The 44,559-nt window shown below is 40.7% G+C and carries 38 protein-coding genes; 29 read left to right on the plus strand and 9 right to left on the minus strand.

What is annotated here, in order from left to right:
* The 11 genes from QCD85_RS22345 to QCD85_RS22395 form a co-directional block, all read left to right on the plus strand.
* A partial coding sequence (locus tag QCD85_RS22345) for a helix-turn-helix domain-containing protein (RefSeq protein ID WP_301263910.1) occupies nucleotides 1-2,267 on the plus strand: 2,267 nt, incomplete at its 5' end.
* A 169-nt stretch (nucleotides 2,268-2,436) separates the two neighbouring features.
* A complete protein-coding gene (locus QCD85_RS22350; protein WP_273614021.1) occupies nucleotides 2,437-3,519 on the plus strand; it encodes a Gfo/Idh/MocA family protein in 1,083 nt (360 codons plus the stop codon).
* A 216-nt stretch (nucleotides 3,520-3,735) separates the two neighbouring features.
* Nucleotides 3,736-4,707: a Gfo/Idh/MocA family protein gene (locus QCD85_RS22355; RefSeq protein WP_301263911.1), complete on the plus strand. Its 972-nt coding sequence runs from the start codon at nucleotides 3,736-3,738 to the stop codon at nucleotides 4,705-4,707.
* 59 nt (nucleotides 4,708-4,766) lie between these two features.
* Nucleotides 4,767-5,762 carry an AraC family transcriptional regulator gene (locus QCD85_RS22360; protein WP_301263912.1) on the plus strand — a complete coding sequence of 332 codons (996 nt, stop codon included), beginning with the start codon at nucleotides 4,767-4,769 and terminating at the stop codon, nucleotides 5,760-5,762.
* A gap of 81 nt (nucleotides 5,763-5,843) precedes the next feature.
* On the plus strand, nucleotides 5,844-6,923 hold the full coding sequence (locus tag QCD85_RS22365) for a Gfo/Idh/MocA family protein (protein WP_274171543.1): 1,080 nt from the start codon (nucleotides 5,844-5,846) through the stop codon (nucleotides 6,921-6,923).
* A 493-nt stretch (nucleotides 6,924-7,416) separates the two neighbouring features.
* Nucleotides 7,417-9,030, plus strand: coding sequence for an extracellular solute-binding protein (locus tag QCD85_RS22370; RefSeq protein ID WP_301263913.1), 1,614 nt, complete (start codon nucleotides 7,417-7,419; stop codon nucleotides 9,028-9,030).
* A gap of 473 nt (nucleotides 9,031-9,503) precedes the next feature.
* Nucleotides 9,504-10,400, plus strand: coding sequence for an ABC transporter permease (locus QCD85_RS22375; protein WP_441005642.1), 897 nt, complete (start codon nucleotides 9,504-9,506; stop codon nucleotides 10,398-10,400).
* Entirely contained in the window at nucleotides 10,400-11,320 is a 921-nt protein-coding gene (locus tag QCD85_RS22380; RefSeq protein ID WP_273614016.1) for a carbohydrate ABC transporter permease, read from the plus strand. The genes QCD85_RS22375 and QCD85_RS22380 overlap by 1 nt, the downstream gene beginning before the upstream one ends.
* Nucleotides 11,321-11,359: 39 nt before the next feature.
* The gene (locus QCD85_RS22385) at nucleotides 11,360-12,316 is read left to right on the plus strand and encodes a sugar phosphate isomerase/epimerase family protein (RefSeq protein WP_301263915.1); all 957 of its coding nucleotides are present in this window, start codon (nucleotides 11,360-11,362) and stop codon (nucleotides 12,314-12,316) included.
* Nucleotides 12,317-12,366: 50 nt separating this feature from the next.
* The gene (locus QCD85_RS22390) at nucleotides 12,367-14,127 is read left to right on the plus strand and encodes a hypothetical protein (protein WP_301263916.1); all 1,761 of its coding nucleotides are present in this window, start codon (nucleotides 12,367-12,369) and stop codon (nucleotides 14,125-14,127) included.
* A 39-nt stretch (nucleotides 14,128-14,166) separates the two neighbouring features.
* Nucleotides 14,167-17,475, plus strand: coding sequence for a glycoside hydrolase family 2 TIM barrel-domain containing protein (locus QCD85_RS22395; protein WP_367317675.1), 3,309 nt, complete (start codon nucleotides 14,167-14,169; stop codon nucleotides 17,473-17,475).
* Between the two features lie 78 nt (nucleotides 17,476-17,553).
* Here the strand turns inward: QCD85_RS22395 and QCD85_RS22400 are convergent, their stop codons facing one another.
* A complete protein-coding gene (locus QCD85_RS22400) occupies nucleotides 17,554-18,216 on the minus strand; it encodes an MOSC domain-containing protein (RefSeq protein ID WP_301263918.1) in 663 nt (220 codons plus the stop codon).
* 148 nt (nucleotides 18,217-18,364) lie between these two features.
* Between QCD85_RS22400 and QCD85_RS22405 the strand changes: the two genes are divergently transcribed.
* On the plus strand, nucleotides 18,365-20,767 hold the full coding sequence (locus tag QCD85_RS22405; RefSeq protein WP_301263919.1) for a hypothetical protein: 2,403 nt from the start codon (nucleotides 18,365-18,367) through the stop codon (nucleotides 20,765-20,767).
* A 123-nt stretch (nucleotides 20,768-20,890) separates the two neighbouring features.
* Complete coding sequence (locus tag QCD85_RS22410; protein WP_273614008.1) at nucleotides 20,891-21,454, plus strand: acyl-CoA thioesterase; 564 nt, start codon at nucleotides 20,891-20,893, stop codon at nucleotides 21,452-21,454.
* 79 nt (nucleotides 21,455-21,533) lie between these two features.
* Here QCD85_RS22410 and QCD85_RS22415 read toward each other — a convergent pair whose 3' ends face one another.
* From QCD85_RS22415 to QCD85_RS22425, 3 genes are all read right to left on the minus strand, one after another.
* Nucleotides 21,534-22,004: a hypothetical protein gene (locus QCD85_RS22415; protein WP_301263920.1), complete on the minus strand. Its 471-nt coding sequence runs from the start codon at nucleotides 22,002-22,004 to the stop codon at nucleotides 21,534-21,536.
* A gap of 74 nt (nucleotides 22,005-22,078) precedes the next feature.
* On the minus strand, nucleotides 22,079-22,303 hold the full coding sequence (locus QCD85_RS22420) for a hypothetical protein (protein WP_204826042.1): 225 nt from the start codon (nucleotides 22,301-22,303) through the stop codon (nucleotides 22,079-22,081).
* Nucleotides 22,304-22,524: 221 nt separating this feature from the next.
* Nucleotides 22,525-23,022 carry a hypothetical protein gene (locus QCD85_RS22425; RefSeq protein ID WP_301263921.1) on the minus strand — a complete coding sequence of 166 codons (498 nt, stop codon included), beginning with the start codon at nucleotides 23,020-23,022 and terminating at the stop codon, nucleotides 22,525-22,527.
* A 213-nt stretch (nucleotides 23,023-23,235) separates the two neighbouring features.
* Here QCD85_RS22425 and QCD85_RS22430 point away from each other — a divergent pair, with 213 nt between their 5' ends.
* The 5 genes from QCD85_RS22430 (at nucleotide 23,236) to QCD85_RS22450 (ending at nucleotide 29,988) form a co-directional block, all read left to right on the plus strand.
* Nucleotides 23,236-24,519 (plus strand): ABC transporter substrate-binding protein, encoded by a 1,284-nt coding sequence (locus tag QCD85_RS22430; RefSeq protein ID WP_274171551.1) that lies wholly within the window; start codon nucleotides 23,236-23,238, stop codon nucleotides 24,517-24,519.
* A 63-nt stretch (nucleotides 24,520-24,582) separates the two neighbouring features.
* Nucleotides 24,583-25,470 (plus strand): carbohydrate ABC transporter permease, encoded by an 888-nt coding sequence (locus tag QCD85_RS22435; protein WP_273614005.1) that lies wholly within the window; start codon nucleotides 24,583-24,585, stop codon nucleotides 25,468-25,470.
* Nucleotides 25,470-26,351, plus strand: a complete 882-nt coding sequence (locus QCD85_RS22440; protein ID WP_301263922.1) for a carbohydrate ABC transporter permease — start codon at nucleotides 25,470-25,472, stop codon at nucleotides 26,349-26,351. The genes QCD85_RS22435 and QCD85_RS22440 overlap by 1 nt, the downstream gene beginning before the upstream one ends.
* A gap of 476 nt (nucleotides 26,352-26,827) precedes the next feature.
* Nucleotides 26,828-28,375, plus strand: a complete 1,548-nt coding sequence (locus QCD85_RS22445; protein WP_301263923.1) for a DUF4127 family protein — start codon at nucleotides 26,828-26,830, stop codon at nucleotides 28,373-28,375.
* A complete protein-coding gene (locus QCD85_RS22450; protein WP_301263924.1) occupies nucleotides 28,372-29,988 on the plus strand; it encodes an FAD-dependent oxidoreductase in 1,617 nt (538 codons plus the stop codon). Before QCD85_RS22445 ends, QCD85_RS22450 begins: the two co-directional genes overlap by 4 nt.
* 150 nt (nucleotides 29,989-30,138) lie before the next feature.
* On the opposite strand, the gene QCD85_RS22455 is transcribed toward QCD85_RS22450, so the two are convergent.
* Nucleotides 30,139-30,318 (minus strand): hypothetical protein, encoded by a 180-nt coding sequence (locus QCD85_RS22455; protein ID WP_301263925.1) that lies wholly within the window; start codon nucleotides 30,316-30,318, stop codon nucleotides 30,139-30,141.
* Nucleotides 30,315-30,668, minus strand: a complete 354-nt coding sequence (locus QCD85_RS22460) for a hypothetical protein (RefSeq protein WP_301263926.1) — start codon at nucleotides 30,666-30,668, stop codon at nucleotides 30,315-30,317. The genes QCD85_RS22455 and QCD85_RS22460 overlap by 4 nt, the downstream gene beginning before the upstream one ends.
* A 275-nt stretch (nucleotides 30,669-30,943) precedes the next feature.
* Here QCD85_RS22460 and QCD85_RS22465 point away from each other — a divergent pair, with 275 nt between their 5' ends.
* Both QCD85_RS22465 and QCD85_RS22470 read left to right on the plus strand, forming a co-directional pair.
* Nucleotides 30,944-31,459: a DUF2179 domain-containing protein gene (locus QCD85_RS22465; protein ID WP_204826049.1), complete on the plus strand. Its 516-nt coding sequence runs from the start codon at nucleotides 30,944-30,946 to the stop codon at nucleotides 31,457-31,459.
* Nucleotides 31,460-31,595: 136 nt separating this feature from the next.
* The gene (locus tag QCD85_RS22470; RefSeq protein ID WP_301263927.1) at nucleotides 31,596-32,444 is read left to right on the plus strand and encodes an aldo/keto reductase; all 849 of its coding nucleotides are present in this window, start codon (nucleotides 31,596-31,598) and stop codon (nucleotides 32,442-32,444) included.
* Between the two features lie 120 nt (nucleotides 32,445-32,564).
* Here QCD85_RS22470 and QCD85_RS22475 read toward each other — a convergent pair whose 3' ends face one another.
* A complete protein-coding gene (locus QCD85_RS22475) occupies nucleotides 32,565-33,125 on the minus strand; it encodes a PadR family transcriptional regulator (protein ID WP_301263928.1) in 561 nt (186 codons plus the stop codon).
* Nucleotides 33,126-33,280: 155 nt separating this feature from the next.
* Between QCD85_RS22475 and QCD85_RS22480 the strand changes: the two genes are divergently transcribed.
* Complete coding sequence (locus QCD85_RS22480; RefSeq protein ID WP_204826052.1) at nucleotides 33,281-33,769, plus strand: phenolic acid decarboxylase; 489 nt, start codon at nucleotides 33,281-33,283, stop codon at nucleotides 33,767-33,769.
* 116 nt (nucleotides 33,770-33,885) lie between these two features.
* Here the strand turns inward: QCD85_RS22480 and QCD85_RS22485 are convergent, their stop codons facing one another.
* On the minus strand, nucleotides 33,886-34,902 hold the full coding sequence (locus QCD85_RS22485; RefSeq protein WP_301263929.1) for a substrate-binding domain-containing protein: 1,017 nt from the start codon (nucleotides 34,900-34,902) through the stop codon (nucleotides 33,886-33,888).
* A gap of 335 nt (nucleotides 34,903-35,237) precedes the next feature.
* On the opposite strand from QCD85_RS22485, the gene QCD85_RS22490 reads away from it, so the two are divergent.
* Nucleotides 35,238-36,281 carry a phosphotransferase gene (locus QCD85_RS22490; protein ID WP_301263930.1) on the plus strand — a complete coding sequence of 348 codons (1,044 nt, stop codon included), beginning with the start codon at nucleotides 35,238-35,240 and terminating at the stop codon, nucleotides 36,279-36,281.
* 120 nt (nucleotides 36,282-36,401) lie between these two features.
* Here the strand turns inward: QCD85_RS22490 and QCD85_RS22495 are convergent, their stop codons facing one another.
* Nucleotides 36,402-36,611 (minus strand): TM2 domain-containing protein, encoded by a 210-nt coding sequence (locus QCD85_RS22495; RefSeq protein WP_301263931.1) that lies wholly within the window; start codon nucleotides 36,609-36,611, stop codon nucleotides 36,402-36,404.
* Nucleotides 36,612-36,771: 160 nt separating this feature from the next.
* Here QCD85_RS22495 and QCD85_RS22500 point away from each other — a divergent pair, with 160 nt between their 5' ends.
* The 7 genes from QCD85_RS22500 to QCD85_RS22530 all read left to right on the plus strand — a co-directional run bounded on the left by QCD85_RS22500 (nucleotide 36,772) and on the right by QCD85_RS22530 (nucleotide 44,480).
* Entirely contained in the window at nucleotides 36,772-37,770 is a 999-nt protein-coding gene (locus QCD85_RS22500) for a glycosyltransferase (RefSeq protein ID WP_273613994.1), read from the plus strand.
* A 215-nt stretch (nucleotides 37,771-37,985) separates the two neighbouring features.
* The gene (locus QCD85_RS22505) at nucleotides 37,986-39,428 is read left to right on the plus strand and encodes a 6-phospho-beta-glucosidase (RefSeq protein WP_301263932.1); all 1,443 of its coding nucleotides are present in this window, start codon (nucleotides 37,986-37,988) and stop codon (nucleotides 39,426-39,428) included.
* 173 nt (nucleotides 39,429-39,601) lie between these two features.
* A complete protein-coding gene (gene licT / locus QCD85_RS22510) occupies nucleotides 39,602-40,432 on the plus strand; it encodes a BglG family transcription antiterminator LicT (protein WP_273613992.1) in 831 nt (276 codons plus the stop codon).
* A 257-nt stretch (nucleotides 40,433-40,689) separates the two neighbouring features.
* Nucleotides 40,690-42,630: a beta-glucoside-specific PTS transporter subunit IIABC gene (locus QCD85_RS22515; RefSeq protein ID WP_301263933.1), complete on the plus strand. Its 1,941-nt coding sequence runs from the start codon at nucleotides 40,690-40,692 to the stop codon at nucleotides 42,628-42,630.
* A gap of 91 nt (nucleotides 42,631-42,721) precedes the next feature.
* The gene (locus QCD85_RS22520) at nucleotides 42,722-43,690 is read left to right on the plus strand and encodes a nucleoside hydrolase (RefSeq protein ID WP_301263934.1); all 969 of its coding nucleotides are present in this window, start codon (nucleotides 42,722-42,724) and stop codon (nucleotides 43,688-43,690) included.
* Nucleotides 43,691-43,842: 152 nt separating this feature from the next.
* Nucleotides 43,843-44,166, plus strand: a complete 324-nt coding sequence (locus QCD85_RS22525) for a type II toxin-antitoxin system Phd/YefM family antitoxin (protein ID WP_273613989.1) — start codon at nucleotides 43,843-43,845, stop codon at nucleotides 44,164-44,166.
* On the plus strand, nucleotides 44,166-44,480 hold the full coding sequence (locus tag QCD85_RS22530) for a hypothetical protein (RefSeq protein ID WP_273613988.1): 315 nt from the start codon (nucleotides 44,166-44,168) through the stop codon (nucleotides 44,478-44,480). The genes QCD85_RS22525 and QCD85_RS22530 overlap by 1 nt, the downstream gene beginning before the upstream one ends.
* Nucleotides 44,481-44,559 lie beyond the last annotated feature (79 nt).

Raw genomic sequence — 44,559 nt, forward strand, 5'->3', positions numbered from 1 at the left:
TTAAAAACTGGTATCGCCGTCTGTTGCTATCGTATTTTCCGATTTTTTTATTAACTGTCTCGATATTGATCTTTTTATCATTTCTAGTCATTAATGAAATTTCACGTCAAGAAACAGCCAAAGCGGATCGAATCTCTACCGGATATATGAAAGATACGTTAGAACGGTCAGTGAGTGAAGTGGAACTGGATATATTAAGCGATCTGGAGACTTCCAATGTATATCGTTTATTTCTGAATAACGATCAGGCTGATCGGACAGCAGTCACGTATCAGACGATTGATCGCTTGCGGATGCTCGAAAATAATAATGAACTGATTGCATCTATCTATATGTACCGGGATGCCGATCAGCAGATTTTAACGTTACATGGGATTAAAGAATTAAACGCTTTTGCTGATCGTGATTTTGTGCAGAAAGCGTTACAAGCACCGGAACAACGGGGTTGGTCGAGTGTACGCTTATTTGCCGAAATGAGTAATGATCCCAAGCAACAAGTGATTACGATGTATAAACGTGTGCCGTTACCTTTTGGCGATCAAGGGTTAGTGGTGATCAATATTAGTGTATATGCGATGCAACAGACAATCGCATCGATGTTCAATCCACAAGTGTCTTTTCTTGAAGTGCATGATGCTTCAGGGTTACCGATTTATCCTGCTACCGCTCTCAGCGAGGCAGAACATGGCAAGACGCTCACAACTCTGCATTCAGATCGATTAGGATGGACATTTGAAAGTGGGATTCGTGCCGGACAATTATTTGCATGGGTATCGGTTATCTCGTATATCTGGATATTGATTGGGATATTTGTCGTAGGGGTGTCGATTGTCTATATTATCTATATTACACGCAAAAATTATAAGCCGATTCAAGTGATGATGGAACGAATCGAATCGCTTCAATTGGGCGGTGAATCGACACGTAAAGATGAGTTATCGTTGATCGATCATGCTCTGGAAAGTCTGATTGAACAGACGATTGATTACGAACAACAACATCATGAGAATCTTCTTATTCGTCGTCGGCGCTTATTTATGAATTGGATCGAAGGCGAATATCCTGAAAGTATGCAACAGGAACTGCATAATGTACATATTTTCAACGAGTATGTTCCTGCTTCGATTCATACCGATTCGTATACAGAAGTGCCTTACTATGCAGTGATCGTAGCAGAGATCAAAGACTATGACGCTTTTCGTGAAAAAGGAAATGTGCAAGAACATAATACGCTCAAATTGGCACTGACCAATGTTTTTCAAGAACTGGTACAGCAAGAAGGATTGCAAGGATGGTCGGAGTGGATCAGTGTACGTCGTGCCGGTATTATTATTTATGGCATAGATGAAGAAGAACGGCAATGGAATCGGCGTTTATTTGCTTTAGCTGCGAATAGCCGGGAATGGGTTGAACATAATTTACATTTAACGATTACACTGGGTACAGGCGTGACTGTCCACGATATCTCGGAAGTGCATCAATCCTATGAATCAGCTCTGCAATCGTTAGGCTATAGTCTGACACTAGGACGAGATGGCATAGTGATGTACAGCGATCTTCCTCAAGGTCGTGAGCAGGAAAGTTATCGTTATTTGCAAAATATCGCTGATCTGGTCAAAGCATTTCGTCTGACTCAAGAGGTATGGCGAGATCATCTGAAGCAGATGTTGGATCGTGCAGAAAATGAGCCATTGCGTGATGAAAGTATTCGTTCACTTGTGTTATCACTTTTACAAATGTTAAGTCGTGAATTGGAAGGAATGTCTGAGCCACTGGATCTTTTGTTAACTGGAGATACCGCCAATTGGACGATTGAATCGATTGCAGAAGCGGAAACGATTGAAGAAGTATACCAAGCATTGCACCAGTATTTGGATCAGGTCTATGCTCATTATGTAGAAGCAGGAGAATCGACCAATTATCATGCGTTGATCGGTGAAATGAAATCGTATATCGAAGATCATTTTGCTAATCCAGATTTATCGCTAAATCATTTGAGTGAACGATTTAATGTTACGCCCAAGCATGTGAGCCATTTATTCAAAGCGGAATTGGATATCAAATTTATAGATTTTCTAGTACAACTTCGCCTTCGTCGTGCAGAAGAATTACTATCTTCAACAGAGGATACGATTCAGAATATAGCGATTCAAGTCGGATATGCCAACTCGATTACATTTGGACGTGTGTTCAAACGTATTATTGGTGTGACGCCCGGTGACTACCGTAAGCTCAAAATGAAGCCTGCTTCGTATGAGTCGAAGTAATGTCACTTTTAACTAGCTAGCATCATATATACTGCAATAAATAGCATCTGCAAGTATGTCGCTTTTTTGAAGTAATGCTGTCGCAATCTTGTTGTATGATTTGAATACTGACATGTTAAAATGACTTCAAGTTACAGTAAATGACTAGCGTATACGGAGGGTAAAGCACATGGAACAGATCATCAATGTAGGTATTATCGGATGTGGTGGAATCGCACAAGGAAAACATTTACCATCACTAGCGAATCTCGATTATGTGAATGTGGTAGCATTTTGCGATATTATTCCTGAAAAAGCACAAGCACTTGCTGAACAATATGGTACAGCAGATGCGCAAGTCTATGAAGATTATCGTGAAGTGTTGAAGCGTGACGATATTCAAGTTATTCATGTCTGTACACCGAATGATGCTCATGCTGAAATTGCGATCGCTGCGATGGAAGCAGGCAAACATGTAATGAGCGAAAAGCCGATGGCGAAAAAAGCCGCAGATGCTCGCAAAATGTTAGAAGTCTCCAAAGCAACCGGTAAAAAGTTAACAGTAGGTTATAATAATCGCTACCGTCCAGATAGCTTAATGCTCAAGCAATTATGTGAGCGTGGCGATCTAGGAGAAGTGTATCATGCCAAAGCTCATGCGGTTCGCCGCCGTGCTGTACCGACATGGGGCGTATTCTTGGATGGAGACAAACAAGGCGGAGGGCCATTGATCGATATCGGAACTCATGCGCTGGATCTTACCCTCTGGATGCTTAACAATTATGAAGTCCATTCGGTGACTGGATCGGTCTATCATAAGCTTTCTCAGACACCGAACGCTGCGAATGCATGGGGCCCGTGGGACCCTGAGAAATTCAAAGTGGAAGATTCAGCATTCGGATTTATTACGATGAAAAACGGCGCAACGATATCGATTGATGCTAGTTGGGCGCTGAATGTACGTCATCCGGATGAAGCTAAATGTACACTGTGCGGAACCAAAGCAGGAGCAGATATGAATGATGGATTGCATATCAATGGTGAAGATTTGGGCAATTTATATGTGAAAGAACTGCAACTAGGCGGTAGTGGTGTAGCCTTTTATAGTTCAGATCATGATGAAAAGCCTGAATTTATGGAGATGCGTCTGTGGATGGAAGCGATTATTAATGATACAGAGCCAGTGGTAACGCCAGAACAAGCTTTGGTGGTATCCGAGATTTTAGAAGCGATTTATACATCTGCGGAGACAGGGCAAACGGTCTATTTCTAATCTTCAGCTATCAGAATTGAATCTAATGGTACAAAAAAGTGATTCCACCTCAGGAGTCACTTTTTATTTTGCAATCTTTTCCAATTTATAATGTGTCGCTTTTTTATAGTTGGGATGTCATTTTAATTCATTTCAAATGTTGTCTAAAATATGATATTTTGTCGGTAGAGTGTCACTATTTTAAAGTACAATCATTATACAGTGGGAGTGAAAATCATGATCAAAGTAGCAATATTAAGTTATTGGCATGTACACGCACAGGACTACACTAACGATACGTTAAATCATCCAGATACCGAAGTAGTTGCAGTATGGGATGAGATTCCAGAGCGAGGTCAGAAAAAAGCAGAAGAACTCGGTGTTCCGTTTTACGAAGACTTGCATGAACTGTTTGCCAATCCTGATATTGATGGTGTAGTGATCACCACTCCTACTGTTATGCATCGTGATGTAATGATTCATGCAGCAGAAGCAGGCAAACATATTTTCACCGAAAAAGTTATCGCTCCAACCAATGATGAAGTGGAGCAAATTATTGAAGCAGTGAACAAACATAATGTAACATTAACCGTATCTTTACCACGCTTAAATGCAGGCTATACGCTGGCGATTCAGCAATTGTTAGCAGATAAAGTATTAGGCGAATTAACACTGGTGCGTACCCGTCTATCTCATGATGGAGCTACACAAGGCTGGTTACCGGATCACTTTTTTGGCAAACAAGAATGTGGTGGTGGCGCACTGATCGATCTAGGTTGTCATCCTGTCTATCTAGCGCGTCTATTTATGGGTATGCCTGAAAGTGTATCTGCTAATTATGGTTATGTGACAGGCAAAGAAGTAGAAGATAATGCAGTGACTACATTCCGTTACAGCAAGGGTGGAGTCGGTATTGTAGAAGCTGGATTTGTGAATAAATTTTCTCCATTTGTGATTGAAGTACATGGTACACTCGGCAGTGTATTGTACAGTACGCATGATGAAAAACTATGGTTGCGTGCAGGAGACGATACAGCATGGCAAGAAGTGACGATACCAGCAGATCGTGAGACTGCTTTTGAACAATGGGTAGCACATATTCAAAATGGCACCAAAGCAACAGAAAATATCGGACTCGCAGTAGATCTTACTCGTCTGGTACAAGCGTCTAATCAATCGGCAGCGGAAGATCGCCCGGTAAGCTTGTAAAGCAGATATTACCGTATACCAATGTACCTTTATCTCTGATCGAAGAAAGGACGAAGATCATGATCAAAAATGAACGATTCGTCCCGTTACAACCGATGCGTGAAAAGCCATTTTTGCTAGAAAAGCTAGATTTGAAGTTCCGCTGGGGCAATTATGGTTTTCGCGTATTACGTTTTCATCTAAATTCATTTGCACCTGGAGCGAAAATCGGGTTTCACAAACATTCTGAATTTGAATTTCATTTTGTTGCTTCTGGCAAAGGCAGTGTCGTGCTGGAAGATCAGACGTATTTTTTGCAAGAAGGCATGTTTTATTTAACAGGGCCTGATGTACTTCATGCACAAGAAATGGATATGTATGATCCGCTTGAAGAATTATGTCTACATCTGGAGATCGTTCCGTTAACAACTGATTCGTCATTGGAACAGATGGACAATGATAAGAGTAAGGCTTCTGCCACACCTGCTGATTGGGGTAAAGAACAAGAAGTCTCGGAAGCCGAGCAATGTGTACGTCAATTGTATAATTTGCCTGCACGTCCGATGATGGATCGCAGACAAACGATGTCACATTTTTATCGTGCCTATGATGCGATTGTTCATCATGAATCTGGTGTGTATGAGACGATCCGGCAATGTATTATTCAGATTATGTTACTAACGGCGCATGCTTCTGATCAGGAGAAGCGACCGTGGTTAACATTACCTCACCGGGAAGCGTCAGAAGTTCATTTTCAGATGGCATGTCAGTTTATTCGGGATAATTATATGTTTCCGATTGCACTGGAAGAAGTCGCTACTACAGTAGGCATTAGCAAACGTCAGTTACAACGTGTGTTTCAAAAGTACACTTCAGCTACATTTACCGCTTATCTCGAAGAAGTTCGTTTAACCCATATTTGCACTGAACTACGGCTGGGGAACAAAACGGTTGAACATATTGCACTGGATAACGGATTTGAAAATGTAAATTATCTGTATCTAGTGTTCAAAAAAAGGTATGGAATGACTCCGCGTTCTTTCAAAGAACAAGCTCAACAGATGATCAACGAATAAAACCGTATGATCTACCACAACGTCAACATGTCTATCACCAACAAGCCACAGCAAAATACTTGATCAGGAGCTGAATAGCAAATGACCTCAACCATTCGTATAGGTATTATCGGCAGTGGCGGTATTGCGCGTATGCATGTCAATGCGTATCGTCAGATGGAAAATGTAGAAATTGTAGGTGTAGCAGATATTGTACCGGATCGAGCGAGCCAGTTTATTGCTACGCATCATCTTAATCATGCACACGCTTACGAAGATCATCTGGTCTTACTGGAACAGGAATTAGATGGAGTCAGTATTTGTACACCGAATGTCTCGCATTATCAGACGACGATGGATGCACTTGCAGCAGGTAAAAATGTATTGCTGGAAAAGCCGATGTCTGTCACATTGCAAGAATCGGTTGAAATGGTAGAGATGTCGAAAAAATCTGGAAAAATGCTATCGATCGGTTTCCAGCCGCGGTATGATCCCAATATGCAATTTATTCGCAATTATATTCAAGACGGCAATCTAGGTAAAATTTATTATGTTGAAGTTGGCGGTGGTCGACGTAGAGGGATGCCACAAGGGACATTTATCCGCAAAGAATTAGCAGGAGCTGGAGCACTTGCTGATATCGGTTGTTATTCTCTCGATCTTGCTCTTCATACACTAGGTCATCCGAAGCCGTTGACAGTATCTGCTACAGTATCCAATCATTTTGGAACCAATCCCAAGTATCATCCTGAAGCTGAAAGTTTCAATGTAGAAGATTTTGGAGCAGCACTGATTCGGTTAGAAGGTGGCATCACGCTTCAATTTAAAACCGCATGGGCAATGCATATGGATACATTAGGAGCGACCCGTTTTCTCGGAACCGATGCTGGTATGAAAATTACGCCTTATGGCGAAGGCCCGTGGTCAGGAGTATGGGATGGCGGTGTAGGAACGATTACCAAATATCATGATCTCGGTGGTCGCTTAACCCATACGCCGATTCCTTGTGTACGTTCTGATCTGAACTTATTTGATGAAAAAGTCAAAGATTTCGTCAATGCTGTAGCTAACGGATTACCTGCTCCGATCTCTGGCGAACAGATCATTTTGAATCAAGCAATTATTGATGGTATTTTCCGTTCTTCAGAATTGGGTAAAGAAGTCGATATTGTATTGCCTTAAGCGCTTGGCAATATAAGCGCGACTCAAGTTTAATAAGAAGTGATTTTTGCAAAGCAAAATATCTTACATCAAGCGCTTGGCAAAATAAGCGCGACCCAGTCCAATAAGAAGTGATTTTTGCGAAGCCAAATATCTTACATTAAATCCATGTAAGCGAAGCAATAAATACAAAGAATCTTTCAATTATTCGATCACAATCGAGTAGGAAAGGTTCTTTTTTTATGTTTTTCCCCAACTATATAAGGAGATTAACGTTAATTTAACTAACACAAACCTCAATACGGAAAATAGTTGATCATCGGAATACAGTTGATATTTAAAATGATACCGCTTTCTTTAATAAAGTTTATACTCGGAAAATAGTTGATTGTCTGAATATCGCTATAAATGCCATACTGGGGACATCCCAAAAGGTACACATGATAATTATGCTGACTTTTTTGTACAAAGAGAAACGTTCTGAGGGAGCAAAGCTGACAAAGGGGTTGAGAAGATGAAAAAAGATCCAAATCGAAAAATGGGCAAACGTGTAACAAGTTCTATGTTAGCCATGGTGTTAGCAGGCATTACCATTTTGGCGGGATGTTCTTCCAATGAAAGTAGCAGCGGTGCCACAAGTGAAGACGGAAGTTCTATTTTAAAAGTAGAAGTTTTTGATCGTGGTAATTCTCCATCAGGTTATACCATCAGCAATAACTATATGACCAAGTTAGTCGATGAACGTTTTGGCACACCTAATAAAATTGATGTGCAATATGTACCGGTTCCTCGTTCTGATGAATTGCAAAAGTTAAATGTATTAATGGCAAGTGGTGGTGATGTACCGGATATCGTATTTACTTATGATCAAGGCACATTCAATCGCTATGCTGAACAAGGCGGTCTAACTGATCTGACCGATTTGCTCAATCAATATGGGCCCAATCTCAAAAAGTTCTTAGGGGAAGATACACTTGCTTACGGACAAATTGAAGGCAAACAATTTGCGATTCCAGGTAAACGATCAGTGCTTGGCAAATATGCTTCTTATATCCGTCAAGATTGGTTAGATCAACTGAAATTACCGATGCCACAGACTACGGATGAGCTGTATACCACACTCAAAGCTTTTCAAGAAAAAGATCCAGGTAAAGTAGGAAGCGGTCTTATTCCTTTCGGTATGACGATTGCTCCTGCGCAATATGATCCATTATTATGGTCTTTTGTCCAACAACCATTAAGTGATGAACAAAAATATACATTAACACAAAAGTTAGGTTCCAGTGATTATCCTACATTGTTGCCCGGCTTCAAAGACGGTCTGCAATTTATGAACAAATTGTATAACGAAAAACTAATCAGTACCGATTTTGGTCTGGACGAAGATAAAAAGCAATTATGGCAAGATGTGCAAAACGGTAAAGTAGGCTTTTATACCGAAGATGCAGGTGAATTGTATTTCACTTATAACGGCACATACAAAAATCTACAAACCAATGTAAAAGGCGCTACATTAACGCCTACCGATGTATTTACCAACAATGAAGGCAAACATGCTAAGCCTGAATATGCATCCAATGGTCTGTATATTATGATCCCCAAATCTAGCACCAAAGCGGTAGAAGCGATCAAATATTTAGACTGGATGGCTTCGGACAAAAACTTGTTTGATATGCAAAATGGCGTAGAAGGCGAGAACTACACTATGAAAGATGGAGTGCCAGTTACTAAAGAAGATGCAACCGAAGAAGCTACCAATCGCCTGTACAACTACGGAGATATGGCTATTATCGCTAACGGTAAAATCGTAGGAACCGAAGAGCAAAACAATAATGCTTATATTATGCAGACACCGGAAGAATACCAAGCCGCTATGCGTAAATCGGTTGAAATCTCCAATACCGATACGATTCCACCAGTAAACTTCAGCGTACCGATCAAAGCCGAAGCCAAATACGGTAGTGGACTGCAAGACAAATACAATCAACTGATCGTCAAAGCAACAATGGCTCCAACCGCTCAATTCGACACCGTCTACGAATCCTTACTCAAAGACTATATGAGCAGCGGCGGACAAGCCATCCTAGACGAACGCACCAAAGTATTCCAAGAACAAGGCGCTAAATAATAAACACAGCTCGCCTACCTTGTTCAAAAATTCTGTACATTCATATCAGGAAAATAAGGATGCTGTTCTACAAATTTCTCAAATGGATTCGACTCAATTATTCATCAATAAATTTTGAAATAAATAGCGCAAGGAATCTCCAAAATCAAATCATTCTTTTAACCATTGCAATTCACTTCCTAATCCAAAGCCAAACTGGCTACACCCACTCAATGTGCAAAAACCGCAACGCCATCTTTAAAAGAAAGGTGCTCTCACCACCAAGCGTAGTGAACAGATTCTTTCTGAAAGTCGCCTTTAAGACTCGGATATCGACCGCCCAGCGGTCAAATCAAGATATCCGATCTTACCAGCGACGCCAAGAAAGAATCCGTTCACGAAGCGCTTTCCCATCAAACGAGCACATCACCACCCAAACCAAAGTGAAGGTTTTTCCACAACCATCTTAATGAAAGGGGAGTACCAACGTGAGAATGTCTACTTACCTCCGCAGATACTGGCAGTTGTATTTCCTGCTCATTTTACCGATTACTTATTTTCTAACATTCAAATACGGACCGATGTACGGTATTCAGATTGCTTTTAAAGACTTTAACTTTTTTCAAGGAATTAACGATAGTGAATGGATCGGTTGGGATGCTTTCCGCGAAGTTTTTCAAAATCAGGACTTTTACAAAACATTGCGTAATACATTAATGCTGAACTTTCTGGATCTGTTGGTTTCTTTTCCAGCGCCGTTATTATTAGCAATTATGTTGTATGAAGTCAAAGCGGTCTGGTTCAAAAAGTTATCACAGACTATTCTGTATATTCCGCATTTTATCTCATGGGTGATTATCGGAGGAATTGTGTATCAAGTGTTCGGTACGCAATCAGGATTCGTAAACAATATGTGGATGGCACTTGGCTTTCAGCCGATCCCTTTTTTAACCGATCCGAATTACTGGTTAGTGACCTATTTGCTAACAGGAGTATGGCAAAGTGCCGGCTGGGGCACGATTTTGTACTTAGCTGCTTTGACAGGTATCAACAAAGAACTGTATGAAGCCGCAGATATGGATGGAGCAGGACGACTCAAGCGCATATGGCATATTACATTACCCGGTCTCAAAACAACGATTATTACATTGTTGATTATTAATCTAGGCAACATGGTTACGATCGGATTTGAACGTCCGTTTGTAATTGGAAATGTAGCCGTACAAGATTACTCGGATGTACTCAGTACATTTGTATATCGGATCGGTCTAGAATCCGGTCAATATACACTAGCTACCGTTGTTGGACTTTTCCAAGCTGTTGTTGGATTGATATTTGTACTCGGTGCGAATTACGCATCTAAGAAATCGACAGGAGAGGGGATACTCTAATGGAGAAAATAGCCGATATCAGCAAAACGACTGCGGTCAAAGCCAAAACGACAACCAGTAAAGGTGATCGGATTTTTGATATTGTGAATATCACTTTGCTTAGTATTGTCGTGCTCGTCTGTCTGATTCCATTTATTCATATTCTAGCGATCTCTCTGAGTTCAGCTCGTCCGATTATGTCAGGCGAAGTATCGCTATTTCCAGTAGAGTGGACGACAGAAGCGTATGTCAAAGTATTTAGCGATATGTCGATGATTCGTTCACTTGGGTTTACGGTGATGCTGACCGTTATTTTCACGATTCTTTGTATGGCGATGACGATTGCGGCGGGGTATCCATTGTCCAAGTCTAATCTCAAAGGACGCGGATTTTTTATGGTCTTGATTATTATTACGATGTTTTTCAGCGGCGGTATTATTCCTGAGTATATTCTGGTGCGTAATCTACATTTGCTGGATACGATGTGGGCATTAATTTTACCGGGATTGATCAGCCCTTTTTATCTGATAATTATGATTTCCTTTTTCCGTAATATTCCGGAGAGTCTGGAAGAAGCGGCTGAAATGGATGGAAGTAGTCACTTTTATACTTTATGGCGCATTATTTTACCATTATCGTTACCGGTGATTGCTACATTAAGTCTTTTCTATGCGGTCGGGCGCTGGAATGGATTTATGGATACATTAATGTACATTAATAGCCCTGATCTATATCCGTTACAGCTCAAATTATATCAATTGATCCAAAATAATATGGCTAGCGAATTGATGCGCAATGAAGTAGTCGGTTCAGCGCAAATGATGCCAGAAAGTCTAAAAGCCGCCAGTGTTATTTTTGCAACGATTCCGATTCTGATTGTCTATCCTTGGTTGCAACGTTATTTTGTCAGTGGAGTGATGTTAGGAGCAGTCAAAGGATAAATATCTGATATTTCAAATGGGTTGAAGAAAGGAGTCTATATGCTTACATCCAAAGGAGAATATTCATTTTCAACATGCTGGAATATTAAGCGTCATAACAGTGGAGCAGAGATGATCGCTGAGATTCAAGAGCTTGGATTTCAACAGGTAGAGCTGAATTACAATGTGACTACCGAGATGTTGCAGACGATTGAGCCGATGATTGAACGTGGCTTGATCGGTATCTCCAGTGTGCATAATACATTTCCACATACGCCTGATCCTGATTATGGAACCGATTCGGTATTGCTCGGGTTCGATGATGAAGAAAAACGGCACAAAGCGATCGATTTACTGGTAAAATCGGCTGAATATGCTCATCGTTATGGAGCTAAAGCTGTTGTAGTGCACCCCGGCGAGGTTCCGTTTGCAACCAATATTGATGAGACGTTAAAGGGAATCTATCACGAACAAGGCAAAGATTCGCCTGCTTATCAACAGCTATGGTCGGAAATGATTGAGCGTCGTGAACGTCTATCTGAGCATTATCTAGAGCGGATTCAGCATAGTCTAGAAGAAGTGTGCGATCGTGTATTATCCAAAGGATATAATGTAGCATTTGGAATCGAGACCCGTTCTCGTTGTTATCAAATGCCTACGTTATCTGAAGCGAAAAAGATACGTGATCGTATGCAAGGTGCGCCTGTCTATCTATGGTACGATATCGGTCATGGCATGATGATGGATCGGATGGGATTGTATCACAATGCAGAAGAAGCGAACGCTATGAAAGAGGATATTATCGGCGTGCATATTCATGAGACGTTAGGATTATCCGATCACTGGTGTCCGTATATTCATAGTAAAGACATGACTTTTTTTGATCGGTTTCTCGATATTATCGACGCGGCTCCTGTGAAAGTATATGAATTGAAAGCTGCTTGTCAGCCAGAAGAGATTGAAGCCAGTCATCAGTTATTGATCAGCAAAATTCAGGAACGTCACCTTATAAAATAGAGCATACTATATTGCATACAGAGCAGATCAAAAGCAAGGAGGGAATAGGTATGGCGGTGAGCGAGCAACTGGTGAATATCAATGATCTATGGGTAGAGCAAGGTATGGCTGGACAGATTTTGGATCGTGATCATCGATCTTTTGGCGGAGTCGTTGATCCTGAAAATGGAATTGCCTGGCCGAATCATCATGCAGGTACACCGGTATGGATGGCGATCTGGGGAGCGGCATTAGTTAATCCTTCCTCAGCTTACTATCATAGCGAACAAGTGTTAGAGCGACTTGAATATGCGGCTCAGTATATGCTTGCTTTTCAACATGACGATGGGTCCATCTCTCCGGGGTGGACTAATTTTCATTCGCCTCCAGATACAGCCTTTGTCGTGGTGGGCTATTCGCAATTGTATCTGCTATTAGAACAGGACGATTGGAGTAAAAATGCTCCGGTAGCTAGTCGTATATTGTTATTTCTCAAGCAAACGATTCCGGTAATGATAACAGGTGGTTGTCATACGCCTAATCATCGCTGGGTATTATCAGCGGCACTTAGTTATTTGTATCGACTATTTGGTGAGCCCAGATTGCTAGAACGAGCAGAACAATGGTTAGCAGAAGGAATAGATATCACTCCAGACGGAGAATGGACAGAGCGTAGTAACGGTATTTACAATGCGGTAAGTGATGTGATGTTTATTCATACGGCTCGCTTGTTAGACAAGCCTGAATTGCTAGAGCCCGTGCGAGCGAATCTAGAGATGATGATCTATCTGATCCATCCTTCAGGAGAGATTGTGACTGATTATTCGGGTCGTCAAGATTTTGGGCAGAATTTTACACTGGATAGTTATATGCTGTCTTATTATTTAATGACGATCATCGATCAGAATCCTCAATTTGCGGCGATGACAGCATTAGCTGAACAAGCGTTACAGACCGCTGCTCGTCCACCGAGCAGTGCTAACAATCCTTTGGTAGGCATGTTGTTATATCCAGATGAAGGTAAACCTGTGCTGGCGACAGCTTTGCCGACGCATTATCGCAAAATGATTAACGGTTCATTTGATCGTTATCAATATATCAAACAGATTGCAGAAGTAGGCTATAGACAGATTCAATACAGTCGTCCTCATTTGGATTTTGGTGCACCTGTCATGCGGATTCGTGAAGGGGATACCAGTATCACGATGATGACAGAAACGTCTTCTTTGCTGGCGATCAGATACGGGCAAGTACGATTGCTTGGTGTACAGATCGCTTCGTATTTTGGCCCGGGCTTTGTGCCGATGCAATCTTTAACACCAACAGCAGATGGGTTCACAATGACAGCGACGTATGAAAAGGGTTACAATAGTTGTGTACCCGAGCATGAATTACCTGCTTCTGCACAAGCAACAGTGAGTCCGTGGTATTTGCTTCCTCATCAACACCGTATTTCTACTCATACGCAGACCTATCTATTGGAAGTGCGTATTACCGAATTGGAACATGGATTGGATCTAGAAATTATTTCTAATGAGCCTCCAGATGTGATGACACAGCTATCGTTGGTGTTCGACCAGCAAGCAATCATTACAGCGGTCGATGGGCAATTAGAGCAGATCACTCCTGAATCCCAGTTATGGTCAGCAGGAACGGTTGTTGTTCAGCAAGGAAATGACATGATGGAATTAACAGGTGGATGTCTGCAACATACCGCTAGCAGTGTACGAGAAGCTTCGTATCCGCGCGATTGTCAGACGTTACTTGTCAATGTAATGACTCCTTTTGTGCACAGAATAGGGATTCGTCTCTTACCCGGTACAGATGTATGATCGCATCTATATACATCTACAACTATGTCGACTAAAGAGGTGATTGATTTGCGTAACCAAAAGTATACGTATACCGCTCCACCGAACGGGTTTCCTGAATGGAACCGCAATCCCGGCATTTTCCGTCTCAATCGTCTAGATGCGCATGCATCTGTGATTCCGTATGATTCGGTAGAACAGACTTTAAATGGAGACATCGCAGATTCACCCTATTACCAATCCCTGAATGGAACATGGCAATTCGCCTGGGCTGAAAATCCAGATCAGCGTATTGTTGATTTTTATAAAAAAGAGTATGACACCAGTACATGGAAAACGATTCCTGTACCTGCACACTGGCAAATGCATGGTTATGATGCTCCTCATTATACCAATGTACGTTATCCGTGGGATGGACATGAAGATATTCAACCACCGGAAGCACCCACCCAATTCAATCCTGTCGGTTCATATGTACGGACGTTCTCTGTGCCTCAAGATTGGCAGGAAAAAGGTTCGGTCTATATCCATTTTGCAGGTGTAGAATCTGCTTTTTATATCTGGGTAAATGGCGATCTGGTCGGTTATAGTGAAGATTCGTTCACTCCGGCTGAATTTGATCTGACTCCTTATTTGCAAGCAGGTGAAAATAAATTAGCGGTAGAAGTCTATCGTTGGTGTGATAGTAGCTGGTTAGAAGATCAAGACTTTTGGCGCTTGAGCGGTATTTTTAGAGATGTTTATCTATATGCGTTGCCTGATACGCATATTCAAGACTTCTTTGTACATACTGATCTGGATCAACAGTTTCAGGACGCACAATTAACCGTCGATCTTACTTTGCATCATTCTGGTTCGGCAATGGCTCGTCCTGATCCAACAGACAGTCTGCGTTTTACCGATGTAGCCAAAGAATCGTACAGTATTCATGCGCAATTGTATGATGCTGATCGTAATCCACTTTGGGATCTTCCATTAAGTAGCCCGGTTTCGTTTCCGTTTAATGCAACCGAAGGATTAGAAGGTGGAGATATTCATCGCACACAGATTCAGTTGTCTGCGAATGTGATAAATCCATTGAAATGGAGTGCAGAAGCGCCACATCTCTACTATCTAGTGCTTACACTTAAAGATACCAACGGTCATATTATTCATTACACAGGTTCTCAGGTAGGCTTCCGTACATTTGCAATCGAAGGCAATGTCATGAAGATCAACGGGAAAACGGTAGTCTTTAAAGGGGTTAACCGTCATGAATTCAATGCGGTGACCGGACGTGCGATTACACGTGAAGATATGATTGCAGATATTCAGTTAATGAAATCGTACAATATCAATGCTGTACGGACTTCTCATTATCCGAATCATCCGCTCTGGTATGAGCTGTGTAATCAATATGGATTGTATGTAATCGATGAAGTGAATCTGGAAAGTCATGGTGCTTGGACGTACGGGCAAAAAGAACTGCTCAATACTGTGCCAGGTAGCAATCCAGATTGGACATATAATGTGTTAGATCGTACCAATTCGATGTTCCAACGGGATAAAAATCACCCATCCATCGTAATCTGGTCGCTCGGTAATGAATCATTTGGTGGCGATAATTTCTTGCATATGGCGGACTTTTTACGCAAAGCTGATCCATCACGAGTAGTACATTATGAAGGTGTGTTCCATTATCGTCCTTCTGAAGATGCTTCTGATATTGAAAGTCAGATGTATACGCATATTCGTGAGATCGAGAAATATGCTCAACACAATCCAACCAAGCCGTTTATTCTGTGTGAATACAGTCATGCGATGGGGAACTCTTGTGGCGGTTTAGCGGAATACTGGAAATTGTTCGATCGTTACGAAGTATTACAAGGCGGATTTATCTGGGATTGGATCGATCAAGCGATTCAGACACAGACCGAAGACGGAACTACGTATTTAGCATATGGTGGTGACTTTGGCGAGAGTCCTCATGATGGCAATTTCTGTGGCGATGGTCTGATTTTTGCAGATCGTACCGTATCTGCGAAGCTTGCTGAAGTGAAGAAATGTTATGAACAGGTGAAATTTAACTGGCGATTGGGTGAAGATCATCCTGTAGATGATGGATTAGAATCGAATGCGGTCATTACAACCAAGCATTTGTCCGCAGGCGAAGCGGTGATTGAAGTTGAATTAACGAATCAGTATTTGTTTACTTCGTTAGAAGAATTTGATTTCAAATGGATCTTAACGGCAAATGGTCAACCTGCTGATCATGGTGTGCTAAGCCATGTAGTCTGTGCACCAAGGCAGGATGTTAAAGTCACTTTACCCGAATTGAAGCAGATTCCACGTGCCCCAGGGGTAGAATATATTTTGACATTATCGGTCGTACTCCGCGCAGACCAATTATGGGCGCAAGCCGGTCATGAAGTGGCATTTTCTCAATTTACATTGCCTGTTGTGCTGTCATTTGGTTCTCATCATGATGCTGAATTGCACGATCCTGAGCCGATTAGTGAATCTAGCCTTGTCGCTGTACAACATGCAGGCATGATTATGATCAATGGGGAAGGATTCTCGATCATTTTCGATTCAACCAATGGTGAGATGTTGTCTTATCAGATCAACAAAGTCCAATTGCTAGCTCAAGCCCCTGCTCCTCATTTCTGGCGTGCGATGACAGACAATGATCGCGGGAATCATCTGGATGAGCGTAGTGGCGTATGGCGCAGTGCGTCAGATGAACGGGAATTGGTTCATTTTGAAGTCGATCTGGCACGAGCGCAAGATATTATTATTATCAAAGTAGAATATTTACTGCCGACCGCAGGGTATTCACAATGCTTTGTCGATTATCATATTTTTGCCGATGGACGTGTAGAAGTGACTCAACGCTTGAATCCGGGCAAAGACTTACCTGAGATTCCAGAGATCGGCATGTTGCTAATGATGGATGCTTCTTTTGATCAATTATCATGGTATGGATTAGGTCCACATGAGACGTATTGGGATCGCCAAGCCAGTGGTAAAGTAGGCATCTATACCGGAACAGTAGCTGAGCAGATGGCTCCGTATCTCAAACCACAGGAATGTGGAAATAAAGTAGATGTACGTTCAGCGACAATTACCAATCGTGATGGAGTGGGCTTACAGATTACCGGTCTGCCTTTGGTTGAACTGAATGTTCTTCCATATACACCAGCAGAACTGGAAGCCGCACCACATCATTACCAGTTACCTGTCAGTGGACATACGGTAGTGCGTATCAATGATAAGCAAACAGGAGTCGGTGGCGACGATAGCTGGGGTTCTGAACCGCATGAACAATATCGTCTGTATGCGAATCGTTCGTATACGTATAGTTATGTAATGCAAGGTATTGTGAAATAGGATAATACAAAGAACCGTAAGCGAGACAGTACTCGTTTGCGGTTCTTTGCTATGTTGTAGTATAAAGTTGTCATCTAATCAATCTGCCAACCGTTTACTCAAATGCTTACGAAGTGATTCTGCTAGAGCAGGTTCCGCTAATAGTTGACGCAGAGTCGGTGTATCGCCACGTTCATCATACAGTATCCGATTACATGCGGCGATTGTACTTCCATTCCCTTCACGGCGAATCATTTCAAATTCATCTCCAGCTTGCACAACTCCATTTTCCAATACACGAAAATAAAATCCAGAATATCCGGTCTCCCGTACGCGCATGATCATTTCTTTACGTTCCAGATGAGCAGATAACTTGAAGCAAGGCTGACGGGGTTGGCTGACCTGTACAACTGCTGTTCCAATCCGGTATACATCTCCAATACATACCACATCTTCAGTCAATCCAGTGACTGTAAAATTCTCCCCAAAAGCCCCCGCTTCGAAAGGACGATCCATTTCTTTGGCCCACCAGGCATAATGATCTTGGGAATAGACACAAGCGGCTTTGTCAGGGCCACCATGATTTTTGAGATCGCCTTGACCATCACCTTCAATTCCTTGCGAGCTAATGGGTAATGATTGAGTAGAAGGGCGTTTGATAAATCCGGTATAGACGGATTTGTTATTCCACTCTACATTTACAGGTAATGCTGTGTTTAACGAACATAATTTTGGTAACATAGATATAGTAGGGTTCACCATAAGATCATTTCCTCCAGATTGGGATTGCATTACAGATATTGTTATGTGTTCTATCATAATATAAGCCACTTTATTAGAACATCTCTTTCAGCAAAATATCCTTTTTGTTAAGGGCTCCCCTTTGAGCAGGGAAGAAAGGAAATGATAGATGAAGATAGACAAACGCACATTCAAATTCAACATATGGCTTCCGTTATTGCTAGTATGCTGGTTGATCTTGCAAAGTATGACAGGGATTGCTTATAGTGCACAGCAACAAGGATTTGTACGGGATGATGTAGGACTATTCAGCAGTAGTGAGATTGACAAGCTTAATACAGAACTGAGCGGACAAGAATACCAGATGTATGTGAATACAGCTACAGGTATGGATGAAGCCCAAGGGCTGGCTTATGCCAATCAGATTTACGACCGCTCCAATTTGGACAAAAACGATATTGTACTTGTTATTACAACCAATCCGAATTACGTCCATCTGGTATTTCAAAATGCAGTACTCGCTAACAAAATTGCAAATAGCAATGAGCGCACGGTACAAGGGGTAACCGATAACGAATTTGTTCCCTCTGCCCAAGATGGCGATATTGTAGGCGGTGTGCTGGCAGTTAATAAATACATCAATCATGTTCCATTCACGACAGTCATTTCACAAAAGTTAGCACAAGTCGGATTAAACTGGGGTTCAGCGATTGCATTATTGATCGGTGGGATTGCGCTGATCTGGTTTTTGATCTGGTTGATTATTCGCTTGAATCAGATGGGCAAGCTTCGAACTCGCCGTCAGCAGATACAAGTACAGCACGATCAGATCGCAACCTCACTCAATAGCTTGATTGTATCTGATCTGTTCAAAGAGTTAGAAATGGGATTTGTAACCGGACAGACCAAAGAAATGATCGAACAGTTGCAAGCGCAATTGATGAAAGAACATGCGCATATCGCTATTTTACAGCAACAGATAGATGCAGTTCGCATCTCAATCGGTTCTGTCAAAAAGTCGACTACCGATCTCGAACATATCGAACAACAACAGACCGAGTGGGCAACCGATATGGCAAATGTCCAAAAACATCATCAAGAAATAGACGAGTTATCGCGTACTGTACGGGGAATGGTTGAAGCATCCAAAGTCAATCTGGAACAAGTGAAACAGACAGTAGCAAATCTGGAAAAGCAGTACCAGTATCCACTGACCGCAATGAAAGATCGAATCGCCACGATTGAGCATATTTTACAAGAAGCTGATCAGTTGGATGAATTCGATTTTATCAAAGCCAAAGAACCGGCTGAACGTGCAGATCAATGGTTAGATGTTCTGTTAGAAGATATCCGTCTGTATGGAGAATGGGTGCAACGCAGTCAAAGGTATACTGCTGAGATCGACAATACCGAACACGAATTACGTCCGATTGTCGAACGGGAAAAGCTTAAATTAACGGTAGACGATCCTTTCCGTTTGCTAGAACATGCACGAGCTGAAGAAATCAGGCTAACTCAATTGCTAGCAGGCGGTAATGTAGAATTGATCCGTCAAAGTATGACCGTTATCGAGCAAGATATTGCAGAAGCCCGTCAGTTGGTAAGTGATCTGATTCGTTTTCGGGATGAGTCCAACAAGACATTGACGATGGCGCAACAGCAAATAACAAATTTTCGCACAATGCCTGAAGTATATAATCAGGAAGTAAGTCGTCTGCAAGGAGAGTATGCCAATGTTCATATCCAAGAACAAGGAGCTCGTTATCAAGAAATTCAGAAAAGACAAGGTGAAGTCAATATACTGACTCCACAAATTGTAAATGCACTACATGATCAAATCCAACAGTATCGTCAAGCCAATATATGGAGCGAACAAGTGAGAGAATCGCTATCTCGGATGGAGGAATTGCGTACCGAGATTACAAGCTACAAAGACCTGTTAGACAATCAGAAGCAAAGTGAGAAACAGCGCTTGGCAAATCTACAGGCAGATTATCAACGTGCTAATGAACAGCAAGCAGCGATTAGAGTTCATCCTGACGATACCCAGCAAGTGCAAGCGAATAGCTATGATGCTCTAGAACAAGCACAGCAGATCCTAAGTGGAAGCTTGCTTAATATGTCGAAAGTCAAAGAAGCTGTAGATCACGCGGCAAACAATACCAAGATTTTTGTAGATCGTGTAGAAGAGCTGACCAGACAACGTCAAGAAGCTGTGGAAGCGATCGAAAGGCTACTGCAAGAACACCGGAATTTGTCTGCCCGTTATTTTACAACAGCGATTACCACCCATGTTCCGATGCTTCATGTACTGATCGAACAATTACAGCAACTGGTCAGTCAGGGTTATTTTGTACAAGCACAGCAAAAGGCGCAAGAAGGCGAAAGCATACTGCAATTTATTGCTCTCGAATACAAAGCGATCTATGATCAGGAGCAAGAGCGCAAGCGCCGTCAGCGTTCATCCGGCGGAGGTTCAGGCGGTTCATCATCTGGTGGAGGAAGTCGCTCATCTAGCAGTTCCAGTTGGAGCGGAGGCAGTAGCCGTTCATCAGGTTCATCGAAATGGTAAATGTTTTGCTGATTCCTTGTATATTTTCTGAAAGCTATATTTGCAAACACGTCATGGAGAAGACTATGATAAGGATAGCTAGCAAGTCTAAAGACGATGGTATCAGTATAGGGAGGTAGAACAATGGATCAGTCATCTCAAGCGGGACAAGGTCAACCGACCAAACCGCAACAAGTTGAAAGTAAATATGTAAGAGAAACACGTTGTTTTAAAACATCCCGTGTATTCCCGACCGATGTGAACAATCATAATACATTATTTGGCGGTAAATTGATGTCATATATCGATGATATTGCTTCGATTACGGCTTCCAAATTATGTCGTGTAGATACAGTCACCGCTTCTACAGACTCTGTCGATTTTCTGTATCCGATTAATCCGACCGATTCGGTTACGCTAGAATCATTTGTTACATGGACAGGTCGCAGTTCGATGGAGATTTTTGTGAAAGTGATACGCGAAGACCTCAAAACAGGGGAGAAACGCATCGCAGCGACCGCCTTTCTTACCTTTGTAGCGATTGGTGAAGACAATCATAAAGTGCAAGTGCCGACAGTGATCCCAGAAACAGAAGAAGAACGCAAATTACACGAAACCGCACCTTCGCGAGCAGCGATGCGTCGCCAACGTAGAGAAGAAAGCAAAGAATTTGCCGATTACCTCACTACCGAATATCCCTGGGAATAACAACAAAAGCCTGTACACTCTATCTCAACTAGAGCGTACAGGCTTTTTATTTTATAAGTATTAAAAGTAATAGATTACATCAGTTAAATTTTTGTTTAAGAGTTGCAGTTTTAATAAGCCAATATCCTAATCCGAATACTAATCCTGTAGCTACATAAAATAGATAGAATAATCCTGCTTCGGGAGAGAATGGAGAAGTACCTCCCCAAAAGAGAAAAATAGCAAAAGTAGGGATAAAGAAAATGAGCATACATCCAATCGGATATAAAATACTCTTGAATGTATCAAACCACTTATCTATTACAGCAATAACTACATAATACAACGGGCAACATATTAAGATATACGCTAGCAAACTAAAAACAATCACAAAACTTAAATCTGAGCCTATCGATTGTCCATAGATGTTTTCTAAACTAAATAAGTAAGTGCTTATACCAACTACATACGAAAACACGATAAGAAAAATAATATAAATATTAATCGTCTCCTTTTCGTCAAAAGAAGTGTTTGAAATGGTTAATCGTTGTAAGATCAAAAAAACTGACATTGATAAAATATCTTTGTCAGTTTTTATTAATATACAATTTTTTATTTTAAATAGAGTAGAGATTAACCGCCGAACTATTCTTTCTGCTCGGTTTTACGCGCTTTCCAACGCCACATCATTTCTCCGAACAAATAGCCGCATAACAAAAATAAAGGAACCGTATCTGTGATTTCTTCGAGGATACTATGAAAAGTCAGTACAAAACGATGATCTATATAATGCATGGCGATCATGCCGAGAGATGTTGTCCCACCGTAGCCTAATACACCTTCGCTCCATATAAATTGATACTTACTCATCATGACCTCCACATTAGTAACGGTATTAAAATCAATGTTATGACAATACCCACATCTATCCGAACATGACAACTATTTCTAAATAATAGCGTATTCATAAAAGAGTCGCAAGACTATTTCTGCGTAATTGGAAAATAAATACAATCGCAAGAAATAGCAAAGCTATTTTCACAGCAATCAGCGGTTATACATTCATAGAATTTCAGCCTTACATCTTACGTTTATAAAGGGAGCAAATCTTGGCGTTTGGCAATATGTTCACAGTCTTTGCAGACGCCTACCAATCCACCATTGTCATTAGCATAAAAAGTGAGGTGTTTGACATCTTTTTTGCAATACGAGCATTTTTGAAGTCGTCCACTGGAAAAAGATTGGACTTGCTTGGGTTGATGTAGATTGCGAACAGTTGCTAATTTGGGAGGAATAGATACCGGTGGTACAGTTGTATCTTTAAGTTGGATATCAGCAGATTTAGCAGAATGTTTTTGTTCTGATGTCAGATGTTTGCGTTCACGAAAAGCAGATAAATCTACAATATTGGGATGATGCGCTGGATGCTCTTGTGTTGTGTGATCTGGTTGTGGTTCTTGAGCTGGCAATATAGGATCTGCCGGATGTATCGTTACCTTTTTGAGAGGGAAAACAATCCAGAGAACAACAGCAACAGCAACCACGGCTACTACAATAATACCGGTCAATATAATCGATCCTGGTTGCATAGACATTCACCTTCTTTTACACATATTTAGTAAGAAAAAAACAATTAATTACAAAAGGATTACCTTTTAATTCCTATCTATCCCTTTTTTGTTACATTTAGTTTTGCTATAATTCGTGTCATAGGTAGAACGGTGCCTGTTTCTGGCATCAACACCGCGATATCTTACATATTACATGATGGTCGTAGAAAGTATAACTGCCACACGAGAGGAATGAAGATTGTGAAAAAGAAATTTAGAAGTTGGATGTCAGTATGTCTACTCGCTGCATTATGTGTATCTCTACTCAGTGCATGTGGTTCAGACGCCAAAGATAATGAGGCACAAGATGGCAAAGTTACATTGAAGTTCTGGACGATTGCTCTTCAACCTACGTTCAATGACTATTTTAATGGCTTAATATCAGAATACCAAAAAAGTCACCCTGGGGTAACTGTAGAATGGAGCGATTATCCATATGATGCTATTTCTAATAAGTTATTAACCGGAATCGCGAGTGGTAACGTACCTGATGTTGTAAATTTAAATACAGAATTTGCTAATCAAATGGCTTCTAAAGGTGCGCTTGCTGATCTAGGACAATGGATGAGCGATGATGAGAAAAAATCATATTTTGACGGTATTTTTAATTCGACAGTATTTGATAACAAAGCGTATGCATTGCCGTGGTATACCGGAACAGAAGTGTTATTTATGAACACTCGTCTGGTGAAGCAAGCAGGGCTTGATCCCAAAAATCCGCCAAAAACGCGTGATGAGCTCAATGAATGGTCCCGTCAGATCAAAGCCAAAACAGGAGCCACTGGATATGCAACTACATTTGCAGCTAGAATGTTCCCGGTTGAAGGCATTTCAATCTTAAACGACGACAAAACAGCAGCAGCATTTAATACGCCTGCTACCCTAGCTTTAATTCAGAAAATGCAAGGATTGATCCAAGAAGGCGTACTGGTCAAAGAAGATGCTAACTTTGATAAGCAGATTCAATACTATTCCAGTGAACAGACCGCTTTTGAAATTGCAGGCCCTACTTTTATTAATTTTATCAAAACATCAGCACCAGATGTATATAAAAATACGATTGCTGTTCCGCTTCCTACAGGCAAAGCTGATGTGCGTTTGTCGAATACGATGAATGTGGTTGTTCCTTTAAAATCAGCGAATGCAGAACAAGCGGCTGAATTTGCGAAATTTTTGACCAATGCGACTAACCAAACCGCATTTGCCAAAGCAGCAAATACATTGCCAAGTACCAAAGAATCGATCAAAGATTCCTTCTTTACTGAAAATGATGGCACTTTAGAATCGGAAGCCAAAGTGGTCTCTGCTGAAAGTTTGGATAAAGCAGTCGATTATATGGTCGGTGTACCGAATGCTGGTGATGTGAACTCGGCGATTGCACGTCAATTGCAAGAAATCTTTATGAATGGGAAAGACCCTAAACAAGGATTGACAGAAGCTGAACAAGAAGTAAACCAAATTCTGTCGCAAAACTAAAGGGCTCTGCAAGCAGATCAGCAACCTAACCAAAGACGGACCCTTTAAAGGCGGTGGACGAACATGAAGAAATGGATGAGAACAGAAACATTTGCCGCATGGGCATTTATGGCTCCTGGACTGCTAATTGTCGCTGTATTCGTGTTATGGCCAATTGTATACGGACTTCCGTTATCTTTAACCGATTATTCGGTCATTGGAGAAACGCATTATGTAGGTCTAGACAATTATGTAACAGCTTTTCAAGATAAAAGTTTTTTGGCGTCATTATGGAATTCAATGGTATATGTGTTGATTGTACCGATTATTCAGATTATTTCGATCTTAATGGCTATTCTGGTCAATAGCCGAATTCCATTAATCAAAGCTTTTCGCGCAGCGTATTATATCCCGGTCGTCACCTCAATGGTGGCGGTCGCGCTGATGTGGAGCTGGTTATTTAGCAGTAATGGTGTAATTAACTATGCGTTGATTCAATTGGGTGTTATTCAAGAGCAAGTTGGCTGGTTGTCCAGTAGTAACACAGCATTGTATGTCATTATGTTTATTACGATGTGGAAAGGGCTTGGCTATTATATGATGCTGTATCTGGCTGGACTTCAATCCATTCCAACCGATCTGTATGAAGCATCGATGATCGATGGAGCAAGTCGCTGGCAGACCATTTACCGGATTACAATCCCTTTACTGCGTCCGCATATTTTATTTTGTACATTAATCTCGTTAATGGGGGCTATTCGTGTATTTGACGAAGTGTTTGTACTAACCAATGGTAAAGGTGGCCCGGGAACGGCTACTTTGACATCCAGTCTATATATTTATCAAAAAGGATTGGTGCAATTTAACTTTGGTTACGCGTCAGCACTTGGTCTGATTGTAAGTGTGATCGTCGGTATCTTGAGTATACTGGTGTTCCGTCTGAACAAGAAAGGCGGTGTGCAAACGTACTGATGAATAATCCAACGATAAATACCAAACCTAATTACAAAACGCCCGGTCCGCAAGCACGTAAATGGAAAAAAGCATTTCGGTATACGATTACGTATATTTTGCTGATTGCTTTGGCGCTGTTTATGACTGGCCCTTTTCTCTGGTTGCTCAGTGTATCGCTGATGCCAGGTCGTAATGTATTTTCCAATCCACCTGCGATTTTCCCGACGTTTATTAATTTCGGCAATTATGCGCAAGTGTGGAACTTTATGAACTTTCCTAAATACATTATGAATACGGTCATTATTACAGTGATGGGTGTAGTTTTTAATATTGTGCTGTCCTGTATGACGGCTTATCCGTTAGCTGTATTTCGGTTTAAAGGTAGAGATATGGTGTTTACCCTGCTGATTGCTACGATGATTATTCCATCATCTACTGCAATGATCGTACATTACTTAACGATCCAATGGATGAATTTAGGTAATACGTATCTAGGTGTAGTACTACCTGCGGCAGTATCGGTATTTAATATTTTCTTAATGCGCCAGACGTTCTTAACGATTCCGACTGAAATTCGAGACTCCGGTAAAATGGACGGTGCATCTGAATTGCGCATCTGGTGGCAACTGGTATTACCACTCGTCAAACCGGGTATTGCCGTTATTATGCTACTCGAAGTGATGGCATTTTGGAACAATTTCCTGTGGCCAATTGTTGTGCTAGATGATCCCGAAAAATACCCATTAGCATCAGCACTAACATATCTTAACGGACAATTTTCCTACAACTTCGGCTGGATCGCCGCCGGAACCATCATTTCCGTAATCCCAATCATCGTCGTATTCCTGTTCACCCAACGCTACTACATGGAAGGCTTAGCAGGAGCCGTGAAAGGATAACAAAATTAATACACCTATATAAACGATCCACTATCTATACAGTTATGTATAAGAATCTTGCTGAAAAGCATATCTTAATCAAAAGTGATAACGTTAAATTGGAAAAGAATTTTGATAATTCCCAAGTAAAAATTTTATCAACACTATACTTTTTAATAAAATAAGCTCTATTTCAAATATTCATTTTCAACTATCTCTTTTCTTTGCAATTAACTATCTCTCTTATAAGCATTCCTTACAACAAAACAACACTAACTTTACAGCGAGCAGTCCATCTTTTCCTGCCCCACCAAATAGAAAATTGCCGAGCTTACTCTGAGCGAAGGGAACGATATCATGCTGAAAGAGCGAAGCGCTCGCCTTTAAGGTTGGATATCGACTGCTTAGCAGTCAAATCAAGATATCCAATCTTACCAGCGACGACAAGCAAGATATCGTTCCCAAAGCGGTGTAACCTCAAAGGAGTCATATTCCCAATGAAATTGGTGATTGTACCTTTAGACGAAAGACCTTGTAATTATCATTTTCCGTATGAACTGACACGAGGAACCTCTTATCAGGCTGTTCGTCCGCCTCATGAATGGATGGGGCGCAAAAAGATTGCCGCAGATACACAGCGCTTGTGGACATGGACCAAGCTGGAATGTCAATCGGCTGACGGAGCAGTGATTGCATTAGATACATTGCTATATGGTGGAATTGTTCCTTCCCGTCTGCACGAACTAGATATGGATGAGTTGACACGTCGGCTTGATCAATTAAAACAACTGAAAGAGCAGAATCCATCGCTCAAATTGTTTGCTTTTCAACTGATTATGCGATGTCCGCAATACTCTTCTTCTGATGAAGAACCGGATTATTATGCCGATTGGGGACGAGAAATTTTCCGCAAAGGATATCTAGAACATTATGGTGAAGAGCACACATTAACGACAGAAGAACAGCAAGAACTGGATGATATCAATAGTCGTTTGCCACAAGAAGTACTGGATGATTATCTAGGTCGGCGTGCAGTAAATCGAGAAATCAATCGATTGGCACTGGATTATGTAGAGCAAGGTGTGATCGATTTTCTGATTTTCCCGCAAGACGATTCAGCTCCTTATGGCTATACAGCTAGAGATCAACAAGAAGTGCGCACACGTATTCGAGCATTACGTCTCGGATTACGCGTCTATATGTATCCGGGTGCAGATGAAGTGGGTTGTACACTGGTTGCTCGTATGATCAATCAGTTAAGTAACCATATTCCGCAAGTGTATGTTCGCTTTAGTTCGGTGAATGGAGCATTTATTATTCCTGCTTATGAAGATCGCCGATTATATGAAACATTGAAGTACCAGATTATTGCCGCAGGAGGCATGGTGGCTTCAGACGAACAAAGCGCAGATATCTTGTTACTGCTGAATACCGCAGGAGAGAAAATGGGTGAAGCGGTCTATCAAGGATCACCTTCGGCTAACTATGATACAGAACGAACCACTGTAGAACTGGTCGAATATGCAGGTTACATATTGGATCGTAATCCAGATGCTGTTGTAGCGATTGGCGATATCGCTTATGCCAATGGCGGCGATCTTGAATTACTGGATTTGCTTCGTCAGCGTGGAATTCTGTATCAACTGGCAGGATATGCAGGATGGAATACCAGTTCTAATACGTTAGGTACGGTGATAGCACAATCGATGATCTACCGTATGTATGGTGCTACTCAAGAACATATGGATTTTCTAGCATTACGATATGTGGAAGATCTGGGCTACGATTCGGTGGTACGTAAGTATTTGAGCAATGGGCCGATCCAAGAATTAGGTCTGGATAAATTTCAATTAGACGGTGAACGAGGATATGTTGCCGAAATGGTGCGTAGTCATTTGGAGCAATTTATTGGGGAACATTTGCAAGAAAATGGCGTTCGTATTGATATTCAAGATTGCTATATGCCATGGAACCGTATGTTTGAAGTAGGGTTATCGATTCGTACGCATCAATCGGTACAAGATCACAAAGGAGAACAATCATGACAGAACAAATCAGACAAACAGATGTTGTTGTAATCGGTGGCGGTCTAGGAGGCTGTATGGCAGCTCTTGCCGCAGCCAAGCAAGGATTAACAGTTACCTTAACGGAACCGACTGACTGGTTAGGTGGACAGCTTACATCACAAGCAGTTCCACCGGACGAACATCGCTGGATCGAACGTACTGGAGCAACAGCGACATTTCGTGAATTTCGTGAACGTGTCCGCGATTATTATCGTCGTAACTACCCATTAACTGATGAAGCGATGAACAATCCGATCTTGAATCCGGGTAACGGCTGGGTGAGTCGATTAGCTCATGAGCCTAAGATAGCCCTTGCTGTACTGCACGAAATGATGTCTCCGTATCTGCATACGCAACGTATTCAAGTGTTATATCATACTGTGCCGGTTGAAGTAGCTACAGAATATGACCGTATCGTATCGGTTACTGTAAGTCATACGCAAGCTATCGGTACAGTAAATGAGTATACGCAATTGATCGGTCAATACTATCTAGATGCTACCGAAGAAGGCGACCTATTGGCACAATCGGGAACAGAATTTGTAAGTGGAGCTGAATCCAAAGCAGATACCCATGAACCGCATGCTCTAGAACATGCAGATCCACTGGATATGCAGTCGATCACTCATGTAGCAGCAGTAGATTATGTAGAAGGTGAAGATTTTACAATCGACAAGCCCGCCGAGTATGAGTACTGGCGTGAATATATGCCTTCGTTTTCCCGCTTTCCGATTTTGAGCTGGTATGCTTCTGATGCGAATGATACGACCAAGTTAAAAGAATTTACTCTTTTTCCAAATGATCAAGGGGTCACTTCTTTGTGGGATTATCGCCGTATTATTGATCCAGCGATCTGGCAACAACCCCTTCGTGAACAGATTCAAGAAGTTAGTCTATTGAATTGGGCGCAAAATGATTATTATGCAGGGGCTGTAACAGGTGTACCGATCTATGAACGTACCCAAAACCTTGAAAGTGCACGCCAGCTTACATTTTCATTGGTATACTGGTTGCAGACCGAAGCGCCACGTCTGGATGGTGGCAAAGGCTTCCCGGGTATTCGTTTGCGTGGTGATATTCTAGGGACTGCCGATGGACTTGCCAAAGCGCCTTATATTCGTGAATCTCGCCGGATCAAAGCGTTATATACGATTACCGAGCATGATGTAAGCAAAGAGTTACGGGGAGCAGAAGGAATTAAGCGATATGAAGATAGTATCGGTGTAGGTAGTTATTCACTGGATCTACATCCAACTGTCAAATCGCATCGTACATTCTATATTCCTAACTATCCATTTGAAATTCCATTAGGATCATTGATTCCGGTACGGGTCAAAAATCTGTTGCCCGCTTGTAAAAATATTGGTATGACTCAGATTGCTGGCGGTTGCTATCGTCTACATCCAGTGGAATGGAATATTGGAGAGTCCGCAGGATATCTAGTTGCTTATGCGATTCAGCAAGGTATTACACCGCGTGAAGTCTACGAATCAACAGAACATGTGAGTCGCTATCAAGAGATGTTGCTTGAAGCAGGTGTAGTAATTCACTGGCCGGAAGATGTAGAACAAGAAGTATTGAATCCTCAGTAATATAGTCTTTTTCTTTTGTTAATCTTTAATATATGAAATAGCCTTTTGTCCGTATGATCGATGGACAGAAGGCTATTTTTGGATACATCATAAAATGATAACGTGTAGAACAATAGATATCGTTATGATGGTCATAATTGAATATGAAGATCATTCTGCTAATCCTGCTGTGACCAGGTCTAACAATTCAGTACGTAACGTCTGCATAGCATCTTCATAAGGCATTCGTAAATATTTACTCAGATGCTTCATGTCTTCTTCATAATAATCAAGTAACTCTAACATAGCACTTTGATCCTGATGATGCTGAACCAAATCTAATAGATTCACGAACTGATCTTCTGAGATAGATACTGCAAGCTTTTCTGTTTCCATCGGTTCACCGCCTGTTGGCTAATTTGTAGTTGTTCTGCTAATTCAGCTTCGGTCTGTTGGTGTAGATACAATCCTCGAATAATATGTTTTCCTTGCGCAGAAGGCAAGGTATCAATAAGTTCCTGAAGAAGAATATGTGAATACGACTCTTCCATATGGTAAGGTGTATACTTATTGCTTTCGGTCAGTGTATGGAGTGACTGCTGTTCAGAACGAATCCGTACTTTGTTCCGATACTGGATACGCCATGCAATCTGCTTGAGTTGTCTACGATACTGCTCGGATAACGAAAGGGTCTGTTCCATCCTAATAGCTCCTTTGTATAGTTTTCCTTATTTTGTTACTTTAGGGAACTTATGTTCTTATTTTATAATAAAAAAGAACTAATGAGGTTGGAGATACGGGTAATTTATAGCGATTTATAAGCTGATTTAGAGCGAGGAAAAAGATGGACGTTCTGGAAAAACCTTAATTGATACTTGATCCCATGTGTAGAAAGAGATAGTGTAGAGGTTGAATATCTATAGATCGATATTGACATACACGATTATTTTGAAGAAGAAAGGTGTTTTTGCACGTTATGCTTAAAATTCTAATGTTTATTTTTCTGATTCAGATTGTATATGTAACGGCATATACGTTACGAACGATACTCACACTCAAAGGACAAAAATATGTAGCATCTGCGATCAGTATTGTCGAAGTCGTTATTTATGTTATGGGACTAAATTTGGTGCTCAAATATCTGGATCAACCGCTAAGTCTCACCGTATATGCGATCGGATATGGACTCGGGATTTTACTCGGTTCATGGATTGAGGAAAAGATTGCGCTCGGGTATATTACGGTCAAAGTAATTAGCGATGTGCCGAATCAACGACTAGCAGAAGTATTGCGAGACAAAGGTTATGGCGTAACATCCTGGCTTGGACAAGGACGTGATGGTGACCGGATCGTGATGGAGATTCTAGCCAAACGCAAAAATCAGGACAGCCTGTATAAAACTATCCTGTCTGTCGATCCCAAAGCGTTTGTAATTATGGTTGAGCCGCGCGAATTCCATGGTGGTTTCTGGACTAAAGCCATTAAGCGTTAAATAATACAGTCATAGAATCAGTAGTCTATTCGGAAAAGTACCCCTCAATATCGAGCTTCTTCAAAGCTAGCCATGTTTACCAACGGTTCAATGGTTTAAATAATGATTGAAGCAAAATAAGAGGAGGGCTTTTGATATGCAAACGAACGTTCCAACAAAAAAGCTGAATGACGGACTGGATATTCCAGCAATCGGGCTGGGTACTTATTCGCTGAATGGTTACAAAGGTGCTGAATCGATCAAACAAGGGATTGAAGCAGGTTATCGTCTGATTGACTCTGCTTTTAATTATGAAAATGAAGGTGCAGTTGGTAAAGCAGTACGCGAAAGCTCGGTACCACGCGATCAACTACGTGTCTGCTCCAAATTACCCGGACGACATCATGCGTATGATAAAGCGTTAGTAACGATCGAAGAATCGCTCCTTCGCACAGGACTGGATTATTTTGATCTCTATATTATTCACTGGCCTAATCCAAAAGTAGATAAATATGTAGAAGCATGGCAAGCGATGATTGAAGCGCAAAAACGCGGTTATGTACGTTCGATCGGAGTAAGTAATTTCTTGCCAGAACATCTGGAACGGATTATCGCTGAAACGGGAGTAGCGCCTGTTCTGAATCAAGTAGAATTGCATCCGTATTTTGAACAAACAGAACAGCGTGCAGCAAATGATAAGCATAACATTATTACTGAATCATGGAGTCCACTCGGTCGTGGTCGCGGAGAAGGTGTACTTGAAGATGCAGGTGTGCAAGAAATTGCAGACGCTCATGGCAAAACACCGACACAGGTTGTTTTACGCTGGCATACTCAGTTAGGCGCTGTACCGATTCCGAAAGCAGGATCACTAGAGCATCAACAAGAGAACTTGAACATTTTCGATTTTGAGTTAACTGAAGAGCAAATGAGTACGATTTCTGCATTCAGTAAAGACAACAAACGCTTATGGGATCAAGATCCAGCAGAGTATGAAGAATTTTAAACCAAGCATATCTTGAAGCACTGATTATGATTATACAACCAACGTAGACTATACAAAAAAGGCATCCGTAATGGATGTCTTTTTTTGGTTCAAGCAGTCTATACATATTCGATCTATCGCCTACAAAAACAACTTCATTTGTTGCTCCAACCACACTACATAACTTTGTTCACGCGCTATCGCTTTGGTTAGCACAAGATAATGTCCCAGATGAGGATGATCGAAGTACATAGCATCAGCTGTATTTTCTGTACCGAATACAGGGATCAGGTCATCATATTGCTGTTGTAAATATACCAATTTGTCTTGTCGCTGTTGAAGCTGATCTTGAAAAAGAGTCTTTGCTTCTTCTTTGGATAATGTATGGATAAAATACATTTTGAGCATAAACGCATCTTTTTCTGTTTCAGGTAAAGGTTCTGGAGATATCGCCCACGCTAACAGTTCTTTTCGCCCGGCTTCAGTGATAGTGTACATTTTCTTTTCTAACTTTTCTCCTTGAATCTGTGTGCGAAAATGAAGAAGTCCTTCATCTACCAGCTTACGCAACTCTGGATAGATCTGACTGTGCTTGGCGCTCCAAAACTGTCCGATTTCTTTTTTAAATTGACTGGTTATATCGTAACCACTGTACACTTGACGGTACAGTAGACCGAGAATCGCAAATTTTAATACCCTCATTCTATAATCCCCTTTGTATATCAATTCGTATATTTGACCATAGCATACCATAGTGTTAAAATAAACATGTTGATATTTACATGTTTTATTGAAATCATAATACATCAGAAACAAATCATTATCGCATTTACATTTCAGAAAGCAGGTGCTGTACAATGGAAAACTTTGTAGGAAGTCACATGATTTATACGTATGAGAATGGTTGGGAATATGAGATTTATATCAAAAATGATCATACGATCGATTACCGTATTCATAGTGGTATGGTAGCTGGACGTTGGGTGCGCGATCAAGAAGTAGATTTGGTGAAATTAACAGAAGGTGTATACAAAGTAGCATGGACAGAACCAACAGGTACAGATGTAGCACTTAACTTTATGCCGCTTGAAAAACGGATGCATGGTATTATTTTCTTCCCGAAATGGGTACATGAACATCCTGAAATTACGGTGTGTTACCAGAATGACCATATCGCTTTGATGGAAGAATCCCGCGAAAAATACGAAACGTATCCTAAATATGTAGTACCTGAATTTGCAGATATCACGTTTATCGAAAATGCTGGTGTAGACAATGAACAAGTCGTTGCCAAAGCTCCATATCCAGGCATGACAGATGATATTCGCGCAGGTAAATTCAAATAAGATTTAATAATATACAGGATGACCATCATAAGTTCTATGGATCATCGGTACAGCAAAAAGGAACGTCATCATGACGTTCCTTTTATTTTTATGTTCTATTACGTTTCTGCTAATAGTTACGGCGCTGGATGCAATGGAATCACCGATTCACGCTCAACTACACGTCCAGGTACAAGTGCACGACCAAAAGTATAATAAGGATTGCTTACTTTTTTTAAAATAGATTGCACAGCAAGCTTGGCCATTCGTTCTACATCGACTTCAACCGTAGTAAGCGGTGGTCTGGTAAGTGTCGCATAAATATCATTATCAAATCCGGTAACAGAATAATCGTGAGGAACGGTATAGCCTAAATCTTGCAATTTGTTAATCAGATTATGCGCTACTTGATCACAATTACATACAAATGCGCTAGGCATAGGATCAGGTAATTGAATATCAATATAAGTTCCGTCTTCATCCCGATCATCCAATATCCAGTGAGATTGTAAAGGGATACGATGCTCCAACAATGATTTGTAATATCCTAGAAAACGATCTTGAATACTGCTGGTTGAATAAAGTGTACCTACATAAGCAATATCCCGATGACCTCCGCGGATCAACAGATTAGTCAACTCATACGCTCCATAGAAATTATCGGTAACAACAGCATCCATATCGACATGCTCATCATAGAAGTCGAGAAAAATTTTGGGTAACTGCATTTCCTGCATTGCTTCGATATAAGGCTTGCCAATCTGCCCCAAAATAATCAAACCATCTATTTTTTGCTCATAATACAATCGAGGTAAAGTAAGGGTCGATTCTTCTTCTTCCCCTAATGTAGTCATAATACCGTAATAACCACCTTGCTCTAGAATTTTGGCAATATATTTATACATGCGAAAATAAAAAGAATGATTGGTGCCGGTAAATCGCTCTGGGATCATCACTCCAATATTGTAGGATAGACCGTCTTTCATTGATTTGGCGGCTGTATTATAACGATAGCCCATTTCTTCGGCGACTTGTTTGATCTTTGCTTTTAGACTATCGCTTACACCATCTTTATCTCCAAGCGCTTTGGAGACGGTTACACTACTAATATTCAACCGATCTGCGATATCTTTCATCGTTACTTTATGATTCACAAGCCCACCCCTTCGTACTGGATCTATTGCATCTATATATGGACGTTTATCGGTCACTTATTACTAAGAATACGAATATCATATTATTCAGCACTATACCCAAAGCTGTAACAGACTAATACTAATTTTTTTGCAAAAGGCTGTCAATTGATGATTAATCATATACAAAGACATACAAACATCTCTGTAATCAGAGTACTTGTTCATAGCAACATTTTTGGCATTAGCTGTTTCAGTAACATATAGGTGTCACCTTGATCTTCGACTCCAAACCCTTTACCGTATAATAAATAGCAACATATCAAGCATTTTGACCAACGGCAGGTGAAATATAGATGGAACAATCAGATCTACAACAAGTAGTAAAACAAGCGATTACAGCGAATGTGTTATTAGATGATCATTATGTAAGTGAACAAGAAGTGATCTATACCAGTCTACATGGAACTAATATCGAACGATTTCGCTTAAAAGCAAATCAGCAATCTTATATTTTAAAAAGATTACCTGTTCATCAAGAGCAGTACCAAGAACTATGGATATACAAGCATATTATGCCACTATTGCCTGACCAATATCCGCAATTAATCGCGTATGCTACGCAGGACTGGAACGATAATCTATCGAGTGATACTCATGCAGATCAAGATGATAAAAGGTATACGTCTTCATGGATCGTTATGGAAGATGTAGGAGAGATTCAGCATGTCCATCATGAACAGACTTTGATTAATGTTATCGATCAGATGGCCAACTATCATCAAGTCTCTACTTCGTCGATTTATAATATGCCGACGGAAGGGCAAAAGCCATCGATCACAGTCTTACAACAACAAGTATTATCACAATGGGATGATATTCATCAATTGATGCAAGATCGTGTACAACAAGGTAAGACGCATACCGACTGGTTACCTTTCATGCCACAGCTCAAGCAAGCGATTCAGCAAAGCAAATGGAACCAATCTACTGTGCTATGTCATGGGGATCTGCATGCAGGCAATTATGGTGTTACGCCTACAGGACGCTTGATGATATTAGACTGGGAGCATTGTCATCTTAATATACCGTTATGGGATTTGTATCATATGATCGATCTGTCTCATCCCCTATTTCCGCGGGCGATGAACACACATTTACGGATACGATTATTATCACGATATTGGGAGCAACAGGTGAATCCGTTACAATCAAAGTCCTATATGATAAAGCAATATAGCGTATTTGCTATAATCTTTTCTAGTTGGATGTTGTTATTAATAGAGCGAGATTTGCAGATGGAACAACCGATCTGGACGCATGCTCAGTTATATGTGCAACAAGCCGAAGTATGGGAGCATCTAGAGCAGTGTATCCAGTTATGGCAATCTTATAGATGATATAGACTTGTAAATAGTGAATACAAAAAAACCTCGTTGGCTGAGTAGCCTTCGAGGTTTTTTGGATATTTTAAATATTGTATACTGTGAATCTTGTATATGATCATTTCCAAAATGAGCTTAGAATTTCAATGGGTATCCTTCTTTATCGCGGAATTTACCTAAAATAATAATGATAATATCAACAATAACCCAGACACCGCCTAGACCGGCTGTAAATAACATCAACAATCCTGTTCCTACTTTACCTACATAAAAACGGTGTATCCCTAAATATCCGAAGAAAATACACAACAATAAGCTGACTAGATTACTTTTACGACTATACATAATGTTCCCTCCAAAGTGTGTTACTTATGATATTACATACGCATCTCTAGCGGTGAAGGTTCCTCTTTTTTTCATTTAACGGTATATTTAGAATATACACGCTACAAGACAATAGACGCAAATGATGCAAAATAATAGAGATATTATCTGGAGGAACGTTATGCAAAAAGTTGGACTTCTTATGCGCAAAATTCAATTTACTGAAAATCAAGGTCCACGTGTATTTGCAGAGCGATTACAAGCGTTAGGACGAGAATTAGGTGTAGATATCGTATTTATTTCACCAGAACGTCATGTGAGTGGATATGATTGGCTTCCTGGATATGAGCATGAAAAAAGCGATCTTGTTAACTATGATATCGTTTTAGATCAGATTCATAAGGAACAGATTGAACATGTTATTTATACCGTTTCTGGATTTACGTATTTGAAAATGTTTTTGCCCAAAAGTGTGCTGTTTCCGCATAGTTTCCCTGATCCGGCACTGACAGGATATGAGATGATGAAGCCATTTTACAATATGGTCGACAAAGCGGTGGTGCAGACTCCTTTTCTCAAACGGCAATTGGCTTCGCAATTTAATATTACCGATGTAGATGTGATTCCTATCGGGTTTAGCGAGACGTTAGCGAATAAGCATTTTGATCCTTCTCAAGTGGTGGAAAACCGGATCTTATGGATTGGACGGGATGAAGAAAATCGTCGTCCTGATCTGGTGCTCAAGTATGCTCGTCAGAATCCAGACAAAGAAGTATTTATGGTGTTTGGTGGTGAACGTTACCGTGAAAGTATGCAGAAATATGATATTCCTTCCAATATTCATTTACGATTTGCCTTATCGCAAGATGAGATTTTCCAGTTAATGAATTCCAGTAAAGTGTATTGGAGTTGCTCCAAATTTGATACCTTTGCGATGCCACTGACCGAAGCACTGGCGATGGGCAAAATTGTAGTTAAACCAGAGCATCCTTGTTATGACCATATCAGCTCAACCCACGCTTTTGCTGGTAATGAACGTAACTGGTTTGAACTGGTGAATATGGCGGCGGCTTCTCCACGCTCTTTTTCACAGGATAATCGAGATTATGCGTTTGATACGTTTTCCAGTTCGATTATGAGAGAAGGGTACCGTCAGTTCTTTTCTGAATGGCTAAAGTAACAGCATAGATCAGCCTTGATGTTGATTGACATCGCTTCATATCCTTGATACAGTTTTGTTGAACAGAATAGACTTCTCATGGGATGTTACCATTCGGGCATAACCTGAACCAACCTGATTGCACAACTAGTGTGAACAGGTGAGTTCAGGTTTTTTTATTTTCGGGTTCGAGGGAGGCATCTGCTTTTAATCTCACATACAGGAGGAGAATTACAATGACAACAACATTTCCACAAGGCTTTTTATGGGGTGGAGCGATCGCTGCCAATCAAGCAGAGGGAGCTTATCTAGAAGATGGAAAAGGGTTAAGTATTGTTGATCTATTACCTACAGGAGAAAAGCGAAGATCGATTATGAAAGGCAATGTGCCTTCGTTAACCCCGCTTGAAGGAGAATTTTACCCTTCTCATGAAGCGATCGATTTTTACCATCGTTACCCTGAAGATATTGCTTTGCTTGCTGAAATGGGCTTTAAAGTATTGCGTGTTTCGATTGCATGGGCGCGTATTTTTCCTACAGGCGAAGAAGAAGCACCGAATGAAGCAGGGTTATTATTTTATGATCGATTATTCGATGAATTGTTACGGTATGGTATTCAACCGGTGGTAACACTGGCTCACTTTGATGTGCCTGTTTATCTGATTGAGAAATACGGAAGCTGGCGTCACCGCCAATTGATCACGTTATTTGAAAAATATGCGAAGACTGTGTTTGCACGTTATCAGCACAAAGTGAAATACTGGATGACGTTCAATGAGATCAATATGTTATTACATCTGCCGTTTCTAGGAGCAGGTCTTGTTTTTGAAGAAGGAGACGATGTCGAGCAGATTAAGTATCAAGCAGCTCATCATCAGCTTGTTGCGAGTGCATTAGCGGTCAAAGCATGCCATGAGATGATTCCAGATGCTCAAATCGGTTGTATGCTTGCCGCAGGTAGCTTTTATCCATTTACTTGTAATCCAGAAGATGTGTATCAAGGGATGGAAAAAGATCGGGAGTCGTATTTCTTTATCGATGTCCAATCACGCGGCGAATATCCGGGGTATGCAAAGCGCTTTTTCCGGGATCGTGGATTAGATATCCAGATGGAAGCAGAAGATGCAGAAATTTTGAAGCAACATACTGTCGATTATATTGGATTTAGCTATTATTCTAGCCGTACAACAAGTACAGATCCTGAAGTGAATCAAAAAATGACCAGCGGTAATGTGTTCGGTTCTGTAGCTAATCCTTATCTTGCCAAATCCGAATGGGGCTGGACGATTGACCCGTTAGGTATGCGTATTACAGCTAATCAATTGCATGATCGTTATCAAAAGCCTTTATTTGTCGTTGAAAATGGTCTGGGTGCGCATGATGACATGAATGCCGATCAGGTTATCCATGATGATTACCGGATCGATTATTTGCAAAAGCATATTACAGCGATGAGTGAAGCGATCGAAGACGGCGTGCCTATTATTGGGTATACGTGCTGGGCGCCGATTGATATTGTGAGTGCTTCTTCCGGTGAAATGCGTAAACGGTACGGTTATATTTATGTTGATCGTGATAATGAAGGGAACGGTACCCTTCAGCGGATAAAGAAAAAAAGTTTTGCATGGTATCAAAAAGTGATTCAGTCTAATGGAGCAGATGTAGAAAATAATCTTTAATTATCGCTGATAGACAGTAAAATGATGCCGGATGGAAGAGCAGTGGAAAGCTGATTTCCATCTGGTTATCTATAGATGTTAAAGCGTTGACAAGGATGTATCACCTGAATACACTAGACGTAACTTTATAGATCAGATAAAGATGTATTGTAAAGAAATCAAGGGGGCAAGCTATGCGAATTGCCAAAGTCATTAATAATAATGTAGTGAGTATTTATCAAGCCGATGGTTCAGAGCTAGTGGTTATGGGGCGAGGAATTGCTTTTAAAAAGAAACCGGATGATAAGATTGATGAAAGTAAAATTCAAAAAGTATTTGCACTAAAAAACAAACAGACATCGGATAACTTCAAAATGCTATTGCGAGAAGTACCGATTGAGTTGATCGAAATTGTAGAAAATATGATTGTGTATACCAAAGAAACGTTAGGTAAAAAGTTAAATGAAAACCTGTATGTCTCCCTAACCGATCATATTAATTTTGCGATCGAACGTTATCAGCAAGGATTAGAAATTAAAAATGTGCTTCTATGGGAAATCAAGCAAATTTACAGAGAAGAATTTGGTATCGGACTCAAAACGTTAGAGCAGATTAAGCATAAGCTTGGAATCGAATTACCTGAAGATGAAGCAGCATTTATCGCTATTCATATCATTAATGCAGAAATGAATGAAGAAGTCTCGACCACCATGACGATAACCAAGTTTATTCAACAGACGCTCAATATTGTGAAATATCATTTCAAAAAAGAGTTTGATGAAGATTCATTAAGTTATTTTCGCTTTGTGACACATTTGAAGTTTTTTGCACAACGGGTATTGAAAGGCACTCATTATAACGATAATTATGATCATTTATATACGATGATCAAAGAAAAGCATCACGAAGCAGCAGCCTGTGCCGAAAAAATCCAAAAATTTGTAGCTAAAGAATACAATTATCAATCCACCAACGAAGAGTTATTATACTTAACGGTTCATCTAGAACGTGTGATTAATCGGTGACCCTTGTCTATTCATCTATACATGTAAGCGTTGACAAATATAAAAAATCAGTATATTCTAAGCACATTGAAACAACAAGAACAGCTAACTACACAATTAAATAGTACAGCCGGGGTTGTTACTGGTGATGCAGGCAAAACCTAAGTTCTGAAAAGTAGTGCGATCGATTGATCCGCTATTTTTCAGGGCTTAGGTTTTTTGTGTGCTCAAAAACAGAAATCAGCAGATAATATCAATCAAAACGAGGGGTGAACAGCATGGATTTTGAGAAATTAGCTAAAGAAATCGTTGCAGGAGTAGGTGGAGAAAAGAATGTCAATTCACTGGTTCACTGTGCTACACGATTACGATTTTCGCTAAAAGACAATGCCAAAGCAGATACAGCATTATTAGAAAAAAATCCAGGCGTGATTGCGGTCAAAGAAAGTGGCGGACAGTATCAAGTTGTAATCGGCAATACAGTTCCAGAAGTGTATGAAGCGATAGGCAAAGTATCCACTATTATTGACTCTTCAGATCGAGAGCGTGAAGCCGGGGAATCGAAAAGCAAAAAAGGATTTGGAGCAGTTATTGATGTGATCTCTAGTATATTTGCTCCGTTACTCGGTGTTATGGCAGGAGCAGGTATTCTAAAAGGATTGTTATTGATCTGTAGTAATTTTGGATGGTTAGAAGCGAAAAGCAGTACATATATTATTTTATTTGGTGCCGCAGATAGTTTGTTTTATTTTCTTCCTTTACTGCTTGCGGTCACGACAGCACGCAAATTTGGCGGTAATATATTTGTAGCTTTAACGATTGCAGGGGCATTGTTAATCCCTTCGATTACCGCGCTAAATGGAGCTGAGAGCGCAGTTACCTTTTTTGGTATTCCAGTTGTGATGATGAGTTATTCTTCAACAGTGATTCCGATTATTATTGCGATTATAGTGATGAGCAAGCTAGAGAAGTTCTGTAACCGTCGTATACATGAAAGTGTTAAAAACTTTATCACTCCGCTGATTTTGCTTGTGATTATGGTGCCTTTAACGTTAATGGTATTCGGTCCATTTGGTGTGTATGTTGGTAATGGTATCGCAGATATCTTAATCGCTGCTTTCTTATTCAGTCCATTGATTGCAGGTGCGCTTTTGGGAGCAGGCTGGCAGTTATTCGTTATTTTCGGTGTTCATTGGGGACTTGTGCCTGTCTTTATTAATAATATTGCTGTCTATGGTCGTGATGGTATTAAGCCAGCAGCAACAGCATCTGTATTTGCACAGACAGGTGCTTCATTAGGAGTTATGCTCAAAACAAAAAATAAAAAACTTAAAACACTTGCAGGTTCGGCTACATTATCAGCATTATTCGGGATTACAGAACCAGCGGTATACGGTGTGACATTGCCACTTAAACGTCCATTTATTGCCGGTATTATTGGGGGAGCAGTCGGCGGTGCTATTATCGGGCAAGCAGGTACACAAGCATTTGCGTCCGGTGCGCCAGGGTTACTCACATTACCTATTTTTTATGGCCCGGGTGGACAAGGATTTTCGGGGCTGATTATGGGAATTACGGCTTCTTTTCTTATTTCGATGGTGCTGACGTATATTCTTGGATTTGAAGATCCTGTAGAAGAAGAGAAGCAAGAGGTTGTAGCGACAACAGTAGCGTCTCCTACTCCGATACATCATCCAGTACGTGCAAGTGATACAGTACTTAGTCCGTTAAGTGGTACTGTTGTTGCTTTGAGTGATGTACCTGACCCTGCTTTTGCAGCAGAAGCAATGGGAAAAGGGATAGCTGTTGAACCTGCGGAAGGGCGCATTGTTGCACCATTTGCAGGAACGGTGACAGTAGCTTTTAAAAAGAAACATGCGTTAGCTGTCGTGTCTGATCAAGGACTGGAAGTATTGGTACATGTCGGTATGGATACAGTGAAGTTAGACGGAGAACATTTTACTTCTTATATTCAAGAAGGGGATCGGGTGAGTGCAGGTCAGCTTTTGCTTGAATTTGATATTGCCCGTATTCGTGAAGCCGGTTATTCAACGATTACACCTGTGATTGTGACCAATACATTTGATTATAATGATATTATTCCTCTTCAACAGACAATAGTGACTCATGGAGAACCGTTATTAGAAGCTGTCGGAACAGAAAGTAATACTGAATCTACAACCCACACAGTGATATCTAATCCCAAGTACTCCACCTGAACAGTATTGATAAAATAGTAGTCAAATGCGTATAGGATTGCTATGATTTTAAAAGGATTATTCTAAGAAATAGTAAGGATGTGGAACAAGCATGACAGCATTACGCAAAGCTATTATTGATACAGACACCGCTGGCGATGACACGATCGCTATTTTGACAGCACTTCACCATTTTGATGTGCAAGGCATTATGATGACAGGTGGCAATGTACAATTTGATCAGGAAGTAGAGAATGCGCTATATACGATTCAAGTCGCAGGCAAAGGTGGAGTAGACGGACAGATTCCGGTCTACAAAGGATGCGAACGTCCACTGATGACCACATGGAACCAAGAACAGCATCGTACAGTAGAAGATGTGCACGGTAGCGATGGGATGGGTGGTTCTAACTTTCCCAAAGCGATCCAACGTCCAGCAGATGGACATGCAGTCGATTTTCTGATCGAAAGTGTACATAAATATCCGGGTGAAATTCATCTGCTTGCGATTGCACCATTGACCAATATTGCGATGGCTATCCAAAAAGATCCAACCATTGTGCCCAAAATTCCTCATCTATATGTAATGGGTGGAACCAACAATGCACTGGGCAATATTACACCAGCCGCTGAATACAACTTTTATGTAGATCCCGAAGCTGCTCATATTGTACTTCGTTCAGGGATTCCAACTACGATGGTAGGTTGGGAAATGTGTACCCGCTATTCGCTGATGGATGATGAAGATCATGCAGAGATTGCACAACTAGGCACAGCAGGCGCCGAGTTTTTCAAAGCGGTCAATCAAGTGGTTATGACATTCAACAAAGAAGTTCACCGTCTTAACGGTACAACTCATCCAGATACATTGCTCATGGCTGTAGCGGCAAATGAAGCAGTAATGACGGAAAGCCATACGTACTTTGTCGATGTAGAAACCAAAGGCGAATGGACACGCGGCTATAGTGTAGTCGATATCAATGGACGACTTGGGCAGACACCCAACGTAAGAGTTTGTGAGCAAGTGAATCGTCCTGTGTTTAAGCAAATGTTGTTAGATGTGCTAGGTGCGATCAAGTAAAAGAAGTACAACATTTACACATAAATGTACACAAGAAAAGATTGATCTAATAGATCAATCTTTTTTTTATATATTAAAAAAGAGCTTTTATTAAAGCTTGAATATAAGCTTCTTAAGAGTTATGCTTATCATAGTAAAAGGAGGTTATAACAATGTATAAAGTGTTAAATGTACGCACAGAATCGATCACTAAAGCACGTGCTAATTTTAATAAAGTAATTAAAGAAGTCCGAGAAACTCATGAACCTATATATATTTTGTCTAACAATGAACCAAGTGCAGTTATTTTAGATGCTCAAATTTATCAGGAAATTGTTGAACGCAATCAGCAACTTGAAAGTGAATTATTATATGCCTATGCTTCTCAACGAGTGCAAAATGGGAACTCAAGCTTAATATCTGCTGATGAAGTTGTGAATACGGATTTAACAGATAATCCTTATGCGAATCTAAGCGATGAGGAGTTATTTGATTAATGGCTAAAGTTGAATTTTGGGAAGAAGCTGCAAAAGATTATCATCGGCTAGATGGAAACCTACAAAAATGGGTAGATGTAGCTAAAAAAAGATTAGAAGAAAGAGGCTCTGAGATCGGAAAGCCTCTACATAACAATAGTTATTCTAACTTAGCAGGTATGAAAGAGTTGAAATATGATAAGTTGGGAATCCGTCTTATATTTAAAGCTTCGCAAAATGAAGAGATAGAAATTGTTGAAATTATCGTTATTGGAGCAAGGGATGAAGGTAAAGTATTTAGAATAGCTGAAGCAAGACGTCAAAAAAGAATATAGTTTTACAATAAAAAGACTAACTTTAATGGTATTATCCCCTCAAGGTAGACAGTGAAAAAAGACCTCATGGTAAAATGAG

It is taken from the genome of Paenibacillus sp. PsM32, assembly GCF_030433815.1.
In the GTDB taxonomy this organism is placed as follows: domain Bacteria; phylum Bacillota; class Bacilli; order Paenibacillales; family Paenibacillaceae; genus Saccharibacillus; species Saccharibacillus kyungheensis.

Excerpts from the sequence above, each read along its gene's own strand:
- QCD85_RS22350 (WP_273614021.1), top strand. The coding sequence starts at position 2,437 with ATGGAACAGATCATCAATGTAGGTATTATCGGATGTGGTGGAATCGCA.
- QCD85_RS22355 (WP_301263911.1), top strand. The coding sequence starts at position 3,736 with ATGATCAAAGTAGCAATATTAAGTTATTGGCATGTACACGCACAGGAC.
- QCD85_RS22360 (WP_301263912.1), top strand. The coding sequence starts at position 4,767 with ATGATCAAAAATGAACGATTCGTCCCGTTACAACCGATGCGTGAAAAG.
- QCD85_RS22365 (WP_274171543.1), top strand. The coding sequence starts at position 5,844 with ATGACCTCAACCATTCGTATAGGTATTATCGGCAGTGGCGGTATTGCG.
- QCD85_RS22370 (WP_301263913.1), top strand. The coding sequence starts at position 7,417 with ATGAAAAAAGATCCAAATCGAAAAATGGGCAAACGTGTAACAAGTTCT.
- QCD85_RS22375 (WP_441005642.1), top strand. The coding sequence starts at position 9,504 with ATGTCTACTTACCTCCGCAGATACTGGCAGTTGTATTTCCTGCTCATT.
- QCD85_RS22380 (WP_273614016.1), top strand. The coding sequence starts at position 10,400 with ATGGAGAAAATAGCCGATATCAGCAAAACGACTGCGGTCAAAGCCAAA.
- QCD85_RS22385 (WP_301263915.1), top strand. The coding sequence starts at position 11,360 with ATGCTTACATCCAAAGGAGAATATTCATTTTCAACATGCTGGAATATT.
- QCD85_RS22390 (WP_301263916.1), top strand. The coding sequence starts at position 12,367 with ATGGCGGTGAGCGAGCAACTGGTGAATATCAATGATCTATGGGTAGAG.
- QCD85_RS22400 (WP_301263918.1), bottom strand. The coding sequence starts at position 18,216 with ATGGTGAACCCTACTATATCTATGTTACCAAAATTATGTTCGTTAAAC.
- QCD85_RS22405 (WP_301263919.1), top strand. The coding sequence starts at position 18,365 with ATGAAGATAGACAAACGCACATTCAAATTCAACATATGGCTTCCGTTA.
- QCD85_RS22410 (WP_273614008.1), top strand. The coding sequence starts at position 20,891 with ATGGATCAGTCATCTCAAGCGGGACAAGGTCAACCGACCAAACCGCAA.
- QCD85_RS22415 (WP_301263920.1), bottom strand. The coding sequence starts at position 22,004 with ATGTCAGTTTTTTTGATCTTACAACGATTAACCATTTCAAACACTTCT.
- QCD85_RS22420 (WP_204826042.1), bottom strand. The coding sequence starts at position 22,303 with ATGAGTAAGTATCAATTTATATGGAGCGAAGGTGTATTAGGCTACGGT.
- QCD85_RS22425 (WP_301263921.1), bottom strand. The coding sequence starts at position 23,022 with ATGCAACCAGGATCGATTATATTGACCGGTATTATTGTAGTAGCCGTG.
- QCD85_RS22430 (WP_274171551.1), top strand. The coding sequence starts at position 23,236 with ATGAAGATTGTGAAAAAGAAATTTAGAAGTTGGATGTCAGTATGTCTA.
- QCD85_RS22435 (WP_273614005.1), top strand. The coding sequence starts at position 24,583 with ATGAAGAAATGGATGAGAACAGAAACATTTGCCGCATGGGCATTTATG.
- QCD85_RS22440 (WP_301263922.1), top strand. The coding sequence starts at position 25,470 with ATGAATAATCCAACGATAAATACCAAACCTAATTACAAAACGCCCGGT.
- QCD85_RS22445 (WP_301263923.1), top strand. The coding sequence starts at position 26,828 with ATGAAATTGGTGATTGTACCTTTAGACGAAAGACCTTGTAATTATCAT.
- QCD85_RS22450 (WP_301263924.1), top strand. The coding sequence starts at position 28,372 with ATGACAGAACAAATCAGACAAACAGATGTTGTTGTAATCGGTGGCGGT.
- QCD85_RS22460 (WP_301263926.1), bottom strand. The coding sequence starts at position 30,668 with ATGGAACAGACCCTTTCGTTATCCGAGCAGTATCGTAGACAACTCAAG.
- QCD85_RS22465 (WP_204826049.1), top strand. The coding sequence starts at position 30,944 with ATGCTTAAAATTCTAATGTTTATTTTTCTGATTCAGATTGTATATGTA.
- QCD85_RS22470 (WP_301263927.1), top strand. The coding sequence starts at position 31,596 with ATGCAAACGAACGTTCCAACAAAAAAGCTGAATGACGGACTGGATATT.
- QCD85_RS22475 (WP_301263928.1), bottom strand. The coding sequence starts at position 33,125 with ATGAGGGTATTAAAATTTGCGATTCTCGGTCTACTGTACCGTCAAGTG.
- QCD85_RS22480 (WP_204826052.1), top strand. The coding sequence starts at position 33,281 with ATGGAAAACTTTGTAGGAAGTCACATGATTTATACGTATGAGAATGGT.
- QCD85_RS22490 (WP_301263930.1), top strand. The coding sequence starts at position 35,238 with ATGGAACAATCAGATCTACAACAAGTAGTAAAACAAGCGATTACAGCG.
- QCD85_RS22495 (WP_301263931.1), bottom strand. The coding sequence starts at position 36,611 with ATGTATAGTCGTAAAAGTAATCTAGTCAGCTTATTGTTGTGTATTTTC.
- QCD85_RS22500 (WP_273613994.1), top strand. The coding sequence starts at position 36,772 with ATGCAAAAAGTTGGACTTCTTATGCGCAAAATTCAATTTACTGAAAAT.
- QCD85_RS22505 (WP_301263932.1), top strand. The coding sequence starts at position 37,986 with ATGACAACAACATTTCCACAAGGCTTTTTATGGGGTGGAGCGATCGCT.
- licT (WP_273613992.1), top strand. The coding sequence starts at position 39,602 with ATGCGAATTGCCAAAGTCATTAATAATAATGTAGTGAGTATTTATCAA.
- QCD85_RS22515 (WP_301263933.1), top strand. The coding sequence starts at position 40,690 with ATGGATTTTGAGAAATTAGCTAAAGAAATCGTTGCAGGAGTAGGTGGA.
- QCD85_RS22520 (WP_301263934.1), top strand. The coding sequence starts at position 42,722 with ATGACAGCATTACGCAAAGCTATTATTGATACAGACACCGCTGGCGAT.
- QCD85_RS22525 (WP_273613989.1), top strand. The coding sequence starts at position 43,843 with ATGTATAAAGTGTTAAATGTACGCACAGAATCGATCACTAAAGCACGT.
- QCD85_RS22530 (WP_273613988.1), top strand. The coding sequence starts at position 44,166 with ATGGCTAAAGTTGAATTTTGGGAAGAAGCTGCAAAAGATTATCATCGG.